The sequence below is a fragment of the Serratia sp. ASV30 genome (assembly GCF_016428815.1).
GTDB classification, from domain to species: domain Bacteria; phylum Pseudomonadota; class Gammaproteobacteria; order Enterobacterales; family Enterobacteriaceae; genus Chania; species Chania fonticola_C.
This window is the reverse complement of the sequence record NZ_JAELTL010000008.1, coordinates 1-56,320: the sequence shown is the minus strand read 5'-3', so window position 1 is coordinate 56,320 and position 56,320 is coordinate 1. Positions and strand designations below refer to the sequence as shown.

Here is a 56,320-nt window from a genome sequence, read left to right as displayed (position 1 = left end):
GTAATAACAGCCCTGTCCAGACCACTGCAAGAAACATCCGCATAGCGTGCTCCTTTGATGAGTAATGACCCATAGTATTCTGTTTATGAAGTAATTTTTCTCTTTATAGGTATCGTACCAGCAGTATTACACTGACAAGTTAAAGTCTAGCCGATGGCTGGCGCTTTTCTGTCTGGTCCTCGCTAAAATTCATTGGCTGGTTTGTGGAGCGGATGGAGAGGAGGGGGGGCGAGAAGGGGCGCTGCATAGAGCGCCCGCTTAGAGAAATTACAAACCGCGTTGATCCATCAAAACAGCCAGGTCAACCAGACGGTTAGAGAAAGCCCATTCGTTGTCATACCAGGCGAGGATCTTCACCAGATTGCCGCCAATGACCAACGTAGACAGCCCGTCGATAATTGATGACCGTGGGTCACCCTGATAGTCGCTCGATACCAAAGGCTCATCGCTGTAGCCCAAGATATCTTGCAAGGGTCCTGAGGTTGCCGCTTTGCGAAATGCCGCGTTCACTTCTTCTACCGTCACATCACGTTTGAGCGTGACGGTCAGATCAACAATCGACACCACGGGCACTGGCACGCGCAGTGAATAGCCGGTCAGGCGTCCGTCCAATTCCGGGATCACTTTACCGAGCGCTTTCGCCGCGCCACTAGAATAAGGCACGATAGACAGTGCGGCGGCACGGGCTCCGCGCAGATCTTTTTCAGGTTGATCGTGCAAGGCCTGGCTGTTGGTATAGGCATGGGTGGTGTTCATCAAACCATGTTCAATACCGAAGCTTTGGTGCAGGACCTGTGCTGCCGGTGCCAAACCGTTAGTTGTACAGCTGCCGTTGCTAACCACTTTATGCAAGGCGGGATCGTATTTCTCATGGTTGACACCCATCACGACCGTGATGTCATCGTCTTTACCGGGCGCAGATAAAATCACCCGTTTTGCGCCACCCTTGGTGATGTGTACTTCAGCTTTGGCTTTGTCGGTGAAGAATCCGGTGGCTTCGATGACTACATCAACCCCCACGCTGCTCCATGCAATAGCGCCTGGATCGCGCTCGGAGAAGACGTGGATGGTTTGGCCATCCACCAGTAACTGCCCTTCAGAGGCTTCAACACTGGCGGCCAATGTGCCTTGCAGCGAGTCGTATTTCAGAAGATGAGCCAGGGTTTTGCTGTCGGTCAGGTCATTGATTGCCACTACCTGAAAGTCATTGCGACCCAGCGCGGCGCGCAGTACGTTTCTGCCAATTCGACCAAATCCATTAATGCCTACTTTGACCATGATGTGCTCCTAGGTGAGTTATCTGGTTCCAAAATAGTGCGTGGGTGATTTGGCGTAAATGACAAATAACAATCAATTTAGGACATGTTGCGAGCGTGAAAACGCTCTCGATAATCTGACGGCGTGAGTTGTAGATTTCTTTCAAACACGCGACGCAGGTTGAGGCTGTTGCCAAAACCCGTGGCGGTGGCGATTTGTTCGAGCTTATCCGAGCTTTGTTCCAGGTGTTGCCGTGCTACGTCGAGGCGGACTTCTTCCACATACTTGGCGGGGCTGATCCCGGTTTCACGGGTGAAAACGCGGGTAAAATTCCTTGGGCTCATGGCAACGTGTTCCGCCAGCCTTTCAACGGATAAATCGTCGGACAGATTTTGCAGTATCCACGTTTGCAGGTCTCGGATTGGGCCAGGCGAGCTGGCTTGGCTGAGCAGAAAACGGCTGAACTGAGATTGTCCTCCGGGGCGACGCAAGAACATCACCAAGTCTTGGGCGACATCGCGCGCTAACGTGAAGCTGTGATCGTCTTCCACTAAAGCCAGGGTGAGGTCGAAGCCTGAACTGACGCCAGCGGAGGTCCAGATATTGCCGTCCTGAAGATAAATCGGGCCTTTCTCAACGTGGACATTGGGGAATTGAGCTTGCATCGCTTCAAGTAGCCGCCAGTGTGTGGTGGCTCGGCGGCCATCAAGCAAACCGGCCTGAGCCAATAGCCACGCACCGCCGCAAATCGATACGATCCGCCGTGCATACGGCGCAGCCTGACGCAGCCAACTGACGACGATATCGCTTTCCTCAACGCTCATACCTCTGCCGGTGATCATAATGGTGTCATGCGGCAGCGTAGGGTCAAGATCAGTGAGACGGTGATCGGCCAGTAGATTCAGCCCTGAGCCCCCATGGATCACGCGGTGCGCCTGGGTCGTGGCAATCGACACCCGATACGGTGGATGCGCGGTATCCGTCGGCCTCAAGCGGTTGGCTTGCATCAGGATATCGGCAATGCCCGTAGGCTCGAATAGCATGCCCCCTTCGGGGACGATAATCAAAAAAGTGTGCATGTCCTTAAAATACAAATTAGACAAAATAAGTCAAGTGTGGGCTGTGTGGGGGGAGGGTGACGGACAAAGTGGCAATGTTGACTTTTAGGGGACGAACATGTTCCAGCGTAGGGGGCGCCGCATGCAGCGCCCACTTGGCTTAGTATGAGATCCCGGGTGGATTGACTTCGGATACTGCAACGCCTTCCCCTTGCTCACCCCAGCGCGCCAGCACCTGTTGATACTCACCTTGCGCTATCGTACCGTCTAGCGCAGCCTGTAGGGCATGAACCAGCCCGTTGCCCTTTTTGGTGGTGGTGGCCACATAGGCTTTCTTTGGCCCCAGACCGACCACGCGGGTTTGGCCCGTCAGCGCGGCTTTGTAGGCGGCTACCGACTGCGGGCCGAACATGACATCTGCCCGTCCAGACTGAATATAAAGATTGCCGGAGGCGTCATCGGTCAGATAAATCGGCTGTGCGGGTTTCAGGCCCTCACGTTGATTCTGCTCATTCCAACCCAGCAGAATTCTCTCCTGGTTGGTACCGGAGCCGACAATTACCCGCAGCCCCGCCACATCCTCGGGCTTACTGATAGATTGAATATCGCTGGTCGATTTGACCGAGAACGCCAGTGAGTCAGCGCGATAAGTGGCAAAATCAAATTTGGTCTTGCGCTGTTCCGTGACGGCAATGTTGACTAGCGCAACGTCATAGCGGCCAGAAGTGATCCCCAGTGGCCAGTCTTCCCAGGCGGTTGGCACCAGCTTCAGCTTTAGCCCCAGGCTGTCGGCGAGCAGCCGCGCGATGTCCGGATCGCTACCGATGCGCGTTTTATTGTCGCTGGCCAACAGCGCTAGCGGTGGTGAATTGAGCGCGGAGATGGCTACCGTCAGCGTCCCTGGCTCTACGAAGCGGTAATCTGCTGGGATCTTACCGATGGCCTGCGGATTTTTAGCTGTGCGGAGCGGTTGTTCATTGGCAGCCAGATCGATATTCCCTTGTGCCAAGGCGACGGAACTGAACCAGAGCAGCGCCAGAAGTGTATATTTCATTTTTTCCCTTAAAGGACTTTAGATAAGAATTGACGGGTGCGTGGGTGCTGCGGGCGTTTGAGCACCGCCTCGCTGTGACCTTGTTCAACGATCTTGCCATCAACCATAAACACCACCTGATCGGCTACCTCCCGGGCAAAACCAATCTCGTGCGTTACCACCACCAGCGTGGTACCGGAGCGGGCAAGCTTCTTGATAACGTCAAGCACTTCCCCCACCAGTTCCGGGTCCAGTGCAGAGGTGGGTTCGTCAAACAGCATGACGCGCGGGCGCAGTGCCAGTGCACGTGCAATCGCAATGCGTTGCTGCTGGCCGCCAGACAGATGACGCGGCCAGGAATCGGCTTTATCGCGCAGGCCCACCACATCCAGCAGTTCAAGCGCTTGCTTAATGGCGTCCTGGCGGTTCAGATGACCATGGGCGATTGGGGCTTCAATCAGGTTTTCCAGCACGGTGAGGTGCGGGAACAGATTGAAGTTCTGAAACACATACCCTACGTTGATGCGCTGACGCAGGATCTCTTTCTCCTTCAGTTCGTAAAGCTTATCGCCCGACAGACGGTAGCCGATGTAGTCGCCATCAATCTGAATAAAGCCTTCATCAACGCGCTCCAGATGGTTAATGGTGCGTAACAGCGTCGACTTTCCTGAGCCGGACGGCCCGAGGATCACCGTTACCGACCCGGGTGGAATTTCCAGAGAAACGTTATCCAGAGCCTTATGACGGCCAAAAACCTTGCTGACGCCGGTAATGGAGATGTGGCCTTGGGTGTTATGCGATGGGGACATGGATCACCTCCGGTGCAGCTGGGGCAGTCTGATGCGATGGGTTCTGTTTGCCCGCTTCCTGATTAACGGCGGAGCGGCGTTCGCTGCGTGCCAACCAGCGCTCGACGACGTGTTGCAACAGCGATAACACGCTGGTGATCGCCAGATACCAGACGGCACCCACCATCAATAGGGGGATCACTTCCTGAGTGCGGTTGTAAATCATCTGGATGGTATAAAACAGCTCAGGCATGGCTAAGACGTAAACCATCGCGGTCCCTTTGGCGAGGCTGATAATTTCGTTGAAACCGGCAGGCAGAATGGTACGCAGCGCCTGAGGTAGAATAATACGCAGGGTACGCCGCCAGGCGGGTAAGCCTAGCGCAGCTGCGGCCTCATATTGACCGTGATCGACACCCAGAAAACCACCGCGAATGATCTCTGCCGTATAGGCACTTTGTACCAGCGTTAACCCCACCACTGCGGTGGAAAACTGGCCGAGCACGTTGATGGTGGCAAAGCTGCCGAAAGCAATATCGGTAAAGGGAATGCCGATGGAAAGCCGCTCGTACAGGTAGGAAAAGTTGTACAGAATAATCAGCACCACGATCAGCGGTAGCGAACGGAACAGCCAGATATAGCCCCATGCCAGGCTGTTTAACAGCCATGAAGACGATAGCCTCGATAGCGCGAGCGCACCACCGATGATCAGGCTGAGTACGGTGCCTAGCAGCGTCAGCAGCAAGGTCTGCGCTACCCCCGAGAGGATCACCGGATCAAAGAACCAGCGGGCAAAAACCGCCCATTCCCAGCGAGGGTTAAAGGCGATCGACTGGACGACGATCGCCAATACAAAAAGCGCCACGACGGCCCCAGCGGTGCGTAGCGGATAACGCGCCGGAACCACTTTAATGCTGGAAGATGAATTCATCGGTGGGCTCCTCAGGCGATATTGCTTTGACTGGCGAAGGTCAGCGTTTTGATAAAACGCAGGCGGCCGTCATAGGGCGGTACGCTGTACTCTTCATGGTCGCGGTGAACGTCGAACTGCGGTTCGTATCCTTGTCCCAGATAAAGCTGTACGGCTTCCGGCTGGCGAAATCCGGTGGTGAGATAGACGCGGCTATAACCCGCCAGCAAGGCACGACGTTCCAGTTCCCGTACCACACGGCCCGCCAGGCCCTGTTGGCGCAGTGACGGATGTGTCCAGATACGTTTCAGCTCTGCGGTATGCGGGTCAAAAGGTTTGTAAGCACCGGTCGCAATGATTTCGCCATCACGCTCCAGCACCAGAAACAACCCCTGCGGCGGCAGATACCATTGCACCAGTTCCACTTCGGCATCGCGGGAGAAATAGTCGCCATAGCGGGCGGCATATTCGCCGAATAACCCGTTGATAATCGGTTGCAACTCTTTGGCTTCAGGCGAAACATCACGAAATATGTCACTCATGTGGCCTCCTTAATCGCCTAATCCTGCCGGATTGATCTCGGAGGCCGAAAGGCGCTCAATGCCTTCTCCCCAGCGGTTAAGCACTTTTTCATAATCCCCATTGTTGATAACGCCATTCAGCGCGGTTTGTACCGGTGCTACCAGGCCGCTGCCTTTTTTCAGCGTCACGGCGATATGTGCCGCTTTTGGCCAGCCACCGTCCACGCTCCCGGCCAGACGGGTTTTGCCAGTGAGTGCCGCCTTCCAGGCTCCAGTCACGTTCGGGCCAAAGAAGGCGTCGGCGCGCCCAGACTGCAGTGCCAGCGTTTGGGCTGCGTCGTCTTTGGTATAAATCGGGGTAAAAGGCTTCAACCCTTTCTGCTGATTTGCCTGATCCCAGGCCAGAAGAATGGCTTCCTGGTTGGTGCCAGAACCGACGATAATGCGCAGCCCGGCAATGTCTTCTGCCTTCTCAATGGACTTGATCGGGCTATCGGACTTAACGTAGAACCCGAGGGAGTCTTTACGGTAAGTGGCGAAGTCGAACCTCTCTTTGCGCTCCCTGGTAACGGTAATATTGCTGATAGCGGCATCATATTTGCCGGAATAAACGCCAAGTGGCCAATCCTCCCAGGAAGTCGGAACGACGTTAAGTTCCAGCCCCAGGCTATCCGCTACCAGGCGGGCGATATCGACCTCGCTGCCCAATAGCGTTTTGTTATCTTCGGCAAACACGGTCAGCGGCGGTGAATTGAGCGCTGACACCGCGACGGTGAATTTACCAGGGACGGCAAAGTGATAACCCTGCGGCAATTGGGCCACCGCCTGCGGATTGATCTTGGTATTGATCGGCGCCTTGTTCGCCTCCAGGCTGACGCCCGCACCGTTAATCGTCACACTCTGTGCCCAGGCGGCAGGGCTAAGCGCCAGCGCCAGGAGTAATAGGGTTTTCTGCATAGCGTTGTCTCTTTTATCGTTATTGGTTTATTGCGGTGCGAACTGATTAGCTGGCGAAGTCAGACCCAGACTTTCACGCAATGTCGTACCCGGGTATTCCGTACGGAAAAGGCCGCGTGCTTGCAGTACGGGCACCACTTCATCGACAAAACGCGGGAAGGTATCTGGCGTACCGCCCTGGATAATAAAACCGTCTGCTGCAAAGGTTTCGAACCAGTGCTGCAGGCCATCGGCAACCTGCTGTGCCGTACCGTGAAAGCGTGGGCGGGGAGTTGCGGCTTCCAGCGCTACCTGGCGCAACGTCAGGCCACGTTCGCGGGCATTACGCTTGATTTCATCGGTGGTGCTGCGAAAGCTGTTTTGCCCGAGCTCACCCACATCGGGGAAGGGCGCATCCAGAGGGTATTGGCTGAAATCGTGGTGCTCAAAATAACGGCCAAGGTAGTTGAGCGCGTCTTTGATGGAAACCAGGGCTGCGGTCACCTGATACTGGCGTTCAACATCCTCGGCATTTTTTCCGACAATCAGGCTGACACCCTGGAAAATATGCAATTCCTCCGGGCTGCGGCCAAAGCGTTCAAGCTGGCTTTTTACGTCACGATAAAACTCCTGTGCCGCCTCCAGCGTTTCATGGTGGGTGAAAATAGCATCAGCATGGCGCGCCGCTAATTTTTTTCCGTCATCCGATGCGCCAGCCTGAAATATAATGGGGCGACCTTGTGGCGTGCGGCCAATATTCAGCGGGCCAGCCACCTGGAAAAAATCACCGTGGTGATCCAGCGTGTGTAATTTAGCAGGATCAAAATATTGGCCTGTGGCTTTATCGCGAGTAAATGCATCTTCTTCCCAAGAATCCCAAAGTCCTTTCACCACATCCAGGTATTCATCGGCAATGCGGTAACGCAATGCATGCTCAGGATGCTTTTCGCGGGAAAAGTTTTTTGCCGAGCCTTCCAGCGGTGAGGTCACTACGTTCCAGCCAGCTCTGCCGTTGCTCAGATGGTCCAGGCTGGCAAATTGACGAGCCACGGTGAAGGGTTCACTGTAGGACGTCGATACGGTGCCCACCAATCCCAAACGGCTGGTAATGGCGGCGAGTGCAGATAATACCGTCAGTGGCTCAAAGCGATTTAAAAAATGCGGTATGGATTTCTCATTAATGTAAAGGCCGTCAGCCACAAACAGGAAATCAAGCTTTCCCTCTTCGGCCTTGATGGCCGTGTTTTTCACAAAGTCAAAATTAATGCTGGCATCTGCCTGTGCTGCCGGGTGTCGCCATGCGGACATATTGCCAGACGCGCCGTGTAATATTGAACCCAGGCGCAGTTGTCGTTTTAATGACATGTTTACCCCTCATTTTCAGACAATAGATTTTCCAAGGGATATGGATCCCCTTGATATTGATTTACTCTGTCAGATAGCTTGCAGCGCTCTTTCGGCCAACGCCGAAAAATAGCGCGCGGCGTCTTCAATCAAGGCTTCATCAGGGCTAAATGCCGGGTGATGCAGGCCGTATTCACTGGCGCTACCGATGCTGACAAACGCCCCGGGGATTTGGTGCAGATAGGCGGCAAAATCCTCGCCCCCCATATGCAAGGCGGCGGTCTGGGTTTTATACCCTTCAGCCTGAGCGACTTCGGTTGCAAAGGCTGCCCATTTGTCGTCGTTGATCAGCATGGTCGGACCGGCAAACCACGCCACCTCAATCTCTGCACCGAAAGCGGCAGCCAACCCGGCTGCGATCTGCCGGATATGTCCTTCAACCTGGCGTTGTACATCGGCAGAGTGCGTGCGTATCGTGCCCTCTAGCTCAACCTTTTCGGGTAACACGTTCCAGGTATTGCCGCCTTGAATGCGGGTAACGCTGACAATAGCGGACTCAAGCGTATTAATGTTGCGGCTGGTGATACTCTGGAACGCCGTCACTAGTTGGCTGGCCAGCACGATTGCATCCACGCCTTCATGCGGGCGCGCCGCATGGGCTCCCTTGCCCTTTACGCCAATCACAAAGCGATCGACGTTGGCATAAAAGGCACCTCCTCTGGTGGCGAAGGTCCCTACCGGCAGGCCGGGTTCATTGTGCATGCCAAAAATAGCGCTCACGTCATGCAGAACGCCAGCTTGTATCAACATTCTGGCCCCGGTGAAGTTTTCTTCCGCAGGTTGAAACAGCAACCGTACCCGGCCAGCAAGCTGCGCTTCACGCTTTTTAAGCAGCAATGCCGCTCCCAGGATCACGCTGCTGTGAACATCGTGCCCACAGGCATGCATGACTCCTTTATGGCGTGAACTAAAGGAGGCTCCTGTTGCTTCCTCAATCGGTAAGGCGTCAATATCCGCACGCAAGGCGATGACTTTCTCGCCCTTGCCAACCTCGGCCACGACACCCGTAGCGAGATCATACGGCAGTAGACGCAGCCCGGCGGATTCGAGCCAGTGGCGCAGCCGCGCGGTGGTGGCGATTTCCTGTCCGGAAAGTTCCGGGTTGCGATGCAGCTCGCGTCGCCAGTCAATGAGTTGCTGTGCAAATGTCATCTTTTACCCTTTAGGCGGATTCATTTTCGGTGGCATAGCTCGCAATACCTTCTGCGAGCAGGCGTAATGAAGCGATCCGCGCCGATCCCTCGGCGATCGGGGTGTCGATGATGAATTCGTCAATCCCAAACGCCTGTTGCAAGGCGGAAAGCTCCGCATGGACGGTTGCGGCGGTTCCTGTAATCAGCGAACGGGTACGTTGTTCAATCAGACGGGCAGGGCTGCCCGCCTGGCGGGCAAAGGCCTGGGCCTGAGCCTCACTTGCCACGGTTACACGCTGACCATTCTCAAGCTCAACCCCCCAGATCTCCACCTGTGCCGCCAGCGCGGTTGCCTCAGCTTCGCTCGCGGCCACAATCACCTGCACGGCCACCAGCGTGTCGCGTTGGCTGTGGTTTCGCCAGGTAGTAAGGACTTCCCTCATCAGGGACTTATCGCCATTAAGATGAGCCGCGAAAACGAAGTTCCAGCCCAGCTGTGCCGCCAGCAAAGCGCTCTCGTTGCTGGCTCCTAGCAGGAAACGGTCTGCAATATGCGACGGGGTGGGGGTGGCTCGCACGGCTTCATCTCCTTCGTCTGTGGCGGGCAAAGAGAGCCAGTTATCAAGCTGCGCAAGCTGGTCGGCAAACGAGCCTTTCTCTTGCTGATGAAGACCTTGTTGCAGCGCTTGAGTTGCCAATGGCAATCCGCCCGGGGCCTTACCCACGCCAAGATCGATACGGCCAGGTGCCAACGAGGCCAGCAGGTTGAAGTTTTCAGCCACCTTATACGGGCTGTAGTGCTGTAGCATTACGCCGCCGGAACCCACGCGGATATGGCGAGTCTGGCCAAGGATCCAGGCAATCACCAGTTCCGGTGAAGGGCTGGCGAGGTGAGGAGTATTGTGGTGTTCAGCAATCCAGAAACGATGATAACCCCAGGTTTCGGCCTGTTTTGCCAGGTACAGCGTGCGCTGCAAGGCATCAGACGCGGTTTCCGTTGCTGCAACCGGGCTTTTATCCAGCAGGCTGATTCGATAAGACATGTCATACACTCGTTCCAATTAACATGGTTTTATTATTGGAACGCCGGGCAGGCTGGGGGAAACAATTTATTTACATTTAGTTAGCTAAATAGTGGGAAAGCATCAACAATAAAACCCATCATCAGGTGACGCAGTAGTCAACTTTTAACGCCGATTTATTCAACAAAGTCACATGTATCTTGAAAATTATCGGGTATATTATAAATTTGACAATACAACGGAGTTAACAATGAGCAATCCATACAGAGAAAGTAAAATGTATGAAACATCTAATTTTATTACACGCCTTATTTCAATGGATGATGCGGAAAGTTTGTTAAATTGCTATTCGGATGTGAACTATAGACCTCATTTCAATTCGGATATGTATGCTGGCAACTTCAATTTTAATGCGATAGAAGAAATTAAAAACTCAATAATAGGTTGGCTTGGTTACGTTAAAACATATATTTGATATTATGATGAATTATTACGGCTAAAGTGTAACGGCTATAAAATGATATATGATAAAGGTCATTGAGTTATGCACATATCCATGGTCAGTAAAGCCAGTGAATCTGGGGCCCACAGCATCCGTCGCAGAGGGGAAAATCTGGCCCAGGAGCAATATCTGACTGCTTCTGGGCCATTCGTTATATCCAGCCCTTGGAACGGAAGTCGAGCATGGTTTTTGCAACAAACGCCATTTCCTGAGGTGTCCCTAACGAAATTCGGCACCAGCTTTGCGCAGGTGGAAATGCCCGACCAATTAAAATCCCCGCATCTTTCATATGCTGCTGATAGTCTTTCAACGGCACATCCAGCTTATGAAAAACAAAATTTCCCTCGGAAGGCAGGTAAGGGATTTTCAGCGTATCCAGGGCCTGTAGTAAAATTTGTCGCGAGGTATCATTGCTTTTTTTGCTGTAACGAATGAAAGCTTGATCATCCATTGAAGCCAAAGCGGCATCTACCCCGCAGAAGTTGATTTTTTCTCCTGCAACATAATTTTCAAGACGGGCAATCACTGTCGGGTGTGCCACCACATAACCGACACGCATCCCGGCCATGGCAAAAATCTTCGAAAAGGTTTTCAACAGAATCACATTATCGGCACCTTGTTTTACCAATGGTGAAACTGAACGAAAACGGGGGTCGTTAACAAATTCCGCATAGGCTTCATCAACAATAAATATCGTGTTAGCCGGTTTGCTATTAATCCAGGGCTCGATCAGATCGGCCGGAGTAATCGTTGCAGTCGGGTTGTTGGGATTGACCAAATAGACTAGCGACGGGCCTTTATGCTTTTCTACGGCTTGTTTTAATCCGTTGATATCAAATTGCCAACCATCAAGCATCGCTACTTTTGTGATTTTCATACCCGCAATGGCGGCGAAATGTTCACCGTCGCCGTAAGTCAGTTCCGGGATCACCAACTGTGAGTCCGGTGTGGCATACGCTTCTATCGACGCACGTATACCTTCTGAAGAACCCGCTGTCAGTAAAATACCAGTTTCTGGTATCTGATACTGACTGGCTAGCTTGTGTCTTAGGGTGATTATTTCTTCTTTGGCATAACGATTGGCTTTGGTGACGGCATCACGTGCGGCAGCCTGTGCTTTGGGTGACATGCCGAGCGCATTTTCATTAAAGTTAATACGAATGGGTTTATCGGCAGTAGGAACCGCGAAGGTATCACTTGCGGGGAGTGTTTCTGACAATGCAGGGTGGCTGAGACCAGCCAATGTGACAGTGCCAGCTAGAGCTCCAGAGAGTTTTAATAATTGGCGACGCTGTGTATTTACCACAGTATGTGCTGACATAACGTTTTCTCCTTGTCGTAAAATAACTGCAAGGCGATCACGCAGGAATCATGCCAGTTTTCAACTTGTTGATTTATTGATATTTATAATATTAGTCACCCTATAATGCACCACGATGAGCGCAAGATTGCACCATGATGCATGTATTCAGACTTCCCGGCGGTGCCAGCTTGCCCGCGTCATCGGCGATTCGATTCGGGGGGCATGGCTTCACAGACAGCAAAAAGCCCGCTTAGTTACCTAAGCGGGCTTTTCTAAATATGGCTCCTCTGACTGGACTCGAACCAGTGACATACGGATTAACAGTCCGCCGTTCTACCGACTGAACTACAGAGGAATTGTGTGAACGGGGCGCATCATATCCAGCCGTTCAGATCGTGTCAACGCAAAATTGATTCTGGGGGTGCGACAGCTCATCATCTGAGCAAACTCAGCCCCGTTGTGGCTCGCTGTCTGCATACCAACGCTGCAAACGGGCCAGCGGGTTTTGTTTGTAGAAGCGGCAGAAGTGCTCGTACAACGCGGGGAAGCGGTTGGCCAGCAGCTCTGGGGCGCTAAAGAAATACTCGGAAAGCACGGCGAAGCACTCAGCCGGATCGCTGGCGGCGTAGGCATCCATGCTGGCGGCCTCTTCACCCACCATATCGATTTCATCCTGCAGGTTTTCCATCGCGGCGTGCAAGTCGTATTCCCAGGCGGCAATATCGCGCAGCGGGATGGGGGGGACGCCGGTGGCGGTACCGCCATTACGCATATCCAGCTTGTGCACCGCTTCATGGATCACCAGGTTGAAACCGGAAAGGTCGAAGGAGTCTTGCACGTCTAGCCAGTTGAGCACGATAGGTCCCTGTTCCCAGCTTTGGCCCGCTTGTACCACCGGCCCGGAATGCACCAGACCAATATCATCCTGCCATTCATCTTCCACCACGAAGGGGGTTGGGTAGAGCAGGACTTCGTTAAAACCGTCCAGGCATTCTGCCCCCAGTTCCATCACCGGCAACGCAAACAGCAGGGCAATACGCGCCTGCATCAGGGATGTCAGTTCCAACCCTTGTAAAGGCACGATACGTTTGTTTTGCAAAATCTGGCTGGCAACCGCTGCCAAACGCCGCTGCTCTTGCTCATCCAACGGTGAGAGCAGGGGGATGGACAGGGCTTCCTGCCAGTCGGCAAACGTTTCCGCCTGCGCTTGATTTGCTTTCCACGGCCATTTAATCATTGCGTTGCTCTAAGGGTCACTGGAACATTCGGCTGGGGCTGATAGCGTCAACATGCCGCAAAAGGGGGTTCTATAGCAAGCATTTCACGCAGAGATAACGGGGTGGCGAACGGGATGACCTTGCACACTGTCAGGGCTTTGCCCACTGCGAGGATTTAAAACCCTCTCTGCGCTACTATTCAATCACTTACGCTTAAGTTTGTCTGTGACCAAAGTCCCGAAGAATAGAATCCGAAGCGTTAAATAAGCAATTTTATTCAAATGGGCTTAATGGAGCTCAAACGGTGATCCCCGCAGTAGCGCGGGGATCGACGTGCGCTACTTGGCTGCGGCTTCCTCTGCCTTTAGTATTTTGTGTAACTCATCCTTAATATGTAGCTTCTCTTTTTTCAAGCGAACCACCTCGTCAGAGTAGCCGTTGCCTGCTGGCCCTTCTAACCTGGAGATTTGGTGGTCGAGTTGGTTGTGCTTATCAAACAATGACTGGAAGCGGGGGTGGCTTGATTTCAGGTGCGATATTAACTCACGGTATTCTGGAAACATACTCAAGCTCCTTTGAGTCAAACTGTACACTGGAGGGCTTCTCCACTTTCACTGTAACCCAGCGTGGATTTATTTAAAATGGCGCTAGCTAGCAAAAATAGATCCTGCTGTGCAGATTGATGACAGCGTGGCAATGTGGCTGAATGGGGATGGGCGCCGCATGCTGCGCCCGCTTAGCTTTCTACGTGATTTTGCCAAATACCCGTGCGTAACGTTGCCGGAGAGAACTCAACGTTTCTGCCGCGCCAGCCCAATGCCTGGCGAAAACGCCACGCACTGGTGATATCAAACCGCCAGTAGCGCTCGGCACCTTCGACGGCTGCTTTTTCTGCCTGCCATAAGATCTGGGTTTTCCCCTGCAAATGAAGAATATCCCCGTGTGTAAAATCGATAAACAGTAGTGCAGCCCGTGGCTGAGCCAACAGATTACCCAGCGTGTTCATATAGCGGTTACCACGAAAATCCGGTATCCACAGGGTTTCGCCAGTCAGATGGATGAAGCCCGGTTTACCACCGCGATGCGAGATATCCATACCGCCTTGCGCTAAATCACCGTGAGCATAGCTGGCCACAAAGCAGGTATCCGCCTGCACGATCAGTTGTCGGGCCTGATCATCTAACGAACTCAACGGCTCAATGGGTGCGGCGACGCTCGGCTCGGCGAACAGCTCCCGCCGTTGTATATACTGTGGGCAGTTACCAAAGCTTTGTTGCACCGCAATCTCCACGCGGTTTTTATCCGTGCGGCTAATGACGCCGTTAACCCGGTTGCGCCTGCGGTTACTGAAATCTAATCCTAATGCGCCGATGGGCTGGCCGGGATAGAGTGCTACTTGAGCAGGATCGTCCGCCCGGCGTGGCGAAACGATCCGCAAATGTGTTTCATCCGGCGAGCGCAAAAAACCGGCGGGGCCACTGAACAACGTAGCAACCGGCCACTGCTGCTCATCCAGAGTGGCAACAAACAGGTAGGGCAGATGAGCGAAGAACTCGCGATGTTGATCAGGCATGGCAGTGTAGATATTCCCGCTCACCGCATCAAAACCGGCCAGAACCTGAGCCAACTGCTCATTGGGATGAAACATGGAGGGAGACATGTTATTGGCCTACAGCCTGGTCAGGCAGGGGTAACGCTGGCATACGGAAGAACCCGGGCAGAGCGGCAATACGATCTAACCAGCGCTGGATTGCCGGGAAGGTCTTGAGGGAAAGCCCACCTTCCGGGGCGACCGCCACGTAGCTGTAACAGGCCAGATCGGCAATTGTCGGCAAAGACGTTGCCAAAAACTCGCGTTCTGCCAAGTGTTGCTCTAACTGGGGTAAAAAACGAGCGCTGATGGTTTGTGCAGACTGGTAGTTCTCTGGCGCAGAAAATTGCACCACCATCCGACAGGATGCGGGGCCATAGCGCACCTCTCCGGCCGCTTTGGAAAGCCAGGCTTGCACCTGGGCGGCCGCCAACGGATCTTCTGGCAACCAGTGGCTATCAGGCGCATAGCGTTTCACCAGGTACACCATGATGGCGTTGCTGTCGGTCAATACCTGCCCATCGGCCAGTAATACCGGGATCTGCCCAACGGGATTAAGCCGTAGGAACGCCTCGCTTTGGCGCACCGTCGCTGGGGCTTCGCAATACTCATAAGGCAGCTCGAGCATCCGCAGCAGCAGCTCGACGCGGTGGCAATGGCCAGAGGCCGGGGTGCCGTACAGTTTCAACGTTTGCATAGTGAGTCTCCTTATATAGTCTTCCTGACCAGAATACTCTTGCGCCAGATGATGGGTATCCGGGAAGATGGCAATTGATAATTTCACTTGGCGGAATAGTCTATGGATCGTTTGGATGAGTTGGCGATTTTTGTGGCGGTGATCCAGCAAGGGAGTTTGGCCGGTGCGGCCCGCAAGCTGCGCCGTTCCGCTCCGGCGGTGACCCGAGCTATCGCTTCTTTGGAGCAGCGGTTTGGTGCGCGGTTGGTGGAGCGCACGACCCGGCGTCTGGCCCCCACGGAGGCCGGGTTGCGCTTAGCCGAACGCGCGCGTGCTCTGTTGCATGACTATCAAGACGCGGTAATGGATACCGCAGAGGCTCAACTGAGCGGGCTGCTGCGTATGACTTCGCCGGTGCAGTTCGGGCGCAAGCACGTGGCACCGATGGTGATGGCTTTTCTCGAACGTTACCCGCAAATCCAGATCGATATGCAGTTAAATGACCGCAATCTGGAGCTGATCGATGAAGGGCTGGACGTGGCGGTGCGCATCGGGCATTTACAAGATTCCTCCAAGGTGGCGCGTAAGCTCGGAGAGGTGACACGCGTCACCGTGGCTAGCCCAGCCTATCTGGCGCAACGCGGGGAGCCGCTGGAACCGGCGCAGTTGAGCGATCATGACACTATTGTCGGCACTCTTCGTCCGACGTCAGGTGAATGGCGCTTTGGGCCTAATGAAAGCGGTGAGCGAGTACGTTTGACACCGCGCTTGTTGTTGAACGAGGTGGAAACTCAACTGTTGGCAGTGCGAGCAGGCAAGGGGATTGCTCGGCTACTGTCTTATCAGGTGGCGGACGATCTGGCCAATGGCACGCTGGTGCGGTTGTTGGCCGCCTACGAACCCCAGCCAGTACCGGTGCAACTGGTGGCAAATAACGTGCAATACATGCCGCTGAAGGTGCGTACCTTTTGGGATTATGCCTATCAGCACCTCAGCCAAATTGCGCAAATACAACCGGCTCGCCCGTAGGGGCGACGTATGCTGTGCCCACTCATTCTTTATCATCAATTTATTTTCGAGTTTCATGGATGAAACTTTAAAATAAGCTCGAAATGTTTAACCAGTGAAACTTTTTGCCCGAAAAATTAAATTTATATCGCCGATCACGCATTGCCGCATCAGCCGTCTTGACAATATTTTAACATGTTGCTAATAGTTAACTCACATCTTAAATAATAAACAAAGTTTAATATATGAAACTTCTAGCGGGCAGTTACGATAACGCTACGACGGTGGCTGATGAAAACGAGATCCTGCTCTCATTTCAATCCCGCAGTCAGCGAGTTTACCAACAGCAACGCCATGAGTTGAATATTGCTTATGGAAATTCGCCGCGTGAAGTTTTTGACTGGTTTTATTCAACTGAAGAATATAAAGGCACGATAATATTTATTCACGGCGGCTATTGGCAATTTTGTAATAAACAGGATTTTGCTTTTATTGCCAGCACGCCATTGTCATTAGGTTTTGATGTGGTGCTGGTGGAATATACTTTGGCACCGGCGGTTAACCTGGACGATATTTGCCAGCAAATAGGGGCGGCGCTGGATGCCATCGAGCGTCGGCTGAAGCCGCGTGGTGATAAGCCGGTTTATCTCACTGGTCATTCTGCTGGTGGACATCTGGCGGCGTATTGGCAACACCATCCGCTGGTGCAGGCGGTGTTTCCCATCAGCGGTATTTTTGAGTTGCAGCCGCTGCTGGCGAGCTACGTAAACCAGCAGCTAAAGCTGACCACTCAGCAGATAGAGGCCTTAAGCCCGGCGCGTAATATGCCGCCATCTTTGAAACTGATGGTGCTATTTTACGGCGCGGCAGAGCTGCCGGAGCTGATTGGGCAATCGCTATATTATTATTCCGCATTGCGGGAAGAGGGGCTGCCGGTTAGCCGCTATGCTCTCCCCGGTGCTAATCATTACAGCGTGCTGGATGCGGTCTTTGCTGCCGATGGCGCTCTGCACCGTTTCCTGCTTACCGATGGAGAGTACCTTGATGCGCACAGTCATTGAAACCGGCCTGCCAGAGATCGGGCAACCTTTTTCCTGGGCAACCAAAGGTGGCGGGATGTTATTCACCGCCCATGGCCCGGTCCGCCAGGATGGCACTATTGAAACTGGCGACCCGGAAAAACAGATCACGCTGACGTTTGATAATTTAGCTACCACGCTGAAAGCTGCCAATAGCCATAGTGATAATGTATTACAGGTTATTGTTTATCTTACCGATGTTAATGACGTTAAGCTGCTCGATAAAATCTACCAACAGTATTTTAATTATCCGTATCCCAACCGCTCCACGGTGATTGTTGATAAGTTAGTGGTGCCGGGGATGAAAATAGAAATCACCGTTAGCGCTACAGCGTAATTAATTCTCATAAAATAATATTCACCTGCTGATTCATTACATAATGAGTTAAGGATAATCTATGTTCGCACATATTACCCCGTCAACGCCCGATCCTATTATGTCACTGATGGAAGCCTATATGCAGGATGCTAATCCGCAAAAGGTTAACTTGGGTATTGGTCTGTATTACGATCATCAGGGTAATATTCCCCTGATGCAGGCCGTCCATATTGCCGAACAGCGTTTACTGGAACAACAGCGGCCACATACTTACCCGCCAATCGAAGGTTCTGCACTGTTTGCCCGCCAGATCCAGACGTTGCTGTTTGGTGAACCAGCGGACCGTATTGCCACGGTGCAAAGCGTAGGTGGCTCTGGCGCGCTGAAGCTGGGTGCCGATTTTATTTATCACTATCTGGCGCGCCGCGAAATCTGGGTCTCCGATCCGACCTGGGCCAACCACTGGGCGATCTTCGAAGGGGCTGGCTTGAAGGTGAATACCTACCCGTATTTTGATGATGCGTCTGGTGAACTGCGTTTTGCAGCCATGCTCGACACGCTCTCTGCCTTGCCGGAAGGGGCGGTGGTGCTACTGCATCCTTGCTGCCATAACCCCACCGGTACCGATCTCAGCCCAGCACAATGGCAAGCGGTGATCGAGGTGGTGCAACGGCGTCGGCTGTTGCCTTTCTTTGACATCGCTTATCAAGGCTTTGGCGACGGGCTTGAAGAAGACTGCTTCGCGCTGCGGGCGATGTTGAAAACCGACGTGGACTTTCTGGTCAGCAATTCTTTTTCCAAGAACGTGGCGCTGTATGGCCAGCGTTTAGGGGGGCTGTCGGTGCGCTGTGCTACGGCAGAGGCTGCGGTGAACGTGAAGGGCGCATTGAAAACGCTGATCCGTCGCAGTTATTCCTGCCCGCCGACACACGGTAGCCAAATTGTGGAAACCCTGCTGGCGGACCCGCAGCTATACCAACAGTGGGCCAGTGAGTTGACCACCATGCGTCAACGCATCAAACAGATGCGCGTTGGCCTGGCGGCTGGCCTGGAGCAGGGCGGTACCACGCTGGACTATACCCGCATTCGCGATCAAAAGGGCATGTTCAGCTACACCGGGTTGAATGAACGCCAGCTCGGCCAACTGCGGCAGCAATATTCCATTTATCTGGTGGCGCCCGGCAGGATGTGTCTGCCTGGCCTGAACCAGCAAAACCTGGACTATGTGACCGCCGCCATCCTTGACGTTACCCGTACCGCATAAAAAGGTGAGCGACCATGAAAGATGCGAAACGTTTTGACGCTATCGCCCAGCGGCAGGATGGGCTGAAAAAGCACCTGACCGCCGGGCAGATGTCGATGCTGGCGATCGGTGGAGCCATCGGTACCGGCCTGTTTCTGGGGAGTGCTTACGCGATCCAGATGGCTGGGCCAAGCGTACTGCTGAGCTATTTTATCGGCGGGGTGATTGCGCTACTGCTGATGGGATGCCTGGCGGAAATGACCTCTGAGCACCCAACCCCAGGATCGTTCGGCGACTATGCCGAGTTCTACCTCAGCCCGCTGTTTGGCTTTCTGGTGCGCTATTCCTATTGGTCTTGCGTGGTGTTGGCGGTAGGCACTGAGGTGACCGCCATCGGCATGTATATGCAGTTCTGGTTCCCAGGCACGCCGATCTGGCCGTGGGTACTGTTGTTCTCGGCGGCGGTGATCGTCGTCAACGTGGTTGGGGTCAAGTCTTTTGGCCAGGTGGAGTATGCACTCTCTACCGTCAAGGTGGTGGCCATTTCAGCGTTTATCATGATTGGCATCGGTATCCTGGCGTTTTCCGCTAACCCGACTTTCGGCATCCGTAACTTCACCGACAACGGCGGCTTTTTCCCGTTTGGGGTGAAAGGCATGTGGTTTGCGGTGATCGTATCGATATTCAGCTATCTGAGTATTGAGATGATCGCGGTTGCCGCAGGGGAAGCGAAAAACCCGGTGGTTGCCGTGAAAAGCGCGTTTAAAGGCACCATTCTGCGGCTGTTTATCTTCTATATGATGTCGATAGCGCTGATGCTGGCCATCGTGCCGTGGCGGCAATCTGGTACCGGTGAAAGCCCGTTCCTGGTGGCGATGAACGTGATCCATCTGCCAGCCGCCGCCGGGATCTTTAACTTTGTGGTACTGATTGCGGCACTGTCTGCCATGAACAGCCAGTTGTATATCACCACCCGGATGATGTTTTCACTGTCCCGTGCCGGGCAGGCTCCGGCGGCGCTGGGGCGGCTTAGCAAACGGGGTATTCCGGTCAACGCGCTGGCGCTCTCCTGCGTGGGGATTATTGTCTCTATCGTGCTGAGTATTGCCGCTCCAGAGAAATCCTTTGCGGTGATGATGTCGATTTCGGTATACGGTGCCTGTTTCACCTGGTTGATGATCTTTGTTACCCACCTGTTCTTCCGCCGCCAGCATACGCAGACGCATCTCAAGTTCCGCATGTGGGGTTATCCTTACTTTACCTTGGCGGGGGCGCTGCTGATGGCCGGCTTGATGATAACCACGTTGTTCACGGACTTCTTTAGAATGACGCTGTGGTTTGGCATTCCATTCACCGCGTTGTTGGTAGCTATCTATTTCTACAGTCGACGAGGGCAGGCATCGGTTGCAACTGAAGCACCGGTGCAGGGTATGGAGTAATGTTGACCGGGCTGCGGCCCGGCCAACAGCTAAAGCTGGCTTTTGGGGATGATGTGGTCGCCGAAGTTTAGGCGTTGGCGCCCTGGCTCTGGTTCAGTGAGAGGGGCCACTTCTTTCAGGCTGTTTTTGCAGCGTAAGACCAACTCCTGATACTGGAGTGTACCCGTGCGTTTCCAGGCTAATTCCTGTTCGGTCAGCTCGCGGATCACCCTTGCCGGACTGCCGATCACCAGTTGGTTGGCGGCAATCTCTGCGGCGGCCTTGACGAAGGAACCCGCGCCGACGATGGAGTTCTCACCAATGACCGCACCGTCCATGATGACGGCATTCATGCCGATCATCGCGTTACGGCGTACGCGGCAGCCGTGCAGTATAGCGCTGTGGCCGATATGCCCATCTTGTTCCACCACCGTGTCTTGCAGCGGGAAGCCGTGCATTACGCAGTTATCCTGCACGTTGGCACCGTCTTCGACCACAATGCGTCCAAAGTCGCCGCGCAGGCTGGCATTGGGGCCGATGTAGACGCCTTTGCCGATAATCACGTCGCCAATCAGTACCGCGGTGGGGTGAACATAGCTGCTGGGATCGACCACAGGCGTCAAACCGTCAATCTGATACACGGGCATAGCACAAACTCCTTAAAATGTAGTGGGATCGCGCGGCAGTCCGCCAAAGCGGCGATAGTAACCGGCACTGGGTGCAGGTAAGGTGCCGATGGAGGTTTCTGCCAAGGCGCTGACATATTCCGTCGCGGCGCGATCCACTCGCTGATAGATATTGATGCACAGGTTGCGGGCTATTTGGCCTTCCCATTGAGCGGGTAACAGGGCATCAGGCAGCAGGGGATCTTTCAACACCACGCGGCGGAAAAAGTGGATTAACAATAGCTTAATCTGAAAGCATCGCAGGGGCGTCAGTTCCTGCTCGTCGGCTTCGCGCAGTAAGGCCATCAACGGGCGGAAGGAGACGATAAACTCATGGTAGTAACCGGCCACCTCGCTCAACGACCAGCAGTTGGCGACCATTTGCCGCAGCGTCTGTTCGGAACGATTATAGGGATAGTCGGCACGGAAGTAGATCACCTGTTCACTGGCGTTGAGCTCGCCAAGCAGGGCGGTGACGTCGGTTTGCGCATGGGTAGGGGCGGCCATCAGGTTGTTGGCGATCTGGCCAAAGCCCAGCCAGCCCAGCTCTTTTTTCAGCCGTGCGCGCTCGGTTTTTTCCGCACTTTCCAACAGCAGTAGCTCCCACTTGCCATCCCATTGCGGTTGTTCGCTAAGGTAGATTTTGGATTCGGCATGGCGAAACTGGCGCATCCCCTGTTCGGTAACGCGGTAATAGCTGCGCCGCCCAATCTTTTCTACGTCCAGCCAACCCTCTTTTTGCAAACGAAACACTGAGGTACGGACAAAACGATCGCCGAAGCCCAGGGCTTCCATCAGTGCGCTTAAGCTGCCCAGCCAAACTTCACCACCGCGATGGCTCAGCGCATCGCCGTAGAGTGAGATGATCAGCGAGGTGCCGCTGATCGGTTGGGCGCTTAATGCATGGCGGATAAAGTCGTCCAGTTTATGTTCCATATTTTTCCCTGGGTAAGCTTTTGCTGAGACACGACATTAGCATAAATGACAAAGGCTTGCCCCTCACCCCAACCCTCTCCCACAGGGAGAGGGAGCTGATAGCCCCTGCTCGTTTGGAAGTAAAGTGATAATCTCAGCAAATTCAATCGGTCCCCCTACAGGGAGAGGGAGCTGATAGCCCCTGCTCGTTCGGAGGTAAAGAAGTAATCTAAGCAAACTCGATCGGTCCCCCTACAGGGAGAGGGAGCTGATAGCCCCTGCTCGTTTGGAAGTAAAGTGATAATCTCAGCAAATTCAATCGGTCCCACCACATAGGGAGAGGGAGCTGATAGCTCCAGCTCGTTTGGAAGTAAAGTGATAATCTCAGCAAATTCAATCGGTCCCCTCACATAGCGAGAGGGAACTGATAGCCCCTACTCGTTTGGAGGTAAAGAGGTAGCCTCCACAAACGTGATCGCCTCCCCATCCAAGGTGAGTCACACTAATTTCAAGCACACTCGATCGGTTCCCTCTCCCTGTGGGAGAGGGTTAGGGTGAGGGGGCAAAACTTAACGTGGTCGCAGATCGATCACGCGCTGGGCCTTGCCTTCCGAGCGAGGAATATCGCCACAGTTGGCAATGCTGACGTCGGTGCTGACCCCAACGATCGATTTGATATGGTGACGCAACTGGTGGCAAATATCGCAACGCTGCTGGTGGTTGAGCGTCAACGCCGACTCTTTCAGCTCCACCCGCACGGCCAACGTATCCAGATGCCCGGCACGGCTCACCTGCAACTGATAATGCGGCGACAGATGCTCGAACTGCATAATCTGTTCCTCAACCTGTGACGGGAATACGTTCACGCCGCGAATGATCAGCATATCGTCGGAACGGCCAGTGATTTTGCCCATCCGGCGCATGTTGCGGGCATCCCCTGGCATTAGGTGGGTGAGGTCGCGCGTGCGATAGCGGATCACCGGCAGTGCCTCTTTGGTCAGCGTGGTGAAAACCAGTTCGCCATGCTCGCCGTCAGTCTGTATCGCGCCCGTTTCAGGATTGATGATCTCCGGCAGGAAGTGGTCTTCCCAGATGGTCGGACCGCCGCCGCTTTCGGCACACTCCATCGCTACCCCCGGCCCCATCACTTCGGAAAGGCCGTAGATATCCAGCGCTTTGATCCCCATGCGTGACTCGATCTCATGGCGCAGGGATTCTGACCAGGGCTCTGCACCGAACACGCCCAAACGCAGGGAGCAGTTGCGCGCATCGCCCCCCATTTTGCGTTCCAGCTCGTCGATCAGTGTCAGGCAGTAGGAAGGGGTCACCATGATCACGTCGGGTTTGAAATCCAGGATCAGCTGCACCTGCTTCTCCGTCTGGCCGCCGGACATCGGGATCACCGTCGCACCCAGACGTTCTGCGCCATAGTGCGCGCCCAACCCGCCGGTAAACAGGCCATAACCGTAGGCAACGTGGATTTTGTCTTTGGCTGTGGCCCCGGCAGAGCGTAGGCAGCGGGCGACAATATCGGCCCAGTTATCGATATCCCGCTGGGTATAACCTACGACCGTTGGGCGGCCTGTGGTGCCAGATGAGGCATGAATGCGCACCACCTGTTCCATCGGCACGGCAAAGGTGTCGAACGGGTAGTTGTCACGCAGATCCTGCTTGGTGGTGTAGGGGAATAGCACCAGATCGCTCAGTTGCTTCAGATCGCTCGGGTGAACGCCGGCCTGATCGAACTTGCGTTGATACATCGGTACGTTGTTGTAGGCATGGTGCAGGGTCCATTGCAGGCGCTCCAGCTGTAATGCTTCGATTTCGTCGCGTGAAGCAAATTCAATCGCGTCGATGGGCCGTGGATTTGTAGTCATCTTTTTAGCCTCGCAGGTGTTAGACACGCTCTATAATCATGGCAATGCCCTGACCGACGCCAATGCACATGGTGCACAGTGCGTAACGGCCAGCGCGACGTTCCAGCTCAAACAGGGCGGCCAGCGCCAGGCGCGCACCGCTCATGCCCAATGGATGGCCAAGAGCGATGGCACCTCCGTTGGGATTGACCTGTTCGGCATCATCCGGCAGACCAAGCTGGCGCAACACCGCCAACGCCTGTGCGGCGAATGCTTCGTTAAGTTCAATGACGTCCATCTGCGCCAGGCTTAACCCGGCGATTTCCAGAACTTTGCGGGTAGCGGGCAGCGGGCCGATCCCCATCAATCTCGGTTCCACGCCGTAGGTGGCGGTAGCGACAATGCGTGCCCGTGGCGTCAAACCTTGCTGCAAGGCCATGGCTTCGGAAGCGACAATCAGCGCCGCCGCACCGTCGTTGACGCCAGAGGCATTCCCGGCGGTGATACAACCCGGCTGACGGAACGGTGTTTTCAGTTTTTGCAGTTGCTCCAACGTGGTTTCTGCGCGTGGGTGTTCGTCTTCGCTGAACTGAGTAATGACTCCTTTCTTGCCGCTGAGGCTCACCGGAATAATTTCCTGTGCCAGGATCCCCCGCTGCTGTGCCAGGGCGGTGCGCTGCTGGCTGCGTAGAGCAAAGGCATCCTGATCGGCACGGCTGATGCCAAACTGCGCCGCGACGTTTTCGGCGGTTTCCGGCATCGAGTCGGTACCGAAAGCCGCATGCATCAGTGGGTTAACAAAACGCCAACCGATGGTGGTATCAAACATCTGTGCATGACGGCTGAAGGCGCTGTCCGCCTTGCCCATGACCAGCGGGGCACGGGTCATGGATTCGGCCCCTCCGGCCAATACCAGGCTGGCTTCACCGGCCTTGATACTGCGGGCCGCCATCGCCAACGCATCCAACCCCGAACCGCATAGCCGGTTGATGGTGGTGCCGGAAACGTTTTGTGGTAGCCCGGCCAGCAGCGCCGCCATACGGGCCAGATTGCGGTTGTCTTCTCCGGCCTGATTAGCGCAGCCGAGGATGACATCATCCACCCGTGACCAGTCCACGTTGGGGTGGCGCTCCAACAGAGCACGCAGCGGCAGGGCGGCTAAATCGTCGGCCCGCACGTTTGCCAGCGCACCGCCGTAACGGCCAATCGGCGTGCGGACGCCATCGCAAATAAAAGCCTGATTCATGGCTGCTCTCCTAAAATGCTGTGGCCCAACCGATGGGCGCGGCCACGGAACCAGGCGACGGTTTTCCCTAATTGATTAACGATCTCAACGTCGTACAATCCGGTGGTTTTACCCTGATGGCGCACTTCAGCGCAGGCGGTGAGGCGGTCGCCTGCCAGCGCGGGACGGATAAAATCGATGGTGCAGCCAGAAGCGACTGCTGCCAGCCCCTGACTGTTGCAGGCATAAGCAAAGGCGGTATCTGCGAGGCTGAACAGTTGGCCACCGTGGCAGGTCTGGTGGCCATTGAGCATCTGCGGGCCGACGGTCATGCTAACCTTGGCCATGCCGACATCCACGGCATCAAGGCGCATATCCATTGCCTGTGCACAAGTATCTTGGCTAAACATCTGTTCGGCGCAGCGCTGGGCCAGCGCGCGGGGAGTGTTGGCATTCATCAACATTGGGCTCCTGAATAATTGGCGGCATAACGGCGCAGCAGCGGTATTGGGCGATAGCGGGGTTCCGCGTAATAACGTTGCAGGTTTTCCAGCGTGGTGAGGATCTGTTGCCAGCCGAGCTTGCTGCCCCAGTCCAGTGGACCTTGCGGGTAGTTGACGCCAAACCGCATGGCATCGTCGGTATCGGCGGCGTTGGCCACGCCTTTGTTCACCACGTCCAGGGCTTCATTAGCCAGCATGGCGACGGTGCGCATCACCAGCAGGCCCGGGTAGTCCGGCAGGTGGATCACCTGTTTACCCAGCGATTGCAGCAGGCGGATGACCTTGGCCGTGTGCGGCACCGTGTTCTGTTCGGCGCTGCTGATGGCGATAACGGGGGCGTGCTGATAGTTGACGGACAGGTCGAACAGAACCACGGGCGATCCGATTTCTTCGGCGACTTGGCTTGCTGTTTTACCATTTGTTAACATAAATGTAACTTCATCGATCCGGGCAAACGGACTGGTCTGGCCAGGATGTTTGATCGCCGCCGCATTTCCCGTCAGCAACTGTGCAAACTCGCCCATGGCCGACCAGTCGCCGTGCAACGTGACGGACTGAGGCAAGTCAGCCGTTACCGCCGAAGCAAAAGTTGCTGACGGTAGGGCTTGCTCACTGTCATAACGGTAGAAACCCCGGCCACTCTTGCGGCCCAAATGCCCGGCAGCAACGAGTTCCTGCTGCACCAGTGAAGGAGTAAAGCGGCTGTCCTGATAAAAGGCGTGATAGACCGATTCGGTGACGGCATAGTTGACGTCTTGACCGATCAGATCCGTCAGTTGCAGTGGCCCCATGGCGAAGCCACCAGCATCACGCAGTACGGCGTCAAGGGTGGCCGGATCGGCAATCTGTTCTTCCAGAGCGCGCAGGGTTTCACCGTAGAAAGGCCGGGCGACGCGGTTGACGATAAAGCCTGGCGTAGAACGGCACACGACACTGTGTTTACCCCATTGTTGAGCCAAGGTTTGCAGGCTGCTCAGCGTTTCCGGGCTGGTTTCCAGCCCACCGACGATCTCCACCAGTTTCATTAACGGAGCCGGGTTGAAGAAGTGCAGGCCCGCCATGCGCTGCGGATGCTGCAGCGCACTGGCGATGGCGGTAATAGAGAGTGACGAGGTATTGCTGGCAAACAGCGTATCGGTAGAGCATATCGCCTCCAGATCGCGAAACAGGCTCTGTTTGATCGCCAACTTTTCTGCCACCGCTTCGATCACCAGGCTGCAGTCAGCCAGATCGCTTAACGAGCCGGTCAACTGAATATGACCCAGCAGGGTTTCGGTGCTGTGGGCATCGGCTTTACCTGCCTCGACCCGCTTGCGCAGGCGTTGCTCGAGCTGCTCAAGTGCGCGGGAGGCGGCGGGCAGGGCGATATCGAACAGCTTGACCTGATGCCCTGCTGCGGCGGCCACCTGAGCAATGCCGATCCCCATGGTTCCGGCACCAATCACGGCCACCGTAGCGGAGGTGGCTATGGCATTCACCGCCATTTTCTCTCTCATGCTATTTCCCGCTGAAGTTCGGTTGGCGTTTGGCAAAGAAGGCGCTGACGCCCTCGCGATAGTCGTCACTACGGCCACCCAAGCGTTGCAAATCGCGCTCTAAATCGAGCTGCTGGTCAAGCGTATTGCTGGCCGAGCGGTACATGGCCTTTTTAATCAGCCCCAGGCCGTAGGTAGGTTGGGTGGCAAGCTGTTTGGCCATGCTTTGGGTATGATCGGCCAGCTCGGCGGCGGCCACGACCTGCCAGATCATTCCCCACTCCAGCGCCTGCTGAGCACTGATTTTGTCCCCCAGCAGCGCCATACCCATGGCACGTGCATGCCCGGCCAGGCGTGGCAGATACCAACTGCCGCCGGAGTCTGGCACCAGGCCCAGTTTGCAGAAGGATTGGATAAAGCTGGCGTTGTCGGCGGCCACCACGATATCGCAGGCCATTGCCAGCGCGGCACCCGCTCCGGCAGCAACGCCATTGACCGCGCAGACAATCGGCTTGGGTAGGGCGCTCAGGCTTCGGATCAGCGGGTTGTAAAAACGTTCTACGGACAGCCCAAGATCCGGGGGGGCCTGATCCACACTGACGTTACGATCGTTCAGATCCTGCCCGGCGCAGAAGCCGCGCCCGGCACCGGTGATCAGCACGCAACGCACGCTGTCATCTCGCTCCGCTACGGTTAGCGCCTCGCTGAGCTGGTGGTGCATTTCATCGTTAAAGCTGTTGAGCCGATCGGGGCGGTTCAGGGTAATGGTCAACACCCCGGCTTTGATTTGGCTAAGAATTAATGCGTTTTCCATAAATCAGCGCCCTTGATAGTTCGGTGTACGTTTTTCGAAGAAGGCAGCAATGCCTTCCCGGCGATCTTCGGTGGCGGCCAGGGTGACAAACTGCTGGCGTTCCATCTGCAAGCCTTGGCTTAGGCTGGTTTCCTGTGCCTGTTTTAGTGCCTGTTTGGCCGCGCGCAGCGCCAGCGGTGCCTGTTGGCTGATGCGGTGGGCCAGTTGTTGAGTACGCTCCAGCGTTAATGCGTCGACACAAACCTCGCTTACCAGCCCGGCTTGCAGTGCGCAGCGGGCGTCGATGGCTTCGCCGGTCAGCACCATTTGATAGGCGCGGGACTTGCCCACGCTGCGGATCAGGCGTTGAGTACCACCGGCACCGGGCATCAGGCCTAAAGTGATTTCCGGCAGGCCGAAGCGGGCGCTTTCGCCGCAGAGGGTAATGTCGCAGGCCAGAGCTAGCTCACAGCCTGCACCGAGCGCGTAACCGTTCACTGCCGCCAGCAAGGGTTTGCTGAACTGGGCCAATCGCTGCCATAGCAAAGGGCGGTGATCGAGCTGGGTGGCGGCGACATCCTGCTGCTGTAATTCGCGCAGATCGGCACCGGCAGCGAAGAACCGGGCGGCACCGGCGATCACCACGGCACCGACGTCGGCGTCGCTATCGGCTTGTTCCAGTTGATAAACCAACTGCTCCAGGCAGGCTGTGCTCAACGCATTGCGGGCATCGGGGCGGTGCAGCGTCAGTGTGACCACGCGTTGCTGCTGTTCGCGCAGGATCCAAGGGGTTTCCATCGTCGGCTCCTAAACGTCAAAGTCCAGCACCACGCCTTCTCCGCGTGGCCAGGACTGGCAGCTCAAGACATAGCCTGCCGCCAGTTGATCCGGCTCCAGGCTGTAGTTGATCGCCATATCCACGTCACCGGCCTTCAGCTTGCATTTGCAGGTGGCGCAGACGCCGCCTTTGCAGGCGTAGGGCAAATCGGCCCCCTGACGTAATGCGGCATCCAGAATGCTGTCATCCTCGCTGCCGACGTCAATTTTGAGGCTGCGGCCGTCGAGCCGGATCTCTACCTGAGTCGCGTTGCGGCTGCCTGCGTTGGCCGGCCGGGCGACGATGCCGCTGGTGTTGAAACGCTCGCTGTGAATATGTTCGGCAGGCATACCGGCCAGCTCCAGCACGGTGTGCGCGTCGTCCATCATCGTTTCCGGGCCGCAGATAAAGGCGTGGTCGAACTCGTTGAAGTTCACTAACGTGTTACCCAGCGCGGTCAGGTGGTCACGATCGATGCGGCCACTGAGCAGCGGGCTGTCGAGATTTTCCTGGCTAAAGAGATACAGCGGTTGGAAGCGCTGTGGATAACGGTTTTTCAGATCCGAGAGGGCTTCCTTAAACATCACCGAGCGGCTGGTGCGGTTGCCGTAGATCAGCGTGAACTGGCTGTTGGGTTCCAATTGCAACGTCGCCTTGATGATCGATAGCATCGGCGTGATACCGGAGCCAGCGGCGATCGCCAGATAGTTGCCCTGGGTTTGTGCCTGCGGCTGGTAACCAAAGCGGCCCTGCGGCAGCATCACTTCCAACTCGTCGCCCACCTGCAGGCTTTGGTTGATAAACGAAGAGAAACGCCCCTGATGGATCGCCTTGATGCCGATTTGTAATACGCCGTCCTGCGGTGCGCTACAGATGGAATAGCAGCGGCGCAGCTCTTCACCGTTGACCCGCGCCTTGAGCGTCAGGTGTTGGCCAGGGGTATAGCCGTAATGGGATTTCAGTTCGTCCGGGACGCGCAGCGTGATGGCTACGGCGTCCGGCGTTTCGCGCTCGATGGCTGCGACATTCAGGCGATGAAAGACCGTCATGGTTTTCAGTGCTCCTAAATACATTTGAAATAGTCGAACGGTTCCCGACATTCGCAGCAGCGGTAAAGCGCTTTGCAGGCGGTGGAACCGAACTCGCTGATCTTTTCCGTGTGCTCACTGCCGCAACGGGGGCACTGCACCGGACCGTGAGCCAGAGGCTTTTCACAGGTTTGCCCCTGCGGTGGCGCCACGCCGTATTCACGCAGACGCTGGCGAGCATCCGCATTCATCCAGTCGGTGGTCCAGGCCGGGCTGAGGCAGATGGTGATCTTTACCGGGCTGAAACCTGCCTCGTTCAGCGTCTGTTCAATGGCGTTGAGCAGGTATTCGGTCGCCGGGCAGCCGGAATAGGTGGGAGTAAAGGTGATGTGCCAGCCTGCACCGTCGCGCTCCACGTCACGTACCATGCCCAGATCGGTAATGGACAGTACCGGCAGTTCGGGATCGCTGATCTGCTGTAAGCAGTGCCAGATCTGCGGGATCTCGGCCGGTTGCAGTCGGGTGATATTCATCTTTGCCTCTACCAGCTACAGTTCGGGTAAGCGCGTGGCAGAAACTGCATTTCTGCCAGCATCGGGCCGAGGTGTTCAGTGTGCCGCCCTTGCTTACCGCCGTGGCGAAATGCCTGCTCGGTGGGCAGCGCGAGCGTGGCCTGTTGCAGCGTGTCGTTCACCATGGCCTGCCACGGTGCCTGCAACTGGCGTGGATCGACGGCAATGCCCAGCTCGGCCAGTTGCAGTTCAATCTCATCGGCGTGGAACAGCTCGGCGGTGAAGCGCCACAGGTCGTTTAAAGACTGTTGGATCTTCTGGTGGCTGATTTCACTGCCGTCACCCAGGCGGATCATCCAGCCGTGGCTGAAGCGCAGGTGATAATCCGCTTCCTTCAGCGATTTGGCGGCAATGGCGGCCAGTTGGCTGTCTTTGCTGCGGCTCAATTCCCGGTGCAGCAGTACGTGGTAGGTATCGAGCAGGAACTGGCGTACCAGCGTGTCGTTAAAGCCGCCGTTGGGCTGTTCTGCCAACAGCAGGTTGTGAAATTCACGTTCGTCGCGGCCAAAGGCCAGACTGTCTTCGCTGTGTTGCGGGCCGGAAAGCTCGGCGGCATAGGCCAGGAAATTGCGTGCCTGACCCAGCAGATCGAGGCCAATATTGGCCAGTGCCAGGTCGATCTCCAGCTCAGGAGCATGGCCACACCAAGCGCACAGGCGCTGTGCCAGAATGAGCGGTGTATCACCCAAGCGCAGGGCATAGCTGATTGTTGCTGCGTTACTCATCGTCATGGCCTGCCTCTACATGTTCTTGATGCCGTCGGGGATGGTGTAGAACGTGGGATGACGGTAGATTTTATCGTCGGAAGGATCGAAGAATGCCGCCCGATCCTCTGCTTGAGAGGCGATCAGGTGGCAGGATTGTACCACCCAGATCGAACAGCCCTCACTGCGGCGGGTGTAGGCATCGCGGGCGTTTTCCAGCGCCATCTGATCGTCTGCTGCATGCAGGCTGCCCACGTGACGATGGGCCAAACCCTGCTTGCTGCGGATAAACACTTCATACAACGGCCATTCGGCGTGAGTCATTTTTCTCTCCTCGATTAAGCTGCATTTGCCGCGCGTTTGCTGGCATGTGCCATGGCACCATCCCGTACCCAACTGCCGTCGTCCCAGGCTTTACGCTTGGCTTGCAGACGTTCGTGGTTGCACTGCCCACGCCCCTGGATCACTTCGTGCAGCTCTGCCCAGTCGATCTCGCCAAAGCGGTAATGTCCGCTGGCCTCATCCCATGCCAAATCGGCATCGGGGGCGGTCATGCCCAGGGCTTCCAACTGCGGTACGGTGTTGTCGATAAACTTCTGCCGCAGCTCGTCATTGCTGTGGCGTTTGATCTTCCAGGCCATGCTCTGCGCGCTGTGGGGTGAATCGCTATCGTTGGGGCCAAACATCATCAGCGCTGGCCACCAGAAGCGGTTGATGGCGTCCTGTAGCATGGCCTTTTGCGCTTCGCTGCCCTGGGCCATCACCATCACGGCTTCATAGCCCTGACGCTGGTGGAAGCTCTCTTCTTTACAGATTTTCACCATCGCTCTGGCATAGGGGCCGTAAGAGGCACGGCATAGGGCTACCTGATTGACGATGGCTGCACCGTCTACCAGCCAGCCGATCACGCCAATGTCAGCCCAGTTCAGCGTTGGGTAGTTGAAGATGGAGGAGTATTTCATCTGACCGGCGAGCATCTTTTGGTAGATATCCTGGCGGGTGCAGCCGAGGGTTTCCGCCGCGCTGTACAGATAAAGGCCATGCCCGGCCTCATCCTGGACTTTCGCCAGTAACACCGCTTTACGCCGCAGGGAAGGGGCACGGGTCAGCCAATTGGCTTCTGGCAACATGCCGACCACCTCGGAATGCGCATGCTGGCCGATTTGCCGGATCAGATTGCGGCGATAGGCATCCGGCATCCAGTCTTTGGCTTCGATGGAGATATCGGCGGCGATCTTGTCGTCAAAGTGCTGCTGAAATTGTGTGTCAGTTGTCATGCTTGCCTCTTGGTGATTCATGTTTTTAACATTAAAACCAAAAATGTGAATCACTTTAACTAACCTTAAAGCTACAAGTTGATAACAACAAGATCAAATGCAAATGTTGTGGTTTTGCGATGAGTATCACAATGTGTTTTATTATTTTGTTGATTTAAATGATTATTTATTTTCGTTATCTATCGATAACGGTGGTATTAACTTTGCGATTTAATGATTTTGTTTTGCTTTTGTTAAATTTTAACCTGGCGTAAAGTGGAAATTATGTGATACATCATTAATCTTGATGGTGTCTATTTATGAATTCCGGAGGAGCAAATGCAGCAGTTAACCAGTTACCTTTCTGGCGCTTGGGTGTACGGCCAGGGTCAAGCCCGCGAGATCCAGCATGCCGTTACCGGCGAGCCTTTGTATCAGGTCTGCTCCGACGGGCTGCCGTTGGCTGCCAGCCTGAGCTATGCCCGCAAGCTGGGTGGCACGGCGCTGGCAAAGATGACGTTTCAACAGCGCGCTCAGATGATGAAAGCGGTGGCTAAACACCTGCTGGCTAATAAAGAAGCGCTATATCAGATCTCCTATCAAACCGGTGCTACGCGTAATGACAGCTGGGTTGATATCGAAGGCGGTATTGCCACGCTGTTCTCCTATGCGGGATTGGCAGGGCGCGAACTGCCGGACGATACGCTGTGGCCGGAAGATGAGCTGATCCCACTCTCTAAGCAGTCACAGTTTGCCGCACGCCATGTGCTGACTTCTCGCCCCGGTGTCGCACTGCATATCAACGCCTTTAACTTCCCTTGCTGGGGAATGTTGGAGAAACTGGCACCCACTTGGTTGGCGGGGATGCCTGCCATCATCAAACCCGCCACCGCTTCGGCACAGCTAACCCAGGCGATGGTGAAGCTGATTATCGACAGCGGGTTGGTGCCTGAAGGGGCGTTACAGCTAATCTGCGGCGGCGTGGGTGATATGTTCGATCACCTCGATTATCAGGATGCGGTCACCTTTACCGGCTCGGCGCAAACCGGGCAGAAGCTGCGTTCTCATCCGCGCCTGCTGGAGAAATCGATCGCCTTTACCATGGAAGCGGACTCGTTAAACTGTTGCGTGCTAGGGGAGGACGTGACGCCAGAAATGCCGGAGTTTGCGCTGTTTATCAAAGAGGTCAGCCGCGAAATGACCAGCAAGGCGGGGCAAAAATGTACCGCTATCCGGCGCATTATCGTTCCGGTGGCCCACATTGCCGAGGTACAGCAAGCGCTGTTGCAGCGCCTGGCTGGCGTAAAGATTGGTGACCCACAGCTGGAGCAGGTGCGGATGGGAGCGTTGGTCAATCAGGAACAGCGTGACGACGTGCAGCAAAAGGTGGAATTCTTGCTGCGCAATGGCTGTGAGCCACTCTGTGGTGCAACGCTGGATAAGTTGAAGGTGGTGGGCGATGGCGCTCAATCAGGTGCTTTTTATCCAATCACCCTGCTGTACTGCGCCGATCCGTTCCGCCATCAGGCCGTACATGGCACCGAGGCGTTTGGCCCGGTGGCGACGCTGATGCCTTATCAAACTACCGCACAGGCCATTGAGTTGGCGTTGCTGGGGCAAGGTAGTCTGGCCGGATCGTTGGTGACGGCTGATGCGGAGTTGGCTTCACAGTTTATTCGAGCAACCGCCTGCGCCCATGGCCGCATGTTGGTGCTGGATCGCCATGCGGCTACGGAATCGACCGGCCACGGTTCACCATTGCCTTTGCTGGTGCATGGTGGGCCAGGGCGAGCTGGCGGCGGGGAAGAGCTTGGTGGGTTACGGGCGGTAAAACACTATATGCAGCGCACGGCGATCCAGGGCAGCCCGTCGATGCTGGCGGCCATCAGCCGTGAATGGGTACGAGGTGCCGACGTGGTGGAGGAACAGGTACACCCGTTCCGCAAATACTTTGAGCAGTTGCAGATTGGCGAAAGCTTGCTGACCGCCCGCCGTACCATTACCGAAGCCGACCTCGTCAACTTTGCCTGCCTGAGCGGCGACCATTTCTACGCGCATATGGACAAGATCGGCGCGGCAGAATCACTGTTTGGTGAGCGAGTGGCCCACGGTTACTTTGTGGTTTCTGCCGCCGCCGGGCTGTTCGTCGATCCGGGCGTCGGGCCGGTGATTGCCAACTACGGCATGGAAAACCTGCGTTTTATCGAGCCGGTGAAAATTGGCGATACCATTCAGGTGCGGTTGACCTGTAAAAAGAAAATCCGCAAGCCGCAAAAAACCGCTGAGGATCGTCCGCATGGCGTGGTGGTCTGGGATGTGCAGGTGCTCAATCAGCATCAGCAGGCCGTGGCGCTGTATAGCATTCTGACGCTGGTGGCGCGCCAGGAAGGGGACTTCAACACGGTGCACTAAGGCTGGATCGTCAGGGGCATCATGTTAAGATGCCCCCATTATTTGCTGAAATGATCTACCCTAACTATTCTGAGCCTAGAGGCTGCAAACCCGGTTCTTGCCGCCTTTTTTCGCCGTATACAGGGCGTTATCCGCCAGGCTGACCAGGCTCAGCGGCGTATCGTTATACGGATGCGGGATTTTTGCACTGGCACCGATGCTGGCGGTGATAATCCCCAGCGGGCTGCCTGTGTGGGCGATCTTCAACTGCCGGATGCCCTCCAGAACCCGTTCGGCAAAGGCAATTGCGCCTTGAAGATCGGTATCCGGCAGAATAATTGCCAGCTCCTCACCGCCGTAACGCGCCATCAGATCGCCAGGACGGTTGACCATGCCTTGCAACATGCGGCCCAACTGCTGCAAACACTGATCCCCAGCCACGTGGCCGTAGATATCGTTAAACTGTTTAAAATAATCAATATCCAGCATCAACAGGGCAACGTTGCGATCGTTGCGCGCCGCTCGCGTCATTTCGTTTTTTAGCGCGATATCAAACTGACGGCGATTGGCCAGGCCGGTCAAGCCATCTAGCAAAGCCAGTTCTTCCAGCGTGTGGTTCATCAGCGTCAGTTGATCACGGGTGCGCACCAGCTCGACTTCGGTCTGTACGCTTTGGTTAATCTGACGTATCAGCACCAACCCCAGGGCCAACAGTATGGACAGCAGGACTCCTCCACCGAGTGCAAAAAGTGACGCATCGTTGCGCCAGTCGGCCAGAACGTCTTTTTTCGACAGCCCGGCGGTGATCACCAGCGGATAACGCTCCACCTGCGAATAACCATAAACCCTTTCTACATTGTCAAACTGTGAGACCATTGTGACGTTGCCAAAAGGTGAATGCGGCAGAACTTCGCGGAATAAAATGCTATGGGAGATGTTTTTCCCGATGGCATCCTCATTGTAAGGGCGGCGATATAAAATGGAGCCGTCGGCCAGTATCAGGCTGAGTGAGGCGTCGTTGTTAAGGGCAAAGGTGTTATAAAACTGGCGGAAATAATCGACATACAGCGTCGAAATGACCACGCCGGCAAAGCTGCCGTCCGCATGGTTCAGGCGGCGCGACACCGGGATAACCAAATCGCCGGTCGAGCGGCTGCGGATCACCTCGCCGATATAAATCATATTATTGTTATGAGTGACGTGGTATTTAAAATACGCCCGGTCGGCATTATTGGCATGGCTGAGGGGTTTACCGTTGGACGTCAGGATCCAGTTGCCCTGGGCATCATAGATAAAACTGCCATGCAGTTGCGGAAAGTTACTGGCCTGAGTCTGCATGATTTTTTGCAGGCGTAAACGCTGGGGTTGGCCCAAGCCATCGGTTTCAATCCGTTCGCTAAGATCGGCCAGGTTACTGTCTACCTGCGCAAAGGTATCTTCGGCGTGCTGTGCCAGCGATCGGGCCAGATTCTGCGAGTCATTTTCGGCAATTTGCAGGTTGCGTTGATGAGCGTTCCAGATTTGCCAGGCGTTGAACATGATCAGGGTAAGCACGACGATAATAACGAATACGCCAGCCTGATAGAGTAACGGCGAGTTTTTGTTTTTCCCGGATAATGGCTGTTTTTGGGGCGGGAGCTGGGGTGCTGGCATAGCATTCCTGTCATGGAATCAATGGGGGATGGGTATTGCGAACAATCTTAACCCTTCTATTTCCATCTTGCATGTCCCGTTATATTTCCAGGATATGTTCAGCATAAATTGGTACCGGGGAGGCGCATGGCAGCACTATCTGACGCTATGATGCAGGTTTTACTGATGCTGGCGGTATATTACCCGTTAACGCTCCTGGCGCTGGCCGGGTTGATGATTATCGCCTATCAGCGGCGGAAAACGCCGTTCTGGCGGTTGGCTCTGGTTTTGTTGCTGGTGTTGTTTGTCTTGTTCTCTCTGGTGGCTTCTAGCTGGCATCGTTAGCACTGGGCAGTGTCTACCCTCACAGCAAGGCACTGCATCATGTGGCTACTCGACGTTGACCATCCAGTTGACACCGAATTTATCGGTCAGCATGCCAAAGCCCTTGGCCCAGAAGGTCGGTTGGAAAGGCATGGTGATGCTGCCACCTTGGGCTAGCCGGTTAAATACCTCGCGGCCTTGCTCGACGTTCTCACTGCGGATCGACAGTGAATAACCGCTATGTGCCGGGCCAGTAGGATCGGCCGGACACCCATCCGATGCCATAATCACGTTATCCCCGATCACCAGCCTGGCATGCATAATCGAGTCAGGATCGACATTGGGCGGCCCATTTTGCTGCTCCTCTGCCGGGATATCTTTGTAACGCATCATGATTTCTATATTGCCGTTTAGCTGCTGAGCATAAAAATTCACCGCTTGCTCACAGTTACCGGTAAAAAACAGATAGGGTTGAATCAACATAGTTCCTCCTCTTCAATCCCATGCCCGACAAGGTTGCTGAATTTGTAGGGGGTGAGCATGTCCGAACTTAGGGGAGTCGCATGCTGCGCCCGCTTAACTGCTGGGCCGAGGAGCGCCAAAATAGAAAAACAGCGCCTTGGTCAGGAATGGCTAGCCTGGTCGGACACGTTCACATAAACAACAACGCGGCGGAACCATCCCACACGGCGGCCAAGGAATAGACCAAAACCAAAAACAGCATGAAAGGAGGGTTGCTCATGACGCTATCCTCGGTCGAAGTTCAGTTGAGCATTCTTCAGTATAGCTGATTATCGCCACGCAACATGACAGTTGGATGAAAATCGCACAATTTTTATGCGCAGTTTTTCAGACTACAAGATGTAGGTAACCCGCTGATTTTTGACTATAGTAATAAGGTACAGAGGCGTTAATTCTGTCAGTGGGTGGTCGCTGACGGAGAACGTTTTGATAACGGTATTGCCAGCAATTTCGGGCAACGGGTCAATGAGGGAGAGTAAAAATGGGTATTATTTCCTGGATCGTTTTTGGGTTAATCGCCGGTATTCTGGCCAAGTGGATCATGCCGGGTAAAGACGGCGGCGGTTTTATCATGACCGTGATCCTGGGTGTGGTGGGTGCGGTTGTCGGCGGCTATATCAGTACCTTCTTCGGTATGGGCCGGGTTGATGGCTTTAACCTGGGCAGCTTTGTAGTTGCCGTTGTCGGTGCTCTGGTGGTGCTTTTTGTCTACAGAAAGATCAGAAGCTAAGCCGGGTTCGATCAACAGGGGTCGCTAAGGCGGCCCTTTTCTTTTAAATACGACAAACGTACAGCGTTTGAGAAGGGGGATAGCGATGGGATTATTGGATGGGTTAGTTGGGGCATTGAGCGGTGGTAAAGGTATGGATTACAGCGCCATCTTGCAGTGGGTTGAGCAGCAGGGGGGCTTGCCGGCAATTCTGGATAAATTCCGTCAGGGAAATTTGGCGGACGTGGTCGCCTCCTGGATCGGCACGGGTGAAAATCAGCCAATCAGCGGCGAACACGTTGAGCAGGCGTTGAGCACCGATGCCATTGCACAGTTGGCCGGTAAGTTGGGGATCGATCCGGCGCAGGCCTCTGCCCTGATTGCCCAGTATTTGCCGATGATCACCGACAAACTGTCACCTAATGGTCAGGAGCCACAGGGCGGCGATTTGATGAGCGCCGGGATGGATTTGCTGAAAGGCAAACTGTTCGGCTGATATGAGGCTGTGTCCCTTAATTGCACGTGAGTGCCGCTGGAGGTCATTTGGACGCGTTGCAAGGCACCACGGTCAATTGAGGGACACAGCCTAGCCCTCCGGTTTCTGGCCGGAGGGTTGCTATTACAGCGTCAGCATAATTTTACCGATATGCGCACTGGACTCCATCAAGGCATGGGCCTGCGCGGCTTGTTCCAATGGGAACGTCTGGAAAATCTGTGGCTTTAACTCCCCGCGTTCCAGCAACGGCCACACTTTCAGCTCCAGTTCGGCAGCGATCTGGGCTTTATCTTCCACACTGCGCGCCCGCAGCGTTGAGCCGGTATGGGTCAGGCGTTTAAGCAGCAATGGCATCAGGTTCAATTCTTTCACTACGCCGTTTTGCGTGCCGATCTGAACGATACGCCCATCCATTGCGGCGGCGCGGTAGTTCTTCTCCACGTAATCCCCCGCGATCAGATCGACGATGACATCGGCCCCTTTCCCATTGGTGGCGGTTTTTGTCAGCTCGACAAAATCTTCGGTGCGGTAGTTGATGGCGACGTCAGCCCCCAACGACAGACTGGCCTCACGCTTCTCTTCAGAGCCAACGGTAGTAATGACATAGGCGCAGAAGGCTTTGGCCAACAGGGTGGCAACCGTGCCAATGCCAGATGTGCCTCCGTGGATCAGCACGGTTTCCCCGGCACGAAGATGGCCCCGTTGAAATACGTTGACCCAAACGGTGAAGAAGGTTTCTGGCATGGCGGCGGCTTCTATCATGCTGAAGCCTTGAGGGACCGGCAGCGCATTGCTTTCATGCACCTTGCAATATTCGGCATAGCCCCCACCGGCGATCAGCGCACATACGTCGTCACCGGGGGCATAGCGTTGTACACCAACGCCAACGGCCACCACCGTGCCAGCAATTTCCAACCCTGGAATGTCCGAGGCGCCCGGCGGTGGGGCATATTGCCCACGGCGTTGCATAACATCTGGGCGGTTGACGCCGGCGGCAGCGACTTTCACCAGTATTTCACCCTGGGCTAATACCGGTAACGGGCGCTCCGCACTCACCAGAACCTCTGGCTCGCCCGGCTGGCTGATTTCGATGACCTTCATGTTTTCAGGTAGTTGTGCGTTGGCTGACATGCCGTTCTCCTTGATCAATCTGCGTATTCGGGATATTCCCGGCTGGATTATCTTATAGGGATAACAGAGTTGGCATGTGTGCGAAAGGGCGGTTTTATCTAGACAAGCAGAGATACCGCCGCAGAGGGGGCAGAGGATCAGTCGTTTGGCGGAATACGAAAACCTTTCAGCGAGACGATAAAGTGTTTTTTACCTTTGGAAATCTTGGCACCCTGATCGCACCACAGGCTGGCGAGCTGGAAAAAATCGTCGCTGTCAATGTCATAGGCCAGCTCAATCTTTTTCGCCGATCCTGAGCGGATCAGCGTTTCTGCCTGCTGGTGATTAATGGCTTTTACGGTGTTCATAGGCGAAATCCTTGGTGTTAACCCGGAGCGGATAATCGCTAGCCATCATATGGCTGGATTGTGACATTTTTGTGATGGAAATATGACGCTGGACCATTTTGCGGCTTGGCGCTCATTTTCTCCTGATCCTGTCATGGGGTAAATTTGGTGGTGTGCAGGTTCGGATTTAGTATGCGTGTAAACCTTTTGACCAGACATCGGATTATGATCAACAAAGTACGAAAACAACCCCTGCGCCAGCGTAGCTATCAGCTGTTGTTCAGCAATCAAACCCGAACGGGGCGCAGGATGCAGCTATTCTGGGTGAGTACGGCGCTGCTCAGTGTGCTGTTGCTGTTTATCGAACCCGGCGGCAGCTCGCTGTATACCCCCAATGCTCAAGTGCTTTATCAGCTGTTTTTGGCGGAGGTCTTTTTCACCACTCTTTTTACTGTGGAATATCTGTTGCGGCTGTGGTGCACGCCGAGTAAAGAGCGCTATGCCATCAGCTTTTTTGGCATTGTCGATCTGCTGACGATGTTGCCGATGTATATCATCTGGATATTCCCGCATATGGCGGTGGAATATATCGCTCTGCTGCGTGTACTGCGGATCCTGCGCGTATTGCGGGTGTTGAAACTGTTGCGCTACATGAGTGAGATGAGCATTGTCTGGCGCAGCATCAAGCTGGCGCGCCATAAGCTGACCCTGTTCTTTGGCTTTGTCGGCGTGATGCTGTGCGTATTTGGTGGCTTGATGTACGCGGTGGAGGGAGGCAGTGGTGGATTTACCAGCCTTGGCGCATCAATGTACTGGGCGGTAGTTACGTTAACCACCGTGGGCTACGGCGATATTGTGCCCCACACGCCATTAGGGCGGATGCTGGCTTCGGTGCTGATCCTGGTAGGGTATTCCATTATTGCGGTGCCTACGGGGATCCTGACCGCCTACATGTCGCAGGAGATGCAGCGCTATCGGGAACAGCGCCATTGCGCACAATGCGACCGTGGCGGGCATGAAGCCGAGGCGAAGTTTTGTAAATATTGTGGCGCTACGTTACCACCATTGTCAGTGAAATCCGCAAGATAACGCCGATAATTTCGCCAGCGGGGAGCAAATTCTGTGCGTTCGATCTCCCTTTCCAGCCTCACGAGATAAAAAGAGTTGCTATTATACGCCCGACATGAGTTAATGATTCTCGGCCTGTGGTACAGACCTATTTATGCACGACATTTTGAGTAAAGTAGTTCAAATTTAAAGCGTTATCCTTGATAGCTCTTCACTGACGAATTTCCTTTCTAGTGCCTCCATAAGTAACTGATGACCGGCTATTTCATGCCCATGGTGGCTTAAATTTTTTATTGAAGGAATTCAACATGTCTAACATGATTAAAGGTCAAGTGAAGTGGTTCAACGAGTCTAAAGGTTTTGGTTTCATCACTCCTGCAGACGGCAGCAAAGACGTGTTCGTACACTTCTCTGCAATTCAGGATCAAGGCTTCAAGACCCTGGCTGAAGGCCAGAACGTACAGTTCTCTATCGAGAACGGTGCTAAAGGTCCGTCAGCGGCTAACGTTACCGCTATCTAATCGGCCTCTCGCTGATTAACAAAAACCCGCCAAGGCGGGTTTTTTTGTGTCTGTGATTTGAGCCAGTGAGCGGAAAAACCGTTCACGGTGGTGTGCCAGGCGCTCTGAAAGGTCAGCCTGACATTCTGCTAAGCTTTACTAGCCATCGTCGTAAGATGGCTCAGAGGGGCAACGGATTACGCCATGGTGGGTTCTTTTCGTCAACTGTAATAGACTGATATCCGGGATAAATAACGAGGTAGAGCATGAAAGTTAACGATCTGGTGACGGTAAAGACCGACGGCGGCCCTCGTCGGGAAGGGGTCGTGCTGGAAGTTGAAGTGTTTAATGAAGGCACCATGTATCTGGTTTCACTGGAAGATTACCCGGCGGGCGTGTGGTTCTTCAATGAGATCGATAGCCGCGATGGTACCTTTGTAGAGCTGCGTAGTGCTGAACAGGATTAAGTCTTTTCCTGCAATTAACAGCTTGCCGCCGGTCTGGCTGGTGGGCTGAAACCTGGCCGCACAGTCACGCGGTGTTGAAAACTTGCCAAAATACCCGTAGCGGCATCATTGCCGCTGAAAACGGGCGTTTTTCTGTCGTACCCTAAGCCAACGTGTTCTGCTGTCGCTTTATTTGGCCGCAATGGTCATCAACGGCTGTTGACGAAAATGCCGCTGGTAAGCGTGTCGGTCAGGCGGACAACATGGTAGATGATCTGCTTGTTGTGGGTTTTGATCTTTCTTTTGATGTTTCCCTTATGGGAAGAGACGGTTTTCACCTTGATCTGCATTTGATCGGAGATCTGGATGGTGCCTTGGCCGGACATCCACATGCGCAGCATGTTTGACTCGGTTTGGCTTAGTGTGACAGGCGTCTGATCCAGCGAGCTTTTTTCCGGGCGAACCAGTTTTCTTTCGAGGTAGTGGTTAAGCAGCTGGCTCATGGTTTGCGGTTTAATCGATTTTGACGAGATGATAACGTTCTTGCGGACGTATAAATAATCGTCGAAATGTACGTTGGTGATGGCCATGAAAATAAAGAATAAAGTATCGGGATTAAGAGAGATCACGCGTTTTATTCTTTCCGTCGCATCCGCCTCATGGATGAAGCAGTCTTCATTCAGGAATACCATATTAGGCTTAAGTTTGGTGCATTTCTCATGCAGGCCGTCGATATGATTGACGGCGCTAATCTGGCGCTTTTTCAACCCGTGCGACGTCAGGTAGTCGGTTAATCCTAGTCTAGTGTAACTGCATGAATCCATAATGATTATTGGCATAAAGCCCCCCTGCTTAAGTCCGTTTCCACGCGGTTATAAAAAGAAAGCCTGAAGATAAAAGGCTAAAAGTTATAAAAAAATCACATCTTATGAATGCAACTTTCTATCAATAAAACCGGCATGACTCAACGTCTTTTCAAATTATATTTTCAAATCTTCCAAAACCATCAGTTTAGCTTAAGTCGACTTATTATGCTCTGTGGCTACTTTGCGGCTGGAAATATCAGTAGACGCCAGGTAGTCAGCCTTAAATTTGTTGCTAAGGTCAGCTATTTTCGTCTCGGTACTATTTTTCGATCATCAGATGATTCTTAAGGGTGTCTTATGGCTTGCTGTAAAGCCGGCGTTGGCGGTTTTTTGACTGATTTTGTTGCTTCCGTTTCATCACCAAACGCCATTAATTTTGCTTATTCAATTGATTGTATCAATGTATCGGCGCAAATGGTAACGATTCTTAGTTGGTTTTATGCGTTTTAGGAATTAGTTTATGAGTGAAATAAAGTCAAAATGAGTAGTTCTGCTAACCATGAGTCGTTTATTAAATAACTAATGTAAATTATTTCATTTGTTAATGATTTTCGAGTGGATAACTTATCAACGACATATCGATTTTCCTGACGTATCTTAGAGCGCAGAGACAACGTAATGTTGCTAAAGGCGATTTCAACTCACAACCCGGAGGCCAGGTGGATCACAATCAGTTTGGGCAACCCATTGGTGCAGTGCTTGAGGGCTGGCAACCAGCGGGTGAACCGGGAAAACAGAGTCTTCAAGGGCGTTTCTGCTGTCTGCAGCCGATGGATATCGCGCGCCGTGCCGATGAGTTGTTTCATGCCTACCAACTGGCGGAGGACGGGCGCGACTGGACCTATCTGTCTAGTGAACGCCCCACGGAGTTGCCTGTTTTCCAGCAGTATTTGCAGCGACAGCTGGCAACCCAGGGGAGAAACACCCTGACGGTGATCGATGCTACTAGCGGTAAAGCGGTCGGCACCTGCGCTTTCTTGAACATCGACCAACCCAACGGGGTGGTTGAGTTGGGGATGATCAACTGGTCACCCTTGATGAAGCGGCGAGCGATGGGGAGTGAAGCCATCTTTCTGATGCTCAAGCACGCTTTTGACGATTTGGGATTCCGCCGTTGCGAGTGGAAATGCGACCGTCTGAATGCCCCTTCTCGCGAGGCTGCACTGCGTCTGGGCTTCACCTTTGAGGGGACTTTTCGTCAGGCGATGACCAGAAAGGGACGCAACCGCGACACGGACTGGTTATCCATCATCGATGGTGAATGGCCAGTATTGCGCGAGGCGTTTGCTGCCTGGCTATCGCCTCAGAATATCTCAGCCGACGGCCAGCAGAAGCAGCGCCTCGCGACTTTCAGGCTTCGACCCGACAAGCCTGCATCGATGCCAGTGCCAAAGTAATATCCTGCTCTTCGGTCATCCAATTCACCAGGGCAGCCCGGATACCCGGTTGGCCCGCATAGCTGGTGGGCGTGCAGCGCACCACGCCGTGCCGATCCAAGCGATCGATGAAGCGGTTGCGTGCGGCGGTGGCATCGCCTGTAACGCCCTTCAGCGCAAAGCATACGATGTTCAGATTCACCGGGGCCAGCAGGCGGAAGCCTTCACTGGCCGCCAATCCGTCACCTAAACGTCGCGCCAACGTTACGTTACGCTCGACGATCTCCCTCATACCACTGCTGCCGTAGGCTTTCAATGCCATCCATAAGGGCAGGGCGCGAAAACGCCGTGAATTCTCGGGCGTCAGGTGCAAATAGTTATCTGGGCGCAACGTGGTGGCCTCCAGATAGGTCGAGTGATTCTGGAACACCTGCATCTGCAATGCCAGATGACGGGTAAATTGAATGGCGCTGTCATAAGGGACATTCAGCCATTTATGGGCATCTACGGTGATTGAGTCCGCCTGATGCCAACCGTCCAGCAGATGAGCCAAGCGGGGAGAACAGGCCGCAATCCCCCCAAAGGCGGCATCAACATGTAGCCAGAAGGGATAGCGTGCACGCAGTGCCAGCAGGCGGGGCAGATCGTCGAAAACGCCGGTGTTTACCGTACCTGCGCTGGCGAGCACTATCTTCGGGATATCTGGCGTGGCGGCAAGGTGACGCTCCAGTGCCTCGATATCAATGGCTTCGCAATCAGCCTGGCTGGCGATAGACCTTAACGCTTCACGCCCAATACCGAGCATGCTGAGCGCTTTCACGCTGCTGGCATGGGCATTGGCGGAAAGGACCTGAATCGGCCCCAAGGCGGCCAAGCCAAACTGTGCCACATCGATCCCGCGCTGTTGCCCTAACCACTGGCGGCCGATGGCGATCCCGGTGAAGTTGGCCATGGTGGCACCGCTGACAAAGCTACCGCTGAAGTCGGCGGGCAGTTGCAGCAGGGTTTTCAGTTGCTCAATTGTCGCCAGCTCGATCGCAGCCGCCACGGTATCATTGCTCAGTTGGCTATTCTGGTCGGCAGTGCTAACCAACCAGTCGGCAGCCAGCGCCGCAGGAGTGCTACCGCCGGTGACAAAACCAAAGTAACGCGGCCCGGCACTGCCGGAAAGGCCAGCCTCATAGCGTTGCCAAAAATCGTCTAACGCCGCTAACGCACCGCAACCCTCTTCGGTTAGCCGATCGTCACCGGTTTGCAACTGTTGTTCGGCCAGGGGCGGGCATACCGGCCGCTGGCTCAAGCTGGCAAGGAAGCCCTGCGCCAATTGGTTGGTATGGTCAAGTATGCGGGGTAAATCGTCGAGATCCTGCTGCAAACGTGGATGCATGGTCATGCCTTGAGTTAGGGGTCAGTATGTTTGCACTATAGGCGAACCTGATTAGTGCTAATATCGATAAAAAATGACCCTTTTGGATAGCAAGGCTAACCAGCAATGAATGAGCGTCTTCCCCTGCATATTTTGCCAACCTTTGTGATTGCTGCCCGGCTGGAGAATTTGCGTGCCACGGCACAACGCGTCAGCCTGACTCATGGTGCCGTTAGCCAACAAATCCAACTGCTCGAACAGGCTATTGGCTATCCACTCTTTGAACGCTCCGGGCGTGGGGTTCGGCTAAATGCTGCGGGGCGCGAACTGCTGGCGGCAACTGAACCTGCCTTGCTCGCTTTGCAACAGGGCGTTGACCGAGCCAGACGGGTAGCGGTAAGCCAGATGTTGCGCATCAGCGTGCTGCCTTCCTTTGCGCATTACTGGTTGTTGCCCAGATTGGCGGAGTTTCATCGTGCTTGCCCTGGGATCCGGTTGGATATTGACGCCTCGCTGGCGATACAGGATCTAGACCGTAAAGGATTTGATGCCGCGATCCGTATTGGTGATGGTCAATGGCCAGGCGTTCAGGCTCAGCGTATCGCCTCAGGAGTAGTGCTGCCGGTAGCGACTCCCGCACTGGCCAGGCAATGGCAGGAGGCATTTGATGCTGGAGATCCACAGGTCCCGCTGCTTGAGCATGACGTCACTCCCTGGCATAGCTGGTTTAGCGCCGTAGGGAGAATTGGCGGTGGGCAGCAGTTGGCGCTGTTCAACGACGCGGGTTTACTGTTGCGTGCAGCCGAGCAGGGGTTTGGTATTGCGCTGGTGAAGGCCGTGCTGGCGAAGGATGCGATTGCAGCAGGGCGCTTGGTGCCGCTGGCGGCCGCGCTGCATTTGAATGATAGCGATGTCTATCTGGTGTGGCCACAAGCCGCCGGTTTAACGCCTGAGGTGGTAGCGTTACTGAACTGGTTACAGCAACAGCTAAACTAAATCGCTCAATCGGATCCCTTGTGCTGCGTCTTGGGGCGCCCTACAAATTAAACAACGTTGCTCACTACGTAGAGGCTGCTGCGCCCGATTATTATTGTACCTATAACAATATCTCTATAAGGGGAATATTCTGTTTAGCTTTCGTTTACTAATATAACCTTTACTTCACAACCTCATGTCACTATACTCCAGCCAAAATTACCGAGGAGATAACCAATTGGACAGTTGCAGTAGTAGCGAAATAATAAAGGCAAGTTGACCAATCTCCTGTGATTTGTTGCTTGCCGAACACGGCGGGCAGCACCCCTCTCTCGTTATTCCGAGCTGTGCAAACCCGAACATGAAAGTTTTCCCGAGGCGCTTGCGCATTGGGCGTATTGATTCGGATATGATTATGGTATTTAACCATCACCACGGCCTTTTCCCTCCGGGCACCCAAACGCAGACCCGCTGATTAATTATCGGCGCGATTTCGCGTGTGCTTAACGGCACATGATTCAACCTCAATGATTAATTAAGGGGAAGATCATGGCTATGACTCCTTTTATTCTGAATTTATTCCTGGCAATGGGCCTGGGTGCCGTTATTGGTGCCGAGCGTCAATGGCGTCAGCGTATGGCGGGCTTGCGTACCAATTCTTTGGTCGCGACCGGCGCCGCCGTTTTTATCCTGAGCTCTTTTGACACCGAGCCTTCCAGCGCAGGGCGTATTGCGGCGCAGATCGTTTCTGGTATCGGTTTTCTCGGTGCCGGTGTGATTATGCGAGAAGGGCTGAATATCCGCGGCCTGAATACGGCAGCCACCTTGTGGTGCTCTGCGGCCATCGGTGTGCTATGTGGCCTGGGGCAGCATTGGGAGGCCGTCTGCGCCACCCTGGTGATCCTGTGTGCCAATATCCTGCTGCGTGAAGCGGCGCAGCGCATTAACCTGCAACCCCAGCAGCAAGCGGTGGATCTGGAGCTGCGTTATCGTGTCCAGGTGACCTGCGGTGAGCAGGATGAAATCCTGGTTCGTACCCTGATCCTACAGGCGTTGAACGGCGTGGCATTACGCCTGCAATCGCTGCGTAGCGCCGATATTGCCATTCCTGGCCAGTTGGAAGTCTGTGCGGAAATTGTGGCTAACCCGGCCGCGCAAAAAGAGATTGAGGGCATTGTCTGCCGTATTAGTTTAGAACGCAGCGTGAGTGCCGTGCATTGGCGTGTTGCGTCAGAATTACCCGTTTAACCATAAATAACCTTCACCGATAAGGTGATAAGGATGTGTTATGCAAGCACCCCCCAGAGATTTTATTATTCTGCGTATACCCGTCGTCTTTCAAGCTGTAGTGTTGTTTCCTGCAGTTACTCACCCCAGTCACTTACCCAAAAGTAAGCTCCTGGGGATGAGTAAGCTTGTCGCCTAGCTACAACTTGAAATTCAAAGGTATATTAATGGAATAAGCATTACGTTAATGAAGTAAACCAAATAAATTCCACTTTGTGCATGTTCACCCGTTATTACGGGCGGGGTAACCCTGTGTGCAAAGTAAAAAAAGAGAATAGCGTCATGACCCATATTAAAGAAAATAGCCGTCGCCGTGATAAACAGCGCGAGCCGTATGCCATTGCTCTCGAGGCAAAGAACAGCCTCGATCAAACGTTGGCTAATTTAAACTGTAACCGCATCGGATTAACTCAGGAAGATGCCCAGGAGCGTTTGCAGTATTTCGGTAGTAATCAGGTTGCCCATGAGAAGGCACCGCATGCGCTGGTACAGTTAGTCAGCGCGTTTAACAACCCGTTTATCTTTGTGTTGATGGTGCTGGCAGGGATCAGTTTCTTTACCGATTACTGGTTGCCCATGCAAAACGGTGAGGAAACCGATCTTACCGGCGTCATCATTATCCTGATTATGGTTACGTTGAGCGGGTTGCTGCGCTTCTGGCAGGAATACCGCACCAATAAAGCGGCCGAATCACTCAAATCGATGGTGCGTACCACGGCAACGGTGTTGCGCCGCAGTAATTTCAGCACCCAGGCGTTAGCGGTGGAAATTCCCATTCGTGAGTTGGTTCCGGGCGATATTATTCAGCTCTCCGCCGGGGACATGATACCCGCAGACCTCCGCTTGCTCAGCTCACGCGACCTGTTTATCAGCCAGGCCATCTTGACCGGCGAAGCTATTCCGATCGAAAAATACGATGCTTTGGCCGGCGTGAGCCAAAAGTCCAGCGAGATTGATGCCTCCAGCGAAAGCGAACTGCTGGAGTTAGCCAATATCTGCCTGATGGGCACCAACGTGGCCAGCGGAACGGCGACGGCGGTGGTAGTCGCGACCGGTGGCCGCACCTACTTTGGCTCTTTGGCGAAGTCGATCGTTGGTACCCGTTCGCAAACTGCCTTTGACCGTGGAGTAAACAGCGTTAGCTGGCTGCTGATCCGCTTTATGTTGGTGATGGTACCGATCGTCTTGCTGATTAACGGTTTTACCAAGGGAGACTGGACGGAGGCGGCACTGTTTGCCTTGGCGGTCGCCGTGGGGCTGACGCCGGAAATGCTACCGATGATCGTCAGCTCGAACCTGGCGAAAGGCGCAATTGCCATGGCGCGCCGCAAGGTGGTGGTCAAACGGTTGAATGCGATCCAGAACTTTGGCGCGATGGACGTGCTCTGTACCGATAAAACCGGCACTCTGACGCAGGATCGCATCATTCTGGAACACCATCTGGACGTGAATGGCAGCAAAGATAACCACGTGCTGCATTTAGCCTGGTTGAACAGCTTCCATCAGAGTGGCATGAAGAACCTGATGGATCAGGCGGTGATCCGTTTTGGCCAGGGCCAGCCAGGCGTTGAGGCATTGGGGCGCTACAGCAAGGTTGATGAACTGCCGTTTGATTTTATACGTCGTCGCTTGTCGATCGTGGTACAGGATGAACAACAGCGCCAACTGCTGATTTGCAAAGGTGCAGTTGAAGAGATGTTGGAGATCGCCACCCACGTCCGCGTTGGGCAGCAGGTGTTGGCGCTTGACGAGGCTCGCCGTGCCGATTTGCAGGCGTTGGCCTGCCAGTACAATGAAGATGGTTTCCGCGTGCTGGTGCTGGCAACGCGAGATCTGGGTCTGGAAGGTTGTACTTTGCCACTGAGCATTGTGGATGAACGCGATCTGGTGATCGAAGGCCTGCTGACCTTCCTCGATCCGCCAAAAGAGAGCGCTCGTGAAGCGATTGCTGCCCTACAGGAAAATGGCGTGGCGGTGAAAGTGTTGACCGGCGACAACCCGGTGATCACCTGTAAAATCTGCCGCGATGTCGGCCTGGAGCCAGGAGAGCCGCTCTCCGGCCTGGAGATTGAACAGATGGACGATGCCCATCTGATGCGTGAAGTTGAGCAACGTACGGTATTTACCAAGCTGACGCCGTTGCAAAAATCACGCGTGCTGAAAATGTTGCAGGCTAATGGCCACACCGTGGGCTTCCTGGGGGATGGCATTAACGACGCCCCGGCGTTACGTGATGCCGACGTGGGCATTTCAGTCGATACCGGTACCGATATTGCCAAGGAGTCCGCAGATATCATCCTGTTGGAAAAGAACCTGATGGTGCTGGAAGAAGGGGTGATCAAAGGGCGTGAAACCTTCGGCAATATCATCAAGTATCTGAACATGACCGCCAGCTCCAACTTCGGCAACGTGTTCTCGGTGCTGGTGGCCAGTGCGTTTATTCCGTTCCTGCCGATGCTGGCGATCCACCTGCTGTTACAGAACCTGATGTACGATATCTCCCAGCTTTCCCTGCCGTGGGACAAGATGGACAAAGAATTCCTGCGTAAACCGCGCAAGTGGGATGCCAAGAATATTGGTCGCTTTATGCTGTGGATTGGGCCGACGTCTTCGATTTTCGACATCACGACCTATGCGTTGATGTGGTTCGTGTTTGCCGCCAATAGCGTAGAGCATCAGGCGCTGTTCCAGTCCGGCTGGTTTATTGAAGGCTTGCTGTCTCAGACGCTGGTAGTGCATATGCTACGTACCCAGAAAATCCCGTTCATTCAGAGCACGGCGGCGCTGCCGGTGTTGTTGACCACTGGGATTATTATGGCACTCGGTATCTATATTCCGTTCTCGCCGCTCGGGGCATGGGTCGGGTTGCAACCGCTGCCGTGGGAGTATTTCCCTTGGCTGGTGGCCACTCTGGTCAGCTACTGTGTGGTGGCGCAATTGATGAAGCGTTTCTACATCCGCCGCTTTGGCAAGTGGTTCTAATCTACGTTATCACCGGGCGTTATGCCCGGTGATAAACCTCAATCGGCCTGTTTCGAGGGTGCGCAGCATCTTGCAGCGCACCCTCGACCGAACATGTGCGGCCACCTTACAAATTCGGCAAGATTGCTACTTTGCCATCAAGCTGAGGCGCACACGTGTGTGCGACTACAGGCTGCGGCAATGCCTGCGATATTCAGAGGGGGAACGATCGGTATGCTTTTTGAATATCCGGCAAAAATAGTTACTGTCGTCGAACCCACAGTTATGAGCGATCTCTTTGATCTTCAGATCATAGCCACGCAATAGATTTTTCGCCCGCTCGAGGCGCACCCCGGTGATGTACTCATTGAAACCGACTGGGCCTGACTTTTGAAACAGGTGGGACAGATAGTTAGGGGTAATATGAAATCGTTTGGCAACGCCTTCCCGCGTTAACGGTAACCCGGCGTGGTCATCAAGGTAATCCTGTATGGCCAGCAGCAGTTCCTGGCTTTTACTGACGGTTTGCCCCTGGCCTGCGAGCTGTTCCAGGCAGTGGCTGACCAACCCGGTAAAGATCAACTGCGAGGTCAATGCATCCGGTTGCAGCAAAACCTCATTCATCGCCAGCAGCAGGTATGAGCCGACTCTGGGCCCACGCCGCGCCACGTGCTGTTTTTGCGTTTCACACAGCGTTTGCCCGTCCCATCTTTGCAGGCTGAAACCCAGCTTTTGCTTACTGAACAAGATGCTCAGCGTGGTGGCTGGCTGGGTCCATTGCGGAAAACTCCATTTGCCCGCAGGGACATAAAGCACCTGATAGCTGGAGAGAGTGTTATTTGCCAAAGGCAGGCACTGATCTTCAACTTCCCCTTCGAGCACTATTTCAAGCCGTGGAAAAGGCACGCAGAAGGCCAGTGGCGGGGCGGGAAAAGTGGGTTCAGGGAACCTTACCTGGATCGCTTCCTGGTGGGCAATCAGCTGTTTAAGCAGGGTAACAAGCGTTTCAGACATCGCGATCTCCAGTGCGCTTCGGCGGTTAACGATGCATTTGAGAATGATGGTAAACCCAAGCGGGCAGCGCAATTAAGGTGATATCTCCCTGCATTCATGGGTCTTTTACGCATTTATGACCCTGGTCACATTTTTGGCTGGCGTACATCTGTGTCCAGTATTTCGTAGTAAAAGCCCCCTGTTTTTGGCCCAGGCTTCCAGTAAATTTGCCGTTATGTTATCAAAAAGTAAATGGAGAAATCATGATGCAACGTCAATCTGAGATATACCTGGAGGCTTTAGGAGCCAGTATCGAGTTAACGGCACAGATGAAGCAGGAGCTTGATACGTTGGGATATACCGTGGTGCACAACGTGGCCGATCCTGACTGGCTGGTGGCAATGCGCAATCTTATTGACGAGCTGGTGGAGAAAGAAGGGGATAACCTGGCCATTGAGCACCATCAGGAAGCGACAGCAACTCGCATAGCCAACATGGTGAATAAAGGTGTGGTATGGGAAAAGGTGTGGTCGCACCCGCTGATCCTGTCTGCCTGCCGCTATATTTTCAACGGTGAGTTCAAAGTCTCTAGCCTCAATGCCCGCGAAGCCTTGCACGGTGGCGGCCATCAGCCTCTGCATGCCGACTGGAAAAAGCCGCGTCCCGACTTTCCAAAAGTCCATTTGGTCAATGCGATATGGGCGATTGACGACCTAAGTGCGGAAAATGGCGCGCCGCGGATTATCGCCGGAACGCACCTGCGGCCGGAACTGCCGGAAGATGTGTTGGCCGATCCCGACTTGGCACATCCTGATGAAATTGTTTTTGCCGCCCCTGCCGGTAGCGTGATGATCTACAACGCGCACACCTGGCATGGAGGTACTCAGAACAGGATCGGTACTCGGCGGCGGGTGTTGCACGCACTCTATATTGACCGTGCAGATACCGCCCAGCAGGATCAGCGCCGCTGGCTGAAGGAAGAAACGGCCAGCCGGTTGACTCCGGCACAAAAATGGCTGCTTGATGTGCTTTAAGTGTCCGGTGTAGGGGCGCTGCTGCGCCCGTTAAATCCGATGTCAGCACCGGATCTGCGAGGCAGCTCTCGTTAATTGTTACGTTAATGTTGCTGGGATAGACTATTGTTTTCTCTTCACTTGCGAACCAGCAACGCGCGTCACGTTTGCCAAAGGCGTGAGCGACACGGAGAGAGAACATGAATCAGCGGGAACTAGAAAGCGCCATTGTCACCGATTTTTCCAAGCGCATGAGCTATGGTGATTACCTGTGCCTGGATCGACTGTTGGATTGTCAGCAGCCACTTTCCAGCCCGCAGCATCATGATGAGATGCTGTTTGTGGTGCAACATCAGACCTCGGAACTGTGGATGAAACTGATGCTGCATGAGCTGCAGGCGGCCAAGACTCTGGTGCAGCAGGATAAGCTCAGCCACTGTTTCAAGATCCTGGCCAGGGTAAAGCAGATCCAGCGTCTGCTGTTTGAGCAATGGGCGGTGCTGGAAACGCTGACTCCGTCGGAATATGTGGAGTTCCGTGGCGTGCTGGGTAACTCTTCGGGTTTCCAATCTCATCAATATCGTTCGATCGAGTTTTTGTTGGGTAACAAAAATGCCGCCATGCTGGCCGTCTTCAGCGACGATGCGCCAAAACATGCCGCGCTGAAAGCGATCCTCGAAGCCCCGAGCCTGTATGACGAATTCCTCCGCTATCTTTCCCGCCATGGTCTTGCGGTGCCTCAGGCATGTATCGAACGAGACTGGACCCAGCCTTACCAGCGCAATCCAGAGCTGTTACCGGTGTTCAAACTGATTTACGATAATCCGCAAACCTACTGGGCGGCCTACGAAATGGCCGAGAAGCTGGTGGATATCGAGGAAAGCTTCCATCTATGGCGTTTTCGCCATATGAAAACGGTCGAGCGGATCATTGGTTTTAAATCGGGTACCGGCGGCTCCAGCGGCGTCAGCTTCTTGAAGAAGGCGTTAGAACTGACATTTTTCCCTGAGTTGCTGGATGTACGAACCGAAATTGGCGCTTGACTCTACCGTTCCGGACATAAGCGAGAGGAGTGATGACAATGGCGGTAAGCATTGAGCAAAAACCGGCAGAAAAGGCCGTTGGCGTGCGGGTTGTGGGGCCTTATGCGCAATCAGTCCCACTGGGTTTTCAGCAACTGATGGCCTGGCAACAACGGCAAGGCATTCCCGTGGGGAAATGGCTGGTACTCTATTGGGACGATCCGAACCAGGTCGCAGCGGAAAACCTGCGTGCCGACGTGGTGTTTACCGTTGCCGATGATTTTGTGCTACCTGCCGGCAGTGAAAAAATGGTGATACAAACCCTACCGGCAGGGGAGTACGCCGTTTACCGGGTGCGGATCACCGATGGGGATTTCGCTACCCCCTGGCGTAATTTTTACCAGCAGCTATTACCCGCCAGTGGCTATCGGCCGTCTGAGGGCGTTTGCTATGAACATTATCTCAATGATTGTGTGGCTGATGGCTACTTTGATCTGGAGATTTGCCAGTCGGTAACCAAGTTTTGAAGGCTGCGTAAAGGGTTCAGGGCGCACAGCGCCCTGATTAGAGGATCACTCCTCGGCGACGCGGATAATCAGCTTGCCGAAGTTTTTCCCTTTCAGCAGCCCGAAAAAGGCCTGAGGGGCATTTTCTAACCCGTCGACAACGTCCTCGCGGAATTTGATCTTGCCCTGGCTGACCCATTCCCCCATCTGTTGTAGAAACTCGCCGAAGTTTTCTGCGTAATCATCGAAGATGATAAAACCCTGCATCTTGATGCGTTTGCGCAGGATCAGGCTTTGTAACAACGGCAAGCGATCTGGGCCTGGTGGTAACTCGGTCGCGCTGTAGTGGGCGATCATGCCACAGACGGGGATACGTGCCTTGGTATTGAGTAAAGGAATAACCGCATCGAATACCGCGCCGCCGACGTTTTCATAGTAAATATCAATGCCCTGGGGGCAGGCTGCCGCCAACTGAGCTGCAAAGTCGGCCGAGTGGTGATCGATACAGGCATCAAATCCCAGTTCTTCCACCACATAGCGGCATTTCTCTGCGCCGCCTGCCACGCCCACTACGCGGCATCCTTTCAACTTGGCAATTTGACCTACCACGGAACCTACGGCTCCGCTGGCTGCCGCGACCACCAAGGTTTCGCCTGCCTGTGGCTGACCGATATCCAGCAACCCCATATAGGCGGTAAAACCTGGCATACCTAACACGCCAAGGAGCCTGGAAGAGTGATCCAGCTTGGTGCCCAGATTGCGCAGGCCGCTGCCGTCTGACAACGCATGGCTTTGCCACCCGTCGTAGCCTAGCACCCAATCTCCAACGTTAAAGTCTGGATGTTGTGAAGCCTGCACGCGGGATACGGTGCCGCCGACCATCACTTCACCTATCTGTACCGGGGGAGCATAAGAGGGTGCATCGCTCATACGGCCACGCATATAGGGATCTAATGAAAGGTAAATCGTGCGCAGCAACAGTTGCCCGGCAGCGGGCTGTGGGATGGGGCTGGTTTCCAGACGGAAATTGTCTGCCTGCGGTTCCCCGTGCGGGCGTGAAGCTAAAACAAAACGACGATGATGCGTTTGCTGAGACATCGATGACTCCTTGGCGACGGTGTTGAACTAATGGGGTTCAGGTACAGGTTAGTCTAGTTAATCTGCCGTAGTGGAAAATAGCGTTGTGTGCGCATGTACGCGAAAACGTAATAAGTATGGTGGGAGCCTTGTTGAAAAATATTGCGTAATATTTGCGGTGACTGAGTGTTCGTTGAGCTTTCTTATATCGTGAAGAAAAATAACGCCAAAAATATAATGATAAACCATAACTGGCAGTGATATTTAATGTTGGGTATATTGATGGTCTTGCGAAAATTCCGATGTCATATAGGGGCGTTGGCGATAGTATTAAGGCTAGGCTGTAGCATAAGCGATACTTCGTTGGCGATCAGGTATTTCTAACGAGCTTCTTAATTTGCATCAAGAAAAAAGAGTTGCGCCTTGAATAGGAAACTGGAAGTCATGAGTGTGTGTTATAGCGGAACGATCAGCACGTCAATGCTGCTGCTATTGATAAAGCGTGCGGCAGAGCAGGCTACCTTATTCATCATGCTATCGCTATGGTTGCCGCAGATGACCAAATCAAAGGGTTGCTTCTGGTTGGCGTAGGTCAGGCAGTCACCCAACTCGCCGTGAATGATCCGCGTTGCGATATTGGGATAGTTTGCCCGTAGGCACAGCTCTTCCATAAACAGCAGCGTCTCTTCCTCCATCAACGCACGCAGGTCGCCCAGCATGGGGGCGGGGAAAATCTCTGTATTGGCAATGATACTGACTAGCGTGATTTTTCCATCACAGGGGCGCACGATGGAGACGGCTTTCTCTACCAGCCTCTGGCTGTCCGCTGCGACCGCCACCGTAACCAGCACGTTGCGATATCCCATGTTCTACTCCCGTTGCCTGAGTGTGTGTGCTAAAAGGGTAGAGCAATGCCTGTGCAATAAATGTGGTTTGTATCACGCGCAACGCTAAATCTCAGGGCAAGGAAGAGATTCCGCCATAAAAGATAAAAAGATGCGCGCATAACGATCTGTCTCTTATACACATCTGACGCTGCCGACGATGCCAACTAAAGAGGGGGGGGGGGGGGGGGGGGGGGGGGGGGGGGGGGGGGGGGGGGGGGG

General features: G+C 54.4%; 54 protein-coding genes, 1 tRNA gene and 1 pseudogene. 19 read left to right on the top strand and 37 right to left on the bottom strand.

Going from position 1 to position 56,320, the window contains the following annotated elements; all coding sequences use genetic code 11:
* Positions 1-267: 267 nt before the first annotated feature.
* From gap to JHD74_RS05105, 15 genes and pseudogenes are all read right to left on the bottom strand, one after another.
* Positions 268-1,278, bottom strand: a complete 1,011-nt coding sequence (gap, locus tag JHD74_RS05180) for a type I glyceraldehyde-3-phosphate dehydrogenase (RefSeq protein ID WP_024530897.1) — start codon at positions 1,276-1,278, stop codon at positions 268-270.
* 77 nt (positions 1,279-1,355) lie between these two features.
* Positions 1,356-2,336, bottom strand: coding sequence for a GlxA family transcriptional regulator (locus tag JHD74_RS05175; RefSeq protein WP_199061928.1), 981 nt, complete (start codon positions 2,334-2,336; stop codon positions 1,356-1,358).
* A 139-nt stretch (positions 2,337-2,475) separates the two neighbouring features.
* A complete protein-coding gene (locus JHD74_RS05170; protein WP_199061925.1) occupies positions 2,476-3,369 on the bottom strand; it encodes an ABC transporter substrate-binding protein in 894 nt (297 codons plus the stop codon).
* A gap of 8 nt (positions 3,370-3,377) precedes the next feature.
* On the bottom strand, positions 3,378-4,157 hold the full coding sequence (locus JHD74_RS05165; RefSeq protein ID WP_024530900.1) for an amino acid ABC transporter ATP-binding protein: 780 nt from the start codon (positions 4,155-4,157) through the stop codon (positions 3,378-3,380).
* Positions 4,141-5,067 (bottom strand): amino acid ABC transporter permease, encoded by a 927-nt coding sequence (locus JHD74_RS05160; RefSeq protein ID WP_199061923.1) that lies wholly within the window; start codon positions 5,065-5,067, stop codon positions 4,141-4,143. The genes JHD74_RS05165 and JHD74_RS05160 overlap by 17 nt, the downstream gene beginning before the upstream one ends.
* An 11-nt stretch (positions 5,068-5,078) precedes the next feature.
* Positions 5,079-5,588: a GNAT family N-acetyltransferase gene (locus JHD74_RS05155; RefSeq protein ID WP_199061922.1), complete on the bottom strand. Its 510-nt coding sequence runs from the start codon at positions 5,586-5,588 to the stop codon at positions 5,079-5,081.
* A 9-nt stretch (positions 5,589-5,597) separates the two neighbouring features.
* Positions 5,598-7,868 (bottom strand): annotated as a pseudogene (locus JHD74_RS26570) (NtaA/DmoA family FMN-dependent monooxygenase).
* A 69-nt stretch (positions 7,869-7,937) separates the two neighbouring features.
* Positions 7,938-9,059: an amidohydrolase gene (locus JHD74_RS05140; RefSeq protein ID WP_199061916.1), complete on the bottom strand. Its 1,122-nt coding sequence runs from the start codon at positions 9,057-9,059 to the stop codon at positions 7,938-7,940.
* 10 nt (positions 9,060-9,069) lie between these two features.
* Positions 9,070-10,083, bottom strand: coding sequence for an LLM class flavin-dependent oxidoreductase (locus tag JHD74_RS05135; protein WP_199061914.1), 1,014 nt, complete (start codon positions 10,081-10,083; stop codon positions 9,070-9,072).
* A gap of 632 nt (positions 10,084-10,715) precedes the next feature.
* Positions 10,716-11,885 (bottom strand): histidinol-phosphate transaminase, encoded by a 1,170-nt coding sequence (locus JHD74_RS05130; protein WP_199061912.1) that lies wholly within the window; start codon positions 11,883-11,885, stop codon positions 10,716-10,718.
* 261 nt (positions 11,886-12,146) lie between these two features.
* Positions 12,147-12,222, bottom strand: a tRNA-Asn gene (locus JHD74_RS05125).
* A 93-nt stretch (positions 12,223-12,315) separates the two neighbouring features.
* Entirely contained in the window at positions 12,316-13,104 is a 789-nt protein-coding gene (gene mtfA / locus JHD74_RS05120) for a DgsA anti-repressor MtfA (RefSeq protein WP_024528952.1), read from the bottom strand.
* A gap of 318 nt (positions 13,105-13,422) precedes the next feature.
* The gene (locus JHD74_RS05115) at positions 13,423-13,647 is read right to left on the bottom strand and encodes a YdcH family protein (RefSeq protein WP_021180872.1); all 225 of its coding nucleotides are present in this window, start codon (positions 13,645-13,647) and stop codon (positions 13,423-13,425) included.
* Between the two features lie 173 nt (positions 13,648-13,820).
* The gene (locus JHD74_RS05110) at positions 13,821-14,744 is read right to left on the bottom strand and encodes a pyridoxamine 5'-phosphate oxidase family protein (RefSeq protein ID WP_199061910.1); all 924 of its coding nucleotides are present in this window, start codon (positions 14,742-14,744) and stop codon (positions 13,821-13,823) included.
* A 1-nt stretch (position 14,745) separates the two neighbouring features.
* Positions 14,746-15,372 (bottom strand): glutathione S-transferase family protein, encoded by a 627-nt coding sequence (locus JHD74_RS05105; protein WP_199061908.1) that lies wholly within the window; start codon positions 15,370-15,372, stop codon positions 14,746-14,748.
* 102 nt (positions 15,373-15,474) lie between these two features.
* Here JHD74_RS05105 and JHD74_RS05100 point away from each other — a divergent pair, with 102 nt between their 5' ends.
* From JHD74_RS05100 to JHD74_RS05080, 5 genes are all read left to right on the top strand, one after another.
* Positions 15,475-16,380, top strand: coding sequence for a LysR family transcriptional regulator (locus JHD74_RS05100; RefSeq protein WP_024528949.1), 906 nt, complete (start codon positions 15,475-15,477; stop codon positions 16,378-16,380).
* Between the two features lie 224 nt (positions 16,381-16,604).
* Positions 16,605-17,420: an alpha/beta hydrolase gene (locus JHD74_RS05095; protein ID WP_199061906.1), complete on the top strand. Its 816-nt coding sequence runs from the start codon at positions 16,605-16,607 to the stop codon at positions 17,418-17,420.
* On the top strand, positions 17,404-17,775 hold the full coding sequence (locus JHD74_RS05090) for a RidA family protein (RefSeq protein ID WP_021805760.1): 372 nt from the start codon (positions 17,404-17,406) through the stop codon (positions 17,773-17,775). Before JHD74_RS05095 ends, JHD74_RS05090 begins: the two co-directional genes overlap by 17 nt.
* Before the next feature lie 61 nt (positions 17,776-17,836).
* Positions 17,837-19,021 carry an amino acid aminotransferase gene (locus JHD74_RS05085; protein ID WP_074031570.1) on the top strand — a complete coding sequence of 395 codons (1,185 nt, stop codon included), beginning with the start codon at positions 17,837-17,839 and terminating at the stop codon, positions 19,019-19,021.
* 14 nt (positions 19,022-19,035) lie between these two features.
* Entirely contained in the window at positions 19,036-20,439 is a 1,404-nt protein-coding gene (locus JHD74_RS05080) for an amino acid permease (protein ID WP_065683329.1), read from the top strand.
* Between the two features lie 29 nt (positions 20,440-20,468).
* Here the strand turns inward: JHD74_RS05080 and paaY are convergent, their stop codons facing one another.
* From paaY to paaA, 13 genes are all read right to left on the bottom strand, one after another.
* Positions 20,469-21,065 carry a phenylacetic acid degradation protein PaaY gene (gene paaY, locus JHD74_RS05075; RefSeq protein ID WP_024485596.1) on the bottom strand — a complete coding sequence of 199 codons (597 nt, stop codon included), beginning with the start codon at positions 21,063-21,065 and terminating at the stop codon, positions 20,469-20,471.
* Positions 21,066-21,077: 12 nt separating this feature from the next.
* Positions 21,078-22,019, bottom strand: coding sequence for a phenylacetic acid degradation operon negative regulatory protein PaaX (gene paaX / locus JHD74_RS05070; RefSeq protein ID WP_074031571.1), 942 nt, complete (start codon positions 22,017-22,019; stop codon positions 21,078-21,080).
* A 548-nt stretch (positions 22,020-22,567) separates the two neighbouring features.
* Complete coding sequence (gene paaK / locus JHD74_RS05065; protein WP_199061904.1) at positions 22,568-23,875, bottom strand: phenylacetate--CoA ligase PaaK; 1,308 nt, start codon at positions 23,873-23,875, stop codon at positions 22,568-22,570.
* Between the two features lie 19 nt (positions 23,876-23,894).
* On the bottom strand, positions 23,895-25,100 hold the full coding sequence (pcaF, locus tag JHD74_RS05060; RefSeq protein WP_199061902.1) for a 3-oxoadipyl-CoA thiolase: 1,206 nt from the start codon (positions 25,098-25,100) through the stop codon (positions 23,895-23,897).
* Positions 25,097-25,537 carry a hydroxyphenylacetyl-CoA thioesterase PaaI gene (gene paaI / locus JHD74_RS05055; RefSeq protein ID WP_199061900.1) on the bottom strand — a complete coding sequence of 147 codons (441 nt, stop codon included), beginning with the start codon at positions 25,535-25,537 and terminating at the stop codon, positions 25,097-25,099. Before paaI ends, pcaF begins: the two co-directional genes overlap by 4 nt.
* Entirely contained in the window at positions 25,537-27,078 is a 1,542-nt protein-coding gene (locus tag JHD74_RS05050; protein WP_233169445.1) for a 3-hydroxyacyl-CoA dehydrogenase, read from the bottom strand. Before JHD74_RS05050 ends, paaI begins: the two co-directional genes overlap by 1 nt.
* Position 27,079: 1 nt before the next feature.
* A complete protein-coding gene (paaG, locus tag JHD74_RS05045; RefSeq protein ID WP_199061899.1) occupies positions 27,080-27,871 on the bottom strand; it encodes a 2-(1,2-epoxy-1,2-dihydrophenyl)acetyl-CoA isomerase PaaG in 792 nt (263 codons plus the stop codon).
* A 3-nt stretch (positions 27,872-27,874) separates the two neighbouring features.
* Positions 27,875-28,648: a 2,3-dehydroadipyl-CoA hydratase PaaF gene (gene paaF, locus JHD74_RS05040; RefSeq protein ID WP_074031575.1), complete on the bottom strand. Its 774-nt coding sequence runs from the start codon at positions 28,646-28,648 to the stop codon at positions 27,875-27,877.
* Positions 28,649-28,657: 9 nt separating this feature from the next.
* Positions 28,658-29,716, bottom strand: coding sequence for a 1,2-phenylacetyl-CoA epoxidase subunit PaaE (paaE, locus tag JHD74_RS05035; protein WP_074031576.1), 1,059 nt, complete (start codon positions 29,714-29,716; stop codon positions 28,658-28,660).
* A 14-nt stretch (positions 29,717-29,730) separates the two neighbouring features.
* Positions 29,731-30,228 (bottom strand): 1,2-phenylacetyl-CoA epoxidase subunit PaaD, encoded by a 498-nt coding sequence (gene paaD / locus JHD74_RS05030; RefSeq protein WP_024528938.1) that lies wholly within the window; start codon positions 30,226-30,228, stop codon positions 29,731-29,733.
* Positions 30,229-30,236: 8 nt separating this feature from the next.
* Positions 30,237-30,998, bottom strand: a complete 762-nt coding sequence (paaC, locus tag JHD74_RS05025) for a 1,2-phenylacetyl-CoA epoxidase subunit PaaC (RefSeq protein WP_024528937.1) — start codon at positions 30,996-30,998, stop codon at positions 30,237-30,239.
* A 9-nt stretch (positions 30,999-31,007) separates the two neighbouring features.
* The gene (gene paaB / locus JHD74_RS05020) at positions 31,008-31,295 is read right to left on the bottom strand and encodes a 1,2-phenylacetyl-CoA epoxidase subunit PaaB (RefSeq protein WP_021180891.1); all 288 of its coding nucleotides are present in this window, start codon (positions 31,293-31,295) and stop codon (positions 31,008-31,010) included.
* Positions 31,296-31,309: 14 nt separating this feature from the next.
* Positions 31,310-32,248, bottom strand: a complete 939-nt coding sequence (paaA, locus tag JHD74_RS05015) for a 1,2-phenylacetyl-CoA epoxidase subunit PaaA (protein ID WP_024528936.1) — start codon at positions 32,246-32,248, stop codon at positions 31,310-31,312.
* 318 nt (positions 32,249-32,566) lie between these two features.
* On the opposite strand from paaA, the gene paaZ reads away from it, so the two are divergent.
* Positions 32,567-34,639, top strand: a complete 2,073-nt coding sequence (paaZ, locus tag JHD74_RS05010; protein WP_199061895.1) for a phenylacetic acid degradation bifunctional protein PaaZ — start codon at positions 32,567-32,569, stop codon at positions 34,637-34,639.
* 75 nt (positions 34,640-34,714) lie between these two features.
* Here the strand turns inward: paaZ and JHD74_RS05005 are convergent, their stop codons facing one another.
* Positions 34,715-36,271 carry a GGDEF domain-containing protein gene (locus tag JHD74_RS05005; RefSeq protein ID WP_199061893.1) on the bottom strand — a complete coding sequence of 519 codons (1,557 nt, stop codon included), beginning with the start codon at positions 36,269-36,271 and terminating at the stop codon, positions 34,715-34,717.
* 126 nt (positions 36,272-36,397) lie between these two features.
* On the opposite strand from JHD74_RS05005, the gene JHD74_RS05000 reads away from it, so the two are divergent.
* On the top strand, positions 36,398-36,595 hold the full coding sequence (locus JHD74_RS05000) for a hypothetical protein (protein WP_074031581.1): 198 nt from the start codon (positions 36,398-36,400) through the stop codon (positions 36,593-36,595).
* A 45-nt stretch (positions 36,596-36,640) separates the two neighbouring features.
* Here JHD74_RS05000 and JHD74_RS04995 read toward each other — a convergent pair whose 3' ends face one another.
* Positions 36,641-37,057, bottom strand: a complete 417-nt coding sequence (locus tag JHD74_RS04995; RefSeq protein ID WP_074031582.1) for a VOC family protein — start codon at positions 37,055-37,057, stop codon at positions 36,641-36,643.
* A gap of 520 nt (positions 37,058-37,577) precedes the next feature.
* Here JHD74_RS04995 and JHD74_RS04990 point away from each other — a divergent pair.
* Positions 37,578-37,826 carry a GlsB/YeaQ/YmgE family stress response membrane protein gene (locus tag JHD74_RS04990; RefSeq protein WP_021180898.1) on the top strand — a complete coding sequence of 83 codons (249 nt, stop codon included), beginning with the start codon at positions 37,578-37,580 and terminating at the stop codon, positions 37,824-37,826.
* Between the two features lie 85 nt (positions 37,827-37,911).
* The gene (locus tag JHD74_RS04985; RefSeq protein ID WP_021180899.1) at positions 37,912-38,301 is read left to right on the top strand and encodes a YidB family protein; all 390 of its coding nucleotides are present in this window, start codon (positions 37,912-37,914) and stop codon (positions 38,299-38,301) included.
* A gap of 123 nt (positions 38,302-38,424) precedes the next feature.
* On the opposite strand, the gene JHD74_RS04980 is transcribed toward JHD74_RS04985, so the two are convergent.
* Together JHD74_RS04980 and JHD74_RS04975 are read right to left on the bottom strand one after the other, a co-directional pair.
* Positions 38,425-39,432, bottom strand: coding sequence for an NAD(P)H-quinone oxidoreductase (locus JHD74_RS04980; protein ID WP_199061884.1), 1,008 nt, complete (start codon positions 39,430-39,432; stop codon positions 38,425-38,427).
* A 137-nt stretch (positions 39,433-39,569) separates the two neighbouring features.
* Positions 39,570-39,779 carry a hypothetical protein gene (locus JHD74_RS04975; RefSeq protein WP_021805739.1) on the bottom strand — a complete coding sequence of 70 codons (210 nt, stop codon included), beginning with the start codon at positions 39,777-39,779 and terminating at the stop codon, positions 39,570-39,572.
* Between the two features lie 288 nt (positions 39,780-40,067).
* On the opposite strand from JHD74_RS04975, the gene JHD74_RS04970 reads away from it, so the two are divergent.
* The 3 genes from JHD74_RS04970 (at position 40,068) to dsrB (ending at position 41,793) form a co-directional block, all read left to right on the top strand.
* Entirely contained in the window at positions 40,068-40,847 is a 780-nt protein-coding gene (locus JHD74_RS04970; RefSeq protein ID WP_080673349.1) for an ion transporter, read from the top strand.
* 287 nt (positions 40,848-41,134) lie between these two features.
* Positions 41,135-41,347: a transcription antiterminator/RNA stability regulator CspE gene (gene cspE, locus JHD74_RS04965; RefSeq protein WP_004946278.1), complete on the top strand. Its 213-nt coding sequence runs from the start codon at positions 41,135-41,137 to the stop codon at positions 41,345-41,347.
* A gap of 245 nt (positions 41,348-41,592) precedes the next feature.
* Positions 41,593-41,793, top strand: coding sequence for a protein DsrB (gene dsrB, locus JHD74_RS04960; RefSeq protein WP_021180904.1), 201 nt, complete (start codon positions 41,593-41,595; stop codon positions 41,791-41,793).
* A 188-nt stretch (positions 41,794-41,981) separates the two neighbouring features.
* On the opposite strand, the gene rcsA is transcribed toward dsrB, so the two are convergent.
* On the bottom strand, positions 41,982-42,611 hold the full coding sequence (rcsA, locus tag JHD74_RS04955) for a transcriptional regulator RcsA (protein WP_024528929.1): 630 nt from the start codon (positions 42,609-42,611) through the stop codon (positions 41,982-41,984).
* 686 nt (positions 42,612-43,297) lie between these two features.
* Between rcsA and JHD74_RS04950 the strand changes: the two genes are divergently transcribed.
* The gene (locus JHD74_RS04950) at positions 43,298-44,035 is read left to right on the top strand and encodes a GNAT family N-acetyltransferase (protein ID WP_024528928.1); all 738 of its coding nucleotides are present in this window, start codon (positions 43,298-43,300) and stop codon (positions 44,033-44,035) included.
* Here JHD74_RS04950 and JHD74_RS04945 read toward each other — a convergent pair.
* On the bottom strand, positions 43,989-45,401 hold the full coding sequence (locus JHD74_RS04945) for a pyridoxal-dependent decarboxylase (RefSeq protein ID WP_199061882.1): 1,413 nt from the start codon (positions 45,399-45,401) through the stop codon (positions 43,989-43,991). The genes JHD74_RS04950 and JHD74_RS04945 overlap by 47 nt on opposite strands.
* Before the next feature lie 105 nt (positions 45,402-45,506).
* Between JHD74_RS04945 and JHD74_RS04940 the strand changes: the two genes are divergently transcribed.
* The 3 genes from JHD74_RS04940 (at position 45,507) to mgtA (ending at position 50,624) form a co-directional block, all read left to right on the top strand.
* Positions 45,507-46,376 (top strand): LysR substrate-binding domain-containing protein, encoded by an 870-nt coding sequence (locus JHD74_RS04940; RefSeq protein WP_199061880.1) that lies wholly within the window; start codon positions 45,507-45,509, stop codon positions 46,374-46,376.
* A gap of 528 nt (positions 46,377-46,904) precedes the next feature.
* The gene (locus JHD74_RS04935; protein ID WP_021180910.1) at positions 46,905-47,603 is read left to right on the top strand and encodes an MgtC family protein; all 699 of its coding nucleotides are present in this window, start codon (positions 46,905-46,907) and stop codon (positions 47,601-47,603) included.
* A gap of 321 nt (positions 47,604-47,924) precedes the next feature.
* A complete protein-coding gene (gene mgtA, locus JHD74_RS04930; RefSeq protein ID WP_199061878.1) occupies positions 47,925-50,624 on the top strand; it encodes a magnesium-translocating P-type ATPase in 2,700 nt (899 codons plus the stop codon).
* A 165-nt stretch (positions 50,625-50,789) separates the two neighbouring features.
* Here mgtA and JHD74_RS04925 read toward each other — a convergent pair whose 3' ends face one another.
* Positions 50,790-51,617, bottom strand: coding sequence for a helix-turn-helix domain-containing protein (locus JHD74_RS04925; protein ID WP_199061876.1), 828 nt, complete (start codon positions 51,615-51,617; stop codon positions 50,790-50,792).
* Positions 51,618-51,862: 245 nt separating this feature from the next.
* Between JHD74_RS04925 and JHD74_RS04920 the strand changes: the two genes are divergently transcribed.
* The 3 genes from JHD74_RS04920 to sbmC all read left to right on the top strand — a co-directional run bounded on the left by JHD74_RS04920 (position 51,863) and on the right by sbmC (position 54,158).
* Positions 51,863-52,630, top strand: coding sequence for a phytanoyl-CoA dioxygenase family protein (locus JHD74_RS04920; RefSeq protein ID WP_065683387.1), 768 nt, complete (start codon positions 51,863-51,865; stop codon positions 52,628-52,630).
* A gap of 179 nt (positions 52,631-52,809) precedes the next feature.
* Positions 52,810-53,652, top strand: a complete 843-nt coding sequence (gene kynA, locus JHD74_RS04915; protein ID WP_199061874.1) for a tryptophan 2,3-dioxygenase — start codon at positions 52,810-52,812, stop codon at positions 53,650-53,652.
* Between the two features lie 38 nt (positions 53,653-53,690).
* Positions 53,691-54,158 (top strand): DNA gyrase inhibitor SbmC, encoded by a 468-nt coding sequence (gene sbmC / locus JHD74_RS04910; RefSeq protein WP_074031588.1) that lies wholly within the window; start codon positions 53,691-53,693, stop codon positions 54,156-54,158.
* Between the two features lie 45 nt (positions 54,159-54,203).
* On the opposite strand, the gene JHD74_RS04905 is transcribed toward sbmC, so the two are convergent.
* Together JHD74_RS04905 and uspC are read right to left on the bottom strand one after the other, a co-directional pair.
* On the bottom strand, positions 54,204-55,235 hold the full coding sequence (locus tag JHD74_RS04905; RefSeq protein ID WP_199061872.1) for an NADP-dependent oxidoreductase: 1,032 nt from the start codon (positions 55,233-55,235) through the stop codon (positions 54,204-54,206).
* Positions 55,236-55,669: 434 nt separating this feature from the next.
* Positions 55,670-56,080: a universal stress protein UspC gene (gene uspC, locus JHD74_RS04900; protein ID WP_024528919.1), complete on the bottom strand. Its 411-nt coding sequence runs from the start codon at positions 56,078-56,080 to the stop codon at positions 55,670-55,672.
* Positions 56,081-56,320: the final 240 nt, after the last annotated feature.

Coding starts and splice junctions, on each gene's coding strand:
- uspC (WP_024528919.1), bottom strand. CDS start 56,080: ATGGGATATCGCAACGTGCTGGTTACGGTGGCGGTCGCAGCGGACAGC.
- JHD74_RS05100 (WP_024528949.1), top strand. CDS start 15,475: ATGGATCGTTTGGATGAGTTGGCGATTTTTGTGGCGGTGATCCAGCAA.
- cspE (WP_004946278.1), top strand. CDS start 41,135: ATGTCTAACATGATTAAAGGTCAAGTGAAGTGGTTCAACGAGTCTAAA.
- JHD74_RS05110 (WP_199061910.1), bottom strand. CDS start 14,744: ATGTCTCCCTCCATGTTTCATCCCAATGAGCAGTTGGCTCAGGTTCTG.
- JHD74_RS05000 (WP_074031581.1), top strand. CDS start 36,398: ATGGCAGCACTATCTGACGCTATGATGCAGGTTTTACTGATGCTGGCG.
- paaC (WP_024528937.1), bottom strand. CDS start 30,998: ATGACGATGAGTAACGCAGCAACAATCAGCTATGCCCTGCGCTTGGGT.
- paaD (WP_024528938.1), bottom strand. CDS start 30,228: ATGAATATCACCCGACTGCAACCGGCCGAGATCCCGCAGATCTGGCAC.
- dsrB (WP_021180904.1), top strand. CDS start 41,593: ATGAAAGTTAACGATCTGGTGACGGTAAAGACCGACGGCGGCCCTCGT.
- JHD74_RS04970 (WP_080673349.1), top strand. CDS start 40,068: ATGCAGCTATTCTGGGTGAGTACGGCGCTGCTCAGTGTGCTGTTGCTG.
- JHD74_RS05085 (WP_074031570.1), top strand. CDS start 17,837: ATGTTCGCACATATTACCCCGTCAACGCCCGATCCTATTATGTCACTG.
- gap (WP_024530897.1), bottom strand. CDS start 1,278: ATGGTCAAAGTAGGCATTAATGGATTTGGTCGAATTGGCAGAAACGTA.
- JHD74_RS05105 (WP_199061908.1), bottom strand. CDS start 15,372: ATGCAAACGTTGAAACTGTACGGCACCCCGGCCTCTGGCCATTGCCAC.
- JHD74_RS05115 (WP_021180872.1), bottom strand. CDS start 13,647: ATGTTTCCAGAATACCGTGAGTTAATATCGCACCTGAAATCAAGCCAC.
- JHD74_RS05005 (WP_199061893.1), bottom strand. CDS start 36,271: ATGCCAGCACCCCAGCTCCCGCCCCAAAAACAGCCATTATCCGGGAAA.
- JHD74_RS04945 (WP_199061882.1), bottom strand. CDS start 45,401: ATGCATCCACGTTTGCAGCAGGATCTCGACGATTTACCCCGCATACTT.
- JHD74_RS04940 (WP_199061880.1), top strand. CDS start 45,507: ATGAATGAGCGTCTTCCCCTGCATATTTTGCCAACCTTTGTGATTGCT.
- JHD74_RS04985 (WP_021180899.1), top strand. CDS start 37,912: ATGGGATTATTGGATGGGTTAGTTGGGGCATTGAGCGGTGGTAAAGGT.
- JHD74_RS05090 (WP_021805760.1), top strand. CDS start 17,404: ATGCGCACAGTCATTGAAACCGGCCTGCCAGAGATCGGGCAACCTTTT.
- JHD74_RS04935 (WP_021180910.1), top strand. CDS start 46,905: ATGGCTATGACTCCTTTTATTCTGAATTTATTCCTGGCAATGGGCCTG.
- JHD74_RS05170 (WP_199061925.1), bottom strand. CDS start 3,369: ATGAAATATACACTTCTGGCGCTGCTCTGGTTCAGTTCCGTCGCCTTG.
- mtfA (WP_024528952.1), bottom strand. CDS start 13,104: ATGATTAAATGGCCGTGGAAAGCAAATCAAGCGCAGGCGGAAACGTTT.
- JHD74_RS05160 (WP_199061923.1), bottom strand. CDS start 5,067: ATGAATTCATCTTCCAGCATTAAAGTGGTTCCGGCGCGTTATCCGCTA.
- JHD74_RS05080 (WP_065683329.1), top strand. CDS start 19,036: ATGAAAGATGCGAAACGTTTTGACGCTATCGCCCAGCGGCAGGATGGG.
- JHD74_RS04975 (WP_021805739.1), bottom strand. CDS start 39,779: ATGAACACCGTAAAAGCCATTAATCACCAGCAGGCAGAAACGCTGATC.
- mgtA (WP_199061878.1), top strand. CDS start 47,925: ATGACCCATATTAAAGAAAATAGCCGTCGCCGTGATAAACAGCGCGAG.
- paaA (WP_024528936.1), bottom strand. CDS start 32,248: ATGACAACTGACACACAATTTCAGCAGCACTTTGACGACAAGATCGCC.
- JHD74_RS05155 (WP_199061922.1), bottom strand. CDS start 5,588: ATGAGTGACATATTTCGTGATGTTTCGCCTGAAGCCAAAGAGTTGCAA.
- JHD74_RS05135 (WP_199061914.1), bottom strand. CDS start 10,083: ATGTCTTATCGAATCAGCCTGCTGGATAAAAGCCCGGTTGCAGCAACG.
- JHD74_RS04995 (WP_074031582.1), bottom strand. CDS start 37,057: ATGTTGATTCAACCCTATCTGTTTTTTACCGGTAACTGTGAGCAAGCG.
- kynA (WP_199061874.1), top strand. CDS start 52,810: ATGAATCAGCGGGAACTAGAAAGCGCCATTGTCACCGATTTTTCCAAG.
- sbmC (WP_074031588.1), top strand. CDS start 53,691: ATGGCGGTAAGCATTGAGCAAAAACCGGCAGAAAAGGCCGTTGGCGTG.
- paaZ (WP_199061895.1), top strand. CDS start 32,567: ATGCAGCAGTTAACCAGTTACCTTTCTGGCGCTTGGGTGTACGGCCAG.
- JHD74_RS05130 (WP_199061912.1), bottom strand. CDS start 11,885: ATGTCAGCACATACTGTGGTAAATACACAGCGTCGCCAATTATTAAAA.
- rcsA (WP_024528929.1), bottom strand. CDS start 42,611: ATGCCAATAATCATTATGGATTCATGCAGTTACACTAGACTAGGATTA.
- paaB (WP_021180891.1), bottom strand. CDS start 31,295: ATGACTCACGCCGAATGGCCGTTGTATGAAGTGTTTATCCGCAGCAAG.
- JHD74_RS05140 (WP_199061916.1), bottom strand. CDS start 9,059: ATGACATTTGCACAGCAACTCATTGACTGGCGACGCGAGCTGCATCGC.
- JHD74_RS04925 (WP_199061876.1), bottom strand. CDS start 51,617: ATGTCTGAAACGCTTGTTACCCTGCTTAAACAGCTGATTGCCCACCAG.
- paaX (WP_074031571.1), bottom strand. CDS start 22,019: ATGGAACATAAACTGGACGACTTTATCCGCCATGCATTAAGCGCCCAA.
- JHD74_RS05095 (WP_199061906.1), top strand. CDS start 16,605: ATGAAACTTCTAGCGGGCAGTTACGATAACGCTACGACGGTGGCTGAT.
- paaK (WP_199061904.1), bottom strand. CDS start 23,875: ATGACTACAAATCCACGGCCCATCGACGCGATTGAATTTGCTTCACGC.
- JHD74_RS04980 (WP_199061884.1), bottom strand. CDS start 39,432: ATGTCAGCCAACGCACAACTACCTGAAAACATGAAGGTCATCGAAATC.
- paaG (WP_199061899.1), bottom strand. CDS start 27,871: ATGGAAAACGCATTAATTCTTAGCCAAATCAAAGCCGGGGTGTTGACC.
- paaF (WP_074031575.1), bottom strand. CDS start 28,648: ATGGAAACCCCTTGGATCCTGCGCGAACAGCAGCAACGCGTGGTCACA.
- JHD74_RS04905 (WP_199061872.1), bottom strand. CDS start 55,235: ATGTCTCAGCAAACGCATCATCGTCGTTTTGTTTTAGCTTCACGCCCG.
- JHD74_RS05175 (WP_199061928.1), bottom strand. CDS start 2,336: ATGCACACTTTTTTGATTATCGTCCCCGAAGGGGGCATGCTATTCGAG.
- pcaF (WP_199061902.1), bottom strand. CDS start 25,100: ATGAATCAGGCTTTTATTTGCGATGGCGTCCGCACGCCGATTGGCCGT.
- JHD74_RS04920 (WP_065683387.1), top strand. CDS start 51,863: ATGCAACGTCAATCTGAGATATACCTGGAGGCTTTAGGAGCCAGTATC.
- JHD74_RS04990 (WP_021180898.1), top strand. CDS start 37,578: ATGGGTATTATTTCCTGGATCGTTTTTGGGTTAATCGCCGGTATTCTG.
- JHD74_RS05165 (WP_024530900.1), bottom strand. CDS start 4,157: ATGTCCCCATCGCATAACACCCAAGGCCACATCTCCATTACCGGCGTC.
- paaY (WP_024485596.1), bottom strand. CDS start 21,065: ATGCCCGTGTATCAGATTGACGGTTTGACGCCTGTGGTCGATCCCAGC.
- paaE (WP_074031576.1), bottom strand. CDS start 29,716: ATGACGGTCTTTCATCGCCTGAATGTCGCAGCCATCGAGCGCGAAACG.
- paaI (WP_199061900.1), bottom strand. CDS start 25,537: ATGAATGCCAACACTCCCCGCGCGCTGGCCCAGCGCTGCGCCGAACAG.
- JHD74_RS05050 (WP_233169445.1), bottom strand. CDS start 27,078: ATGAGAGAGAAAATGGCGGTGAATGCCATAGCCACCTCCGCTACGGTG.